Genomic DNA, 55,403 nt, shown 5'->3' with positions numbered 1-55,403 from the left:
TCATTCTGCGCCTCCAGCGTGGCGCGGGCGGCGTCGGCGAGCTTGGTGCCGGTCGGTTCGTGATGATGATGGTGGTCGGCCATGGTCCCAATCTAGGCTTGCGGTCGTGAAGGAGCAAGGCCGCAGCTTAACGCTGCGCGAATGTCCATGCGGCCCAGAGCCAGCCGGCGATCATCAGCGTGCCGCCGATCGGGGTGATCGCGCCCAGCCATTTGGGGCCGCCCAATGCCATGACGTAAAGGCTGACCGCGAAGATCGCGGCACCGGCGAGCAGCAAGGTTGCCGCGCCGCGCGTGACGCCGGTGATCGCCAAGGCCGCGACGGCATGGATCAGCTGGTAGAGGCCGCCGGTGCGCAGCCATTCGGCGGCTTTGGGATCGGCGACGCCATGGGCACCGAATGCGCCGGCGCCGATGGCAAGGGCGGCCGACAGGCAAGCCAGTATCGCGATCATGCTTCTTCTCCATCCCCTCTGCTGAGCAGGCGCATGCCCTTGCCGGGCCGATACATCAAGTCCTTGGCCGCGAGCAGATTGCCATGTTCGGTCTGGAGCGCGAGCCGCTGGGCGTCGTTGGCGCGATATTGGCGCTCGACCTCCTCGACTTCCTCGTCAGGGACGCCCAGCGCCTGCATCGCCTGCACGCCCATGCAGATGGCCGATTCATAGACTTCGCGGACGGTGCCGGCGAGGTCCATGTCCTGCAATTCCAGCAATTGCCGCCGGTCGAACACGCGGACCATGAGCGCCGCCTGCGGGAAGGCTTCGGCGATCGGCTGGAGCGCGCGCGAATCGAGGGCAGGATCGTCGATGCAGAAGGCGATCAGGCGGGCTTCCTCCGCGCCGGCGCGGTGGAGCAGGTCCATGCGGGTGCCGTCGCCATAATAGACTTTCATGTCGAAGCGGCTGGACACCTCGATCTGGGCGGGTTTCTTGTCGATCAGGGTGACGCCGAAGCCGTGGCCCATCAGCATTTGCGCGACCGTCTGGCCGAAACGGCCATAGCCCACGATGATGGCGGAACCGCGCGGCGCATCTTCCGGGCCGGGCAGGTCTTCATGATCCTTTGGCTTTGCGAATTCGAAGCGACGGGCGAAGAGCATCAGGAAAGGCGTCGTCGCCATGGAGAAGGTGACGATGGCGCTGAACAGGCTGGCGGCCTGCGGTGCGATGAGCAGCGCGTTCTGCGCCTGGGCGAAGAGGACGAAGCCGAATTCACCGCCTTGGCTGAGCAGGAGGCCAGCGCCCAGCGCCTGTTGCCAGGCCATCCCGAACAGGCGGGCGAGGCCGGTGATGATCGCCGCCTTGGTCGCGACGAGGATGGCGGCCATCGACAGGACGAAGAAGGGGTTGGCCGCCACGGTGCGCAGGTCCAGCACCATGCCGACGGCGAGGAAGAAGAGGCCGAGCAGGATCGAACGGAAGGGTTCGACGTCGGCTTCGATCTCATGCCGATAGGGCGAATCGGCGAGCATGACGCCCGCGACGAAGGCGCCGAGCGCGGTCGAGAGATGCAGGCTGTGCATCAATGCAGCGGCGGCCAGCACGGTGAAGAGGCCGACGGCGACGAACAGTTCGCGCTCACCCATGCGGCCGACGAGGCCGAGCAGCGGGCGCAGGATGAAGCGGCCGGCGAGGACGAGGCCGGCGATGGCGGCGACGGTGTAGGCGGCCATCATCCATCCGGGCGGGCCGCCGGCATCGGCGGGATTGCGCGAGAGGGCGGCGACGATGGTGATCAGCGGGACGATCGAGAGATCCTGGAACAGCAGGATCGAAAAGACCTTCTCACCGAAGGGCGAGTTGATGCGGCCGCTGGACTTGAGGCCGGGCAGCACCTGTGCGGTCGAGGAGAGGGCGAGCGGCAGGCCGAGCGCGATCGCCGCGCCCCAACTGAAGCCGGTAGTATAGAAGATGATCGCGGTCAGGACGCAGCCGCACAGCACGACCTGCGCCAGGCCGAGCGCGAAAATGTCGCGTTTGAGGCGCCAGAGGCGGGCGGGGTGGAGTTCGAGGCCGACGAGGAAGAGCAGCAGGACGATGCCGATTTCCGCGATGGCCAGCTTCGATTCCGCGCCGCCGACTAGGCCAAGGCCCTGCGGCCCGACCAGCGCGCCGGCGACGAGATAGCCGAGCACCGCGCCAAGGCCGAAGCGGCGGAAGAGCATGACGAAGAGGACGGCGGCGCCAAGCAGGATGACGCCTTCGGAGAGGAGGACGTCGGTGGCGCTGATGGGGGCATGTGCTTCCATCAGGCGTCTGCCTGCCGGGCGGCTTCGGCGATCGCTTCGAAGCCCAAGCGGATCGAGGCGTGGCGGGCGGGATAGCCGCGCGCCGGGGCCAGCACGGCAAGACCGGGCCAGAAGTCAAGATCCTCGCTCGTCCCCGCCAGATAGGCGGCGAGCTTGTCGCGGGCGTCGGCCAGTTCATCTGCGGTCAGGCCGATCGCATGGCCGGCCATCAGGGCGGCCGATGCCTGGCCCAGGGCGCAGGCCTTTACGTCCAGCCCCATGTCGGACAGGCGGCCGCCTGTCATCTGCACATCCGCCGTCACCCGCGATCCGCAGGTGGGGGATCGCTTCTCCACGCTGGCCTGCGGGTCGGGCAGACGCTGGTGGTGCGGGATGCTGGCAGCGAGCCGCAATATGTCCTTGTTATAGAGGGGGGCGTTCATGCCGACCATGTAGGGCAGGATAGGGGCGGGGTGAAGGCGGCACATCGTCCCATATGAAATAAGCTGGCCTGATGCGTTCAGCCCGCCTATCGCCCACCCCATGAAGATACTGGTCGATGCCGATGCCTGCCCCGTGAAGGAGGAGATCTACAAGGTCGCCTGGCGGCATGAAATTCCTGTGACGATCGTGAGCAACAGCCCGATCCGAATTCCCGCGCACCCGCTGCTGGACCGGGTGGTGGTGAGCGACGGGTTCGACGCGGCGGATGACTGGATCGCCGAGCGGGCGGATGCCGGATCGATCTGCATCACCGCCGACATATTGCTGGCGGATCGTTGCCTGAAGGCGGGCGCGGTGGTGATCGCGCCCAATGGCAAGCCCTTCACGCTGAGTTCGATCGGGGCGGCGGTGGCGACGCGGGCGATCATGGCGGACCTGCGCGCGGGTGCGGTGGGGGATGCGATCGGTGGACCGCCGCCTTTCAGCAAGGTGGATCGGTCGCGCTTTCTTCAGGCGCTGGACGAGGCGCTGGTGCGCCTGAAGCGGGGGCGGTGATGGCCGAATATGATGCAATAATTCTTGGCGCAGGCGCGGCCGGGATGATGTGCGCGGCGACCGCCGGGCAGCGGGGCAAGCGCGTGCTGCTGGTCGACCATGCCGATGCAGCGGGCAAGAAGATCCTGATTTCCGGCGGCGGTCGGTGCAATTTCACTAATATCCATACCGCCGCCGATCGTTACCTGTCGGCCAATCCGCATTTCGCCAAGTCGGCACTGGGACGCTATACGGCGCAGGATTTTATCGGGCTGGTCGATCGCTATGGCATTGCCTGGCATGAGAAGACGCTGGGGCAGCTGTTTTGCGACGGGTCGGCAAAGCAGATCGTCGCGATGCTGTCGGAGGAATGTGCCAAGGGCGGCGTGGTGCTGGCGCTGGGGCAGGCGGTTGCGGATATCGACCATGGCGATGGCCTCTATCGGGTGACGATCGGCGGCACAGTGCATCGCGCGCCGGCGCTGGTGCTGGCGACTGGTGGGCCGTCGATCCCCAAGATGGGGGCGACCGGCTTCGCCTATGATGTGGCGCGGCAATTTGGTCTTAGCATCGTGCAGCCGCGTCCTGCGCTGGTGCCTTTCACGCTGGGGCCGGAGGAGTCGCTGTTCCAGTCGCTTTCGGGCGTGTCGGCCGATGTCGAGGTGCGGTGGAACAAGACGCGCTTTCGCGAGGCAGCCTTGTTCACGCATCGCGGGCTGTCCGGGCCGGCGATGTTGCAGATATCCTCCTACTGGCAACATCGCACCGCCATTCAGGTGAACTTCCTGCCGGATCGGGCGGCGGACTGGCTGCTGACGGAAAAGGCGGAGCGGCCGCGCGTCAGCCTGCGCCGGGTGCTGGCGCAGGCGCTGACCGAGCGGCTGGCCGATGCGCTGCTGGAGCGGCTGGCGGTGCAGGGGGAAATGGGCGCGCTGACCGACAAGGTGCTGCGGCAGGTGGGCGCGCGGCTGAGCGACTGGGCGTTCGCGCCGTCGGGAACGGAAGGCTATGCCAAGGCCGAGGTGACGGTGGGCGGGATTGCCACCGCCGGCCTGTCTTCGCGGACGATGGAGGCGGCCAAGGTGCCGGGGCTCTATGCGATCGGCGAGGCGGTGGATGTGACCGGCTGGCTGGGCGGCTATAATTTCCAATGGGCGTGGGCCAGTGGCGTGGCGGCCGGGCAGGCGATTTAGTCGGCTCTAAATTCCGCCCATGCGGGCCTGCAAAGCGCGCTTTTCTGCGCTCCGGTGCTCACGTACTTGAAGTACGCTGCGCTCCGGTGCTCAAAAATCACGCTTTTAGCTAACGCTGGCCGTTGGCTCGGCTCCACCTGAACTGAATTTAGAGCCGACTAACGTCCGTTCAATTAGCGCCCCGTCATCGCCCGTGCGTTGGCGAGGAAGGTGCGGCCGATGCGGATTTCGCCGCCGTCGGTGAGGGCCGCGAACCAGACGCCGCTGCCGTCGTGGCGCAGGCGGGCGATATGGTCGCGGCGGACGATGTGGCTGCGATGCAGGCGGACGAATTGCTGCGGGTCCAGCCGTTCCTCCAGGCTGCTGATGGTCTGGTGCAGCAGATAGCTGTGGGCGCCGACATGCAGGCGCATATAGTCGCGTTCCGCCTCGATCCGGTCGATCTGGTCGGTGGCGATGCGGATCAGTTCGGAGCGATGCGGCACCCAGAATTCTTCCGCCCATTCCGGTGCCGGTTCGCTGGCGATGGCCGGGGCATCGTTAGGGGACTGGTTGCGCAACGCCACTTCCACCCGGTCGACTGCGCGGGTCAGCCGGTCATGGGCGACGGGCTTGAGCATGTAATCGACAGCGGCAAGGTCGAACGCCTCGACCGCGAAGCCTTCAAAGGCGGTGACGAAGATGACGGCGGGGCGGATGCCCATGCGGCCGACGGCGCGGGCGACGCCGATCCCGTCGAGCAAGGGCATGGCGATGTCGAGCAGGACGAGGTCGGGTTTCAGCCCCTCGATCAGGCGCAGTGCGGCTTCGCCATCGGTGGCAGTGCCGACCAGCGCAATTCTTGGTTCACGGGCGCAGAGCATCTGGAGGCGTTCGACGGCGAGCGGTTCGTCATCGACGATCATGGTGCGGATGGACATGGGCGTCAGCAACCCCGGCGGATGATGGGCAAGGTGAGGAGGACGGAGAAACCATCCCCTTCGCGCGGACCATAAGCGATGCGGCCCTGTTCTCCAAAACGGGCGGTCAGCCGGTCGCGGACATTGGTGAGGCCGATGCCGCTGCCGGCGTCGGTATCGCTCGGTGGATTGTCGCCATCATCGGTCACGGCGATATGCAACTGATCGCCATCCTCCCGCGCGGTGATGGTGATGGTGACCGGGCTGGAGGTGCGGGACACGCCATATTTGATCGCATTTTCGACCAGCGGCTGGAGGATGAGGCCGGGGACGCAGGCGTTCATCAGCGCGGGCGGAATGTCGATGGCGGTGGTCAGCCGGTCGGGGAAGCGGACCGCCTCGATATCCAGATAGAGTTTCTGGAGATGGACTTCCTCCTCCAGCGGCACATCGTCCAGCGGGTCGCCGGTCAGGCTGGTGCGGTAGAAGTTGGAGAGCGACATGATCATCTGCTCCGCATCGTCCGGCTTGTTGCGCATGACCAGGGTGGAGAGGGAGTTCAGGGTGTTGAACAGGAAATGCGGGTTCACCTGATAGCGCAGGGACCGCAGTTCGGCCTGCTGCGCGGCGCGTTCCAGCCGGGCGGCGCGGCGTTCGGTGCGATGCGCTTCGCTGGCGTAGGAGAGGGCGAGATAGAGGCCGGCCCAGGCCGCGAGGAAGAAATAGCGCGTCATCGCATCTTCGACGATGGAGATCAGCACATAGCCTTCCTCGATCGCCTTCTTCTTCATCTCCGCGTCGGGAAAGAGGCTGATCGGGTCGTAGACGTTGAAGATATAATAGTTGGCCGCCGCCATGGCGAGCGCGAAGGGTGCGGCGAGCGAGAAGGCGGCGACGAACCGGACCGCCAGCGGCTTATAGTCGAAACGGCGCAGCGCCAGATAGAGTATCCAGGTAACGATGATGCCGATCACCGCCACGACCATGCGGCGGGCCGCCATTTCCCACTGCGCGTCGAAGCCGACGACGATGGCGCGCAGGGTCACGATGATGGTGTAGAAGAACCAGAAGCCCAGAATCGAATAGAGCGCGATCGACGGCGCCACGCCGCGATCGTCTTCGGGAAGATCAGTCATGATGCCTGTCTACGCCGGGGCGCGGGGAAAGTCTGTAGGCGGCCGTGTTGCTGGTCGAACGGGCGGCGGCGTTGGTCGAACGAGGGGGCGGGAACCGGGCTGGCGGGCCGTCCGTTGAGTCTGCGAAACCATAGGAGAGCCATGATGACGGACAGCAAGAAGGATGTGCGTCCGAACAGCCGCGAAGAGGCGGGCGATGAGCGGGCGAGCGATGCGCAGGACCATGTACTACACCCCGATGAGAAGCGCGACGAGAGTTTGAAGGATTCGATGGATGCGTCCGATCCGCCATCGACCGCCAAGCCTGGCGACAAGGGCGATCCTGTGCCCTCGTCTGGTTTCAAGGACGGCGAGGGCCGATAGCTCCCCCCGTAACGATATGCTATCCTGACTGGCGGAAGAGCGAAAAGCGCCGCCCCTTTTGAGAGGAGTATGCCATCCATGCCGACATCCACCACCCCCGCCATCGAGCGCATCGCCCGCGTCCTTGCCGGTCGCCAGTTGAGCCTGAACGGGGGCGGGCATGATCCGCATGCGGCCGGCGCGGTGGATGCCGCCTGGCCCGACCATGTCGATGATGCCTATGCGATCCTGCATACATTGCGGGAACCGGATGCCCAGATGGCGCAGGCCGGCGATGTGGCCGTGTGGCGCGCGATGATCGGCGCCGTGCTGGAGCGGCGGGCGGGCGCCTGACATATTGGGGTGGCCGGTGCGCTCTGGCGCTGGCCGTCCCGAACCATTAAGCATGGGCGACAGGCCGATGCTGAAGATCAAGATCCAGATATATTGTGGCGACGAGATCGCCATGGGGCCGGGCAAGGCCGACCTGCTCGACGCAATTGCGGCCGAGGGGTCGATATCGGCGGCCGGGCGGAAGCTGGGCATGAGTTACCGGCGCTGCTGGCTGCTGGTCGATGTGATGAACCGCTGCTGGGCGGAACCTCTGGTCGCGACGTCGAGCGAGGGGGCGCGGCTGACGGAGAGTGGGGCTGCGATCCTGACGACCTATCGCGGGTTGCAGGCGAACATGGACAGAATCAGCACGCAGGGTGCAGCAGCACTGGAACGGCAGTTGCGGGACGTGCCGCTGGAGGCACAAGTCGCTCCGTCGCATAGATAATCTTTCGGTAATGCCTGTGCGGCATGGAGAGCGGCGGAGGCTTTCCCATGTACGATATCCGATTCCGGCACGACATCAATCTGCTCGACATCGCCTGGCACGGCCAGTTCACCAGCGAGGGGGTGGCGGCCTATGCCCGTGAGGTGAAGGAACGGTTCGTGACCGAAGGATTCGCGCCCGGCTATCTGCTGCGGATGGACATGAGCGGGAGCGCGGTACAGCCGCAGGATGCGGTCGCTGCGTTCCGCGAGCATCTGGGCGAGGGACTGTTCCCGCGGGCGTCGCGGATCGCCATCGTCACCCCCAGCATTATTGCCACGATGCAGGTGCGGCGGGAGATGACGCAGGATTATATGCGGATATTTGCGGAGGCCGACGAGGCGCTGGCCTGGTTGCTGGAGAAGGTAGACGCTGGAAACTGAGCGCTAAAAGAGACAGCGAGTTAGACAGGTAGATCGCGGGATTAATTAGTTAGTTGGCTAACTAATTAATTGATAATTATGTCCTTCGGCGTGAGCGCGTCCCATTTGGCCGGCCTTTCCCGAGTTGGGTTCAGTCGTTGTTAAAACCGGTCATTGAGGGGCTTATGAAGGCGCGATGGATCCTGAAACACGTTCAGGATGACGTCGTTTGAGAAGGGGAAAATCGGAGCGCGACTGGGGCGGTTGCGAACGTCTTCAACGGCTTGTCGCAGTCATAGAAGTTTCATGTTGCGCCGCACAAAGAAATCTGGTCCGTTATGAATAGCGGTGGAACAGGCGCTTAAGCCTTCAGTAACCATAGAGGGCGCATGTTCCATCCTACGACTTCAAGTCGGAGGGCATGAACATGGGTACGAGTGCAAGACCGGCGGATGGGGCTGTCACCCTGGCGGAACTGCGTGAATTCGCCAGCTTCCCGTCTGCCACGCAACGCTATATCCGCCGATCGCTGGATATCGGGCTGCATCGTCGCGATGCGATGAAGCTATGGTCCCGCGACATGGTGGAGGAAGCATCGATCCGCGCACAGGCGCGCATCTATGGGCGGCTGGACGAGATCAAGGCGCGCGTACCCGATGATAGCGGGCTGGAGCAGGTGGAGCCGTTCATGGCGCCACTGGTCACGGTGTCGGCCTTCGACCTTGGGCAGGATCGGCTGAGCAGCTTTTCGGCCTATCGCTTCCTTTATGAGCGCCTGCTGGGCGCGGGGGCGCGGCCATGGCTGCCGGGCGCCTTCTGCGCCGCCGCCAGCCTGCCGCATCTGCATCCCGAAAAGCGGCGCGCGCTGCTCCAGTCGATCAGCGAGGCGGCGGCGACGGCGGTGGGCTGGTCCAACCGCGAACCGACCTTCTATCCCGAATGGGTGGAAAAGGTGGATCTTTCCAAGGCGAACTGAGCGAACGGCTCGTTCCCCTTAACGAAAAGGCCGCGTGGAGTGGGGGCTCCGCGCGGCCTTTTTCATGGGGTGTATGTGGGGTGAGGAGGTGGGCATGATCGGGACGATGATGGTGATGGCGGCGCTGGCCGGGGCTAACGACATTGGCGTGGGCGATCCGCAGCGGCGGGTGCTGCTGGACGCGCTGCGGCCTGCGATCGAGCGCGATCTGGGGCAGAAAGTGATATTCGTCGTGCGGACGCTGCGGCGGCAGGATCGCTGGGCCTTTGCCCATGTCGTGCCGCAGACGCCGGCGGGCGGGGCGATCGACTTTCGCCGGACCCGCCATGCCGAGCGGGTCGAAGCGGGGATATTCGACGGGCCGGATAGTTATGCGCTGCTGGAGATGCGGGACGGGCGCTGGGTGGTGCGCGACTTCGTGGTGGGGCCGACCGATGTGACTTATGCGGGATGGCCCGACGAATATGGCGCGCCGGCGGGACTGTTCGGGCTGGAGGAGTGAGGTCGGGTTGGCGGCGGGGGGCGGATCGGCACCCCCACCGCAGCCCGGTCAGACCAGTGCGAAGTCGGCCAGTGTGAGTTGCGCGGGCGGCAGGCCGAGGCCCAGATCGGCGATGTCGTAGATGTTCGCATTCTGCGTGCCGCTGGCATCGGCGGTATAATAAAGGTGGGTGCGTCCGTCAGCGGTGGCGGCGGCGATGAACAGGCCGGCGCCGACTGCGCCGCCGCTGCTATGGTCTGCCAATATGGCGCGCAGGTCCATTATATCCGCGACAGGGCCTTCATAGACGAACAGGTCCGCGTCGCTGATGTCGGTGACGGCGTCGGCATCGCCCTGCACCAGCGTGTCGAGCCGGCCATCGGCGAGGAGGAAATTGGCGGCGGAGAAGTGCAACTGATCCTCACCGGGTGTCAAGTCGGTGATGCTGTCCCAGCCCTGTTCGGCGCTGCCCCAGAAGAAGATGTCGGCGCCGGCGCCGCCGGTCAGGATGTCATTGCCATAGCCGCCCTCCAGCCGGTCCTGCCCGGCGCCGCCCAGAAGCTGGTCGTCGCCATAGGAGCCGTCGAGGTCGACGCTGTAGGGAGCGGAGAGGGCGCTGGCGTCGAGAATGTCATGGCCACTGGCGCTGTTGACCTGAAGCCGGCCGCCATGGGCGGTGGAGACGAGCGCGTCGGTGATTTCGAGGCTGTAGTCGGCGGATTCATAGGGGCCTTCGGTGTACCAATAATAGCCGTCATCAAAATAATAGTCGCGATACCAGTAATAGATGTTGAGATCGATCTTCTCTATACCGGACACGCCGGACAGCAAGGCAGCGTCATAGACGGCGCCATAGTTGAGGATCAGCGTGTCGATGGCGGCGCCGTCGCCGCCGACCACGACATCGCCGCTGACGAAGGATGTGGGTTCGTAAGTCAGGCTGTCTTCGTAGAAATTGAAGGTGTCTGCGCCAGCGCCGCCGACCAGATGGTCGGTGCCCCTGATCGACAGGATGGAGACGGAATAATCAGCAGACACGGCCGAGGCGTCGACGGTGGCGTCCCAGCCAAATTGCAGTTCGATCCGGTTGGTGCCCGTCGATGCGACCAGCGCGTCGTCGAGAGCGACGCTGCTGCTGCTCAGAAATTCGATCTCGCCGATGTTGCGGACCTGGGCGAAGTCGGATGCCGTCAGGTGGATGGCGCTGCGGAAGGTCAGAACGTCGGCACCGCCATTGCCCTCGATCCGGTCGCGCGCGTTGAAATCCGTGCCATCGACCAGAATCTGATCATAGCCCGATCCGCCAAGCACGATATCGTCGCCGCTGCTGATATAAATGGTTCTACCAGCCGTGCTGCGGGCGTCGATAACGTCATTGCCCGCGCCGTCGCGGATCGTGCCGGGCATCGCCGATGACAGTTCGATCCAGTTGTCGCCATCGGCCAGTTGGATTTCCTGCACCTCATTGTCGGGGTTCCAACTGGCAGCGGAAAAGTGGCCGGCGGTCGAAAAGATGAGCGTATTATAGGCCCAGCCACCGTCGCCGCCATCGATCAGGTCGGCGCTGGTCAGATCCTCCATGCGGAAGATGAAGGCATCGTCATACCAGCCGCCGACCAGATGATCGTCGCCCGCGCCGGCCGTTACCCACAGGCTGGCATCGAAATCGGTCGCGTTGAGCCGGTCGTTGCCGTCGTTCAGGACGATCTGGAACGGTTCAAACGGATACCAGCCGGTCGGGCGGCCGGACAGGGTGATGTCATTTGCACCATTGGCGAAGCTGATCTGTTCCACCGAACTGATCGAGGACCATATGGAGTCGTTAATGCTGACGGTGCCGGCGGTCTGAAAGGCGATCTGGTCCTGGCCGCCATTGCCCGCGATCCTGTCCGCAGCGGTCAGCGCGCCGGCATCGAAGCGGAAGATATCGTCGCCTGCGCCGCCGATCAGCATGTCGTTGCCATAGCCGGCATAGACGTCGAGATGGTCGGCGGCGGTGAAATCCCGCGCGTTGACGCTGTCATTGCCATCATTGCCGATCACGGTGACGGTGCGGTCCTGCGCCGTAGCGGCCCAGTGCGGGGCGAGGCTTAGATGGTTGGCGCCGTTGGCCAGTTCGATCCGTTCGATGCCGGTTATGTTGGCCAGTTGCTGGCCATAGAGTCCGCCGGCGGTGGTCAGGATCAGGCGGTCGAAGCCGGCGCCGCCCTGGATCCTGTCGCCGCCGTCGAGGGCGTTGGCAGCGAAGCGGAAGATGTCGTTGCCCGCGCCGCCGATCAGCGTGTCGTTGCCAAGGCCGGCGGTGACGTCCAGCCGGTCGGCGGTCGTGAAGCCGAAGGCGTTGACGCTGTCGTTGCCTGCATTGCCGATGACGGTGACGGTGCGATTTTGCGCGGTGGCGGCCCAGTGCGGGGCGAGGCTGAGATGGTTGGCGCCGTTGGCTAGGTCGATCCGTTCGATGCCGGTTATGTTGGCCAGTTGCTGGCCATAGAGCCCACCGGCGCTGGTGAGGACGAGCCGGTCGAAGCCGGCGCCGCCTCGGACGGTATCGCTGCCGTCCAGGGCATTGGCCGCGAAGCGGAAAATGTCGTCGCCCGCGCCGCCGATCAGCGTGTCGTTGCCGGTGCCGGCGGTGACGTCCAGATGGTCGGCGGCGGTGAAGCCGGAGCCATTGACGCTGTCGTTGCCGGCATTGCCGATGATCGTGACGGTGCGGTTCTGAGCGGTGGTGGCCCAGTGCGGGGCGAGGCTGAGATGATTGGTGCCGTTGGCGAGATCGATCCGTTCGATGCCGGATACATTGGCCAGTTGCTGGCCATAGAGGGCAGCGGCGCTTGTGAGGATGAGCCGGTCGAAGCCGGCGCGGCCGTTGACGCTGTCGCCACCATTGAGGGCATTGCCGGCGAAGCGGAAGATGTCGTCGCCCGCGCCGCCTAGCAGATTGTCGTTGCCGGTGCCGGCATGGATATCGACATGATCGGCCGCGATGAAGGTGAAGGCGCTGATGACGTCGTCGCCGCTGCCGCCCAGAACGGTGACGGTGCGGTTGTGGGCGGTGGCCGCCATGCGGGCGGTCAGGATCAGGCGGTTCGCCCCGGCCGCGAGTTCGACCTGTTCGATGCCCGATACGCCGGTCAACTGGCCGTCATAGACGGTGCCGGCCGTGTCGAGGACGAGGCGGTCGATGGCGGGGCCGTCGCCGCCGACGACGGTGTCGCGATCGTTGAGATCGACGACGCGGAAATGAAATATGTCTGCTTCGGCAGTACCGATGAAATGATCGTCGCTATTGGGGTTTGACCTGAAGATCGTCATGACGATTCGTCCTGATATGGCGCATGAAATCATCATGCCTGACTTATGAACGACTGACGAGTATCAAAGTCGGTCATGATATTGCCGGCTCGTTTCCAGCTGCGATAGTCGGCATCATCATGACGCTATAGTCGTTCGTGATGCGATCCGCTGGCCAATCCGTTTTCCCGTCAGTGGTGGCGTGAAACGGCTGGACAGGCGGCGTCTTTCTGCCATCCCATAGCCGTTGCGCGACGATCGGGGGACGATGATGGCGATCAATCTGAAGGTGAATGGGCGAATGCGGGCGGTGGAGGCCGATCCGGCCAAGCCTTTGCTATGGGCATTGCGTGAGGATCTGGACATGGTCGGCACCAAGTTCGGCTGTGGCGCGGGGCTGTGCGGCGCCTGCACCGTGCATATCGACGGCAGCCCGGCGCGCGCGTGCCAGACGCCGATCGGCGAGGCGCAGGGCATGGCGATCACCACGATCGAGGCGGTGGCGCGGAGCGAGGCGGGCAAGCGGATTTCCCACGCCTGGGTGAAGCTGGACGTGCCGCAATGCGGCTATTGCCAGGCGGGGCAGATCATGAGCGCGACCGCGCTGCTGGCGACCACGCCCGATCCCACGGACGAGGATATTGACGGGGCGATGATGGGCAATCTCTGCCGCTGCTCCACCTATGTCCGCATCCGGGCCGCGATCAAACATGCGGCCAAAGCAGGAGCGAAGGCATGAACGCGCCGATCCTGTCGCGCCGCCGCTTTTTGAGCGCCTCGCTGGTCGCTGGGGGCGGGCTGCTGTTCGACCTCAATATCCCGCTGGCGGGCGCGGCCGAGGGCGCGCCGCAGATACTGACCGCCTTCGTGCGCATTCTGCCCGACAATCGCGTCATCATCGGCGCGAAAAATGCCGAGATCGGGCAGGGCGCCAAGACGATGCTGCCGATGCTGATCGCCGAGGAACTGGACGTCGACTGGGCGCAGGTGACGATCGAGCAGACCCATGCCGATCAGAAGATATTCGGCGGGCAAAGCGCCGGCGGTAGCCGTACCACGCCGCGCGAATGGATGCCGACGCGGACGGCCGGGGCGGCGGCGCGGGCGATGCTGGTGGCGGCGGCGGCGCAGATATGGGGCGTGGCGCCGGCGACGTTGAAGACCGGCAGCGGCACGGTGCGCGATCCGGTGTCGGGCAAGAGTATCAGCTATGCCGCGCTGGCGGCGGCCGCCGCGCAACAGTCGGCGCCCGATCCGACGACGCTGGTACTGAAAGACCCCAAGGATTTCCGCATCATCGGCCAATCGATCGGCGGGGTGGATACGCCCGCGATCGTGGCGGGCAAGCCGCTGTTCGGGATCGATTTCAAGCTGCCCGGCATGCTCTATGCCGTGCTGGAAACCTGCCCGGCCTTTGGCGGGACGTTCAGGTCGGCTAATCTGGACGCGGTGAAGGCGCTGCCCGGCGTGGCCCATGTGCTGACGATCAAGGGGGACGGGACGCCGGAATCCTCGTTCGATGGCGTGGCGATCCTGTCGCGCAGCTGGTGGAGCGCCAATCAGGCGCGCGAGGTGCTGAAGGTCGAATGGGACATGAGTGCCGTCAGCGGCTTTTCGACCGATGGCTATGCGGCGCAGGCGGCCGATCGGCTGAAGGGCAAGGCGGATGGGGATATCGTCCGGTCGGGCGATGTGGACGCGGCCTTTGCCGCTGCCGCGAAGACGGTCAGCGCGCGCTATGACTATCCCTTCCTGGCGCATTGCACGCTGGAGCCGCAGAATTGCACGGCCCTGTTCAAGGATGGGGCGATCGAGATCTGGGCGCCGACGCAGAATCCGGAAAGCGGGCGCGGGCTGGTGGCCAAGGCATTGAACCTGCCGCCAGAGAAAATCCGCATCAATTTTACCCGTATCGGCGGCGGTTTCGGCCGGCGGCTGATGAACGATTATATGGTGCAGGCGGCGTTGATCGCGGCGCAATTGCCGGGCGTGCCGGTGAAGCTGCTGTTCAACCGGCAGCAGGATATGCAGCGGGATTTCTATCGCCCGGCCGGCTGGCATGGGTTTCGGGCGGCGCTGGACAAGGGCGGGAAGCTGACCGCTTTCCACGATCATTTCGTGACCTTCGGCAAGGATGGTAAGCCAGTGCGGTCGGCCGAGATGCCGGCGAGCGAAATTCCCGCCGGGCTGATCGACACCGTTCTGCTGGAACAGAGTTTCCTCAGCACCAACATGCCGACCGGCTGGCTGCGCGCGCCCGGTTCCAATGCGCTGGCCTTTGTGACGCAGGCCTTTCTGGACGAAGTGGCGCAGGCGGCGGGCAAGGATCTGCCGACGCTGATGCTGGAATTGCTGGGGGAGCCGAGGGAGTTGCCGCGTGGTCCCAATGCGCCGCCCTTCGTCACCGGCCGTGCCAGAGGCGTGATCGAGAAGGTGGTGGCGATGAGCGGCTGGGCCGATCGCGGGAAATTGCCCGAGGGGCGGGGCAAGGGTTTTGCCTTTTACTATAGCCATATGGGTTATTTTGCCGAGGTGCTGGAGGTGGCGCTGGTCGACGGCATGCCCAAGGTGGCGACCGTGTGGGTCGCGGGCGATGTCGGCAGCCAGATCATCAACCCGATGAACGCGCTGCATCAGGCGCAGGGATCGGTGATCGAGGGGCTGGGGCAGGCGCTGGTCGGGCAGAAGATCACGCAGGTTGCCGGCGCGGTGGAGCAGGCCAATTTCGACACCCACCCGTTGCAGCGCATCCCCGATACGCCGCAGATCATCGTCGAGTTCGTGAAGACCGATTATCCGCCGACCGGCATGGGCGAACCGGCGCTGCCGCCGGTGATCCCGGCGCTGGTCAACGCGCTGCATGCAGTGACCGGCAAGCGCATCCGCACCCTGCCGATCGTGCCGGAGATGTTCGCCTGATCCCCCTTTCCTGAGCTTTTCAGCCCTCCCTGAAAAAATCTTGATGATCGTCAAGATTTTTATGGCGGATCGGCATGGTGTCCTTCGTCATGCCGATCAGAGGGGCGAAAAGCCCCGTCCAGGCTTCGGCTGCGTCCAGGGTAAAAGACCGGACGCCAAAGGGGGACATCAGGGTGAAGCGGCTTCCGGTGCAATTCGGTCTGTTGGCGTTGCTCTCCGCATCGGTCGTGCTCGCCCAAGGGGGTGGTGGGGCCGATGGCGGTCCTGACGGCGCGACGATGAAGGAGACGGAGGCGGGCATCCCCGTCACCGATCCGCTGGTGCAGGAAAAATGCGGCAGCTGTCATGCGCCCGATGCCAAGGGCAACCTGTCCCGCATCAGTTGGGTGCGCACCACGCCGGAGGGCTGGGCGCAGGCGATCAAGCGGATGGTGCGGCTGAATGGCCTTGGCATCACGCCCGAGGAATCGCGCGCGGTCATCAAGTCGCTGTCCGCATCGCACGGGCTGGCGCCGGAGGAGGCGCGGCCGGTGATGTACCTGCCCGAAAAGCGGATCATCGACGAGGCATTGCCCGATGAGACGATGCGCGGCGCCTGTGCCAGCTGCCATGCCTATGCGCAGCCCTTGTCCTGGCGCCGGTCGAAGCTGGAATGGAAGACGTTGCAGGACATGCATGTTGCGCTTTATTCGCAGGCGGACGCCCAATATCGTCGGCCGGCCGAGGATAGCGAGCAGCCGGCCGGGCGCGATCCCAAGGACAAGATGACGCGCGGAGACTATGCGCTGACCTACCTGCCCAAGGTGGCGGGGCTGCACACGCCGGAATGGGCGGCGTGGAGTTCGCGGCTGCGCGCCCCGCGGCTGGCGGGCGACTGGCTGGTGGTGGCGTCGGTGCCGGGGCAGGGACGTTTCGTCGGTACGATGACAGTGACGCCGGGCGCGGCGGCGGATGAGTTCAGGACCAGTGCTTCGCTGACGTCGCTTGGCAATGGCGCGACTGTCAGCCGCAGCGGCACGGGGCTGGTCTATTCCGGTTATAGCTGGCGGGGGTCGTCCAAGGGTAGCACGGCGCCGGGGAAGCCCGATGATCTGGGCAGCGCGGCGCGGGAGGCGATGTGGTTCGCACCCGACCAGCAGAGCGCGGAAGGGCGCTGGTTCTGGGGCGAATATCAGGAATTCGGCTATGATGTGAAGATGGTCCGCGCGACCGCCGCGCCGGCCATATTGGCGGTAACGCCGGGCGCGGTGAAGGCCGGGGCGAAGGGCGTGGCCGTGACCATATGGGGCCATAATCTGCCGGCTTCGCTGGCGGCGGGCGACGTCGATCTGGGTGCGGGCGTCACCGTCAGCAAGATCGTGTCGGCGACGCCGGGCAAGGCGGTGCTGAGCGTCGATGTCGCGGCCGGTGCGGCGGCAGGGCAGCGCGACGTCGGGATCGGCGGCGCGGTGCTGGAAAAGGCGTTCCCGGTCTATCGCAAGGTCGATTATCTGAAGGTCACGCCGGAAACGAGTCTCGCGCGGCTGGGCGGCACGAAATTCCCCAAGGGATATCAGCAATATGAGGCGATCGGTTACGATAACGGCCTGGACGGCAAGCCGAACACGAGCGACGACGTCGCGATCGGCCCGGTCGATGCCACATGGTCGATGCAGGAATTCATGTCGGTCTATTATGATGACGACATGAAATATGTGGGCGCGCTGAGCCCCACCGCCTTCTTCACGCCGGGGCTGGAAGGCCCCAATCCCGAACGTCGGTTCAGTCGTAACAATTATGGCGAGGTGTGGGTCGTCGCCACGGCGAAGGCAGAGAAGGACAAGTTCGGCAGGCCATTGAGCGCGCGGTCCTATCTGGTCGTGACCGTGCCCATGTATCAGCGCTTCGACCAGCCGGAGGTGTCGCGATGACGGTGATGCACATGCCCGCCTATCGCCGGGCCGAATATCATGGCTTTTCGGCCGGGGGCAGCGACTTCGTCTATCTGGTGAGTGCCGGCGCGATCTTCGAGATCGATGCGCAGGTGCAGGATGTGCTGGACCGGATCGAGAGCCATGAACTGGGCCATGCCGCGCTGGTGCGGGAACTGGCGGGTGAGGGCAACGACCAGAGCGAGGCGGAGGCGCTGGTGCGGGAGTTGCGCGCGGCGCAGCTTATCCATCTGGGCGCCGCGCCGCTATCCGTGCCTGAAGGGCCACCGGCCGATTTTCCGTTGCAGGCGCTGGTGCTCAACGTCACCAACCAGTGCAATCTGGCCTGCACCTATTGCTATGAATTCGGCGCGGACAAGATTGCGACCCCGGCGGGCAAGCCCAAATATATGACGCTGGAGACGGCGCAGGCGTCGGTCGATCTGCTGATCGCGGAGGCCGCGCATCGCCCGTCGGTCCACATCACTTTCTTCGGCGGCGAAACTTTGATGAATTTCAAGCTTTTGCGCGATGTAGTGGATTATGCCAATGGCGCTACGGCGGCGGCGGGCAAGGGGATTACCTACAGCCTGACCACCAATGCGACGCTGCTGACGCCGGAAATCGTCACCTTCCTGTCGGACAATCGGGTCGGCGTCACCGTGTCGATGGACGGCCCGCCGGAGTTGCAGGACAAGCATCGCGTCTACAAGAATGGCAAGGGCAGCTATGCGGTGATCGAGCCGCGGCTGCGCACGCTGATCGCCCATCATCGCACCCGCGCCGTGACCGCGCGCGTCACACTGACCGAGAGCGTGACCGATGTCGTGCGCATCTACCGCCATCTGAAGGACGATCTGGGCTTTCATGAGGTCGGCTTCGCGCCGGTGACGACGGGGGAGACGCGGGCCTATTCGATCGATGCGGATGGCATGGACAGCGTGCTGGCGCAGTTCAATCTGCTGGCGCGCGAATGGCTGGAATTTGCGCTGCGTGGGGAAGTCCATGGCTTTACCAATGTCAGCGAGACGATCAGCGAGCTGATTTCGGGCGTCAACAAATCCCATCCCTGCGGCGCGGGCATGGGGCTGATGGGCGTCAGCCCGTCGGGCGACCTGTCGCCCTGCCACCGCTTCACCGACGCCGACACGCATGTGATGGGCCATGTGTCGAGCGGCATCGACCGGGCCAAGCAGGGCGATTTCCTGAGCCGGGGGCATGTCGGCGCCAAATATGATTGCCAGAGCTGCTGGGCGCGTCCGCTCTGCGCCGGGGGCTGCCACCATGAGGCGTTCGTCCGCTATGGCGACACCGGCCACGCCAATCTCCATTATTGCGACTGGATCCGGCAATGGACCGACACCTGCCTGCATATTTACGGCGAGTTGGCGGTGAAGAATCCCGGCTTTCTGGAGCATTTCGCTGAACGAAAGGGGCTGTCATGAAGCATCTTCGTGCCATCAACAAAAAGGCGCGGCGGATCGACGACGCCGTGACGCAGATGGAGGCGGCGATCGAGGCCGCTGCTGCGTCGGGCGCCACGCCGTCCGACATGGAGGAGGATGTCGTCGCCCTGCAACAGGCGCCGCGTCCGCATGTGCCGATGGGCTGCACCCTGTCCTTCTCGCCCGGTTGGGAAGTGGATGCGGGCGGCGGCACGGCAGGCCTGTGTCAGCCGGTCGAGCGCGACATTTATGACTGTTACGTCACCTGCTTCTGGCCGGTGCAGGTGCCAGACCATGTCAATTATTCGCCCGACTGGGCCAGCAACTGCGCCACCGCGACCAAGGACTGGCGCAATCTCGACCTGGTATTTCCATGAGGTGCGCGATGCAGAAACTCCGCTTTTCGCTGGCGGCGGGGCTTGCCGTCCTGGCGGCACTCCCCACACAGGCGGCGACCCTGTTCATGGGCGCCTATCCCGACGTGCTGCTGGTCTTTGACGAGGGCAAGGGCGCGGTCACGCAGAAGATCAAGCTGGACACCGGCCTGCCGACCGCCATGAGCCTCTCTGACGATGGCAAGCGCATCTATGTGTCGACCATCACGACGAGCGGGATCGAGGTGATCGACGCGGCGAGCCGCAAGGTCATCAGCAAGTTCAGCCTGAATGACGGGTTGAACAAGGTGCGTTTCTGGGGCGGGGTGCCGGACCCGGCGGGCCGCTATTTCTACACGATCGTTACCAAAATCGACAAGGAAATGGACCGGTACAAGGTCAGCAAGCCGCTCTATGGCGTGGTCGACCTGAAGCTGGGCAAGCTGGTGCGCACGGCCGAGATCGAGAAGGAGGACGAGAAGGCGATCGGCGGCTTTCGCGTTGGTTTCAAGGTGTCGGGCGACGGCAAATATCTCTATGCCTTTGGCGAGAAGGTGATCGTGATCGATACCGCGACGCTGAAGGCGACCGACCGCATCGACCTGGCCCGGCCCGAAGGCACGGGGCTGGAGAATGTCGGCTTTGGCGGATCGCTCGAAACGCTGCGGACGCCCGGCCAATATGTGTCGCTGTTCAACGCGGCCGACCCCTATATCCATAGCAAGATGTTCGGGCTGGCCCGGTTCGACCTTAACAGTCGCCAGTTCGACTTCACCCCGATCGGCCCGGCGCCGGCCGCGATGGCGGGGCTGGAAATCACGCCCGACGGCAAGCAGGCCTATACGGTCGTGACCAACGGTACGCTGGGGGCCAAGCGGTGCGAATTCTGGCACATGGACCTTTCCACCAATGCGGTGGTCGACAAGGCGGAATTCCCATGCCGATCGCGCTTTCGCTTCGGCATGTCGATGGATGGGGCCAAGCTCTATATTTACGGCGCCAGCTTCGACATCGAGGTTTATGATGCCAAGACGCTGAAGCTGGAAGCGACCTGGGATCTGGGCAATGACGCGACCGGCGCCGGCATGGTGGCGGTGCCGTGAGGATGGGTTGCTTTTTCTCCGGGATGCTGGGGGCGTGAAGCATGTGGCCATCCGGGGCAGCGGGATGGCCGCCAATGCCTGCGCGCATCTGCTGAAGGGGGCCGGGCTTCGGGTTGGGCACGAGACTGTCCATCGCCCGCCGGTGCCCAGCCTGTTGCTGAGCGAGGCGGCACTGACCTTGATGCGCGACCTGTTCGCGCGGCCGGACTTGTTTGCCGCTGCCCCGCGCGTCCGTCGCCGGCTGGTCGCCTGGGGCGGGGCGACGGTGATGGTGCCGCATGAGGCTGTGCTGGCGTCGGAGGCGATGGTGCAGGCGGCGCTTGCCGTGCCGAATGACGCGCCGATCGCCGCGCCGGATTTCACCATATATGCCGCGCCGCCGCTACCGATCGGCGATTTGCATGTCTTTGGCGAGCGGCATGCGGTCGCGGCCCGCGTGCGGTTGCGCGATCCGGCCTGTCGCGAAGAGGGGCGGGTCGAGGCGGTCGAGAGCGGCTGGCTGTTTCTGGTCCCGGCGGAAGGCGATGAGGGCTGGCTGCTGGGGGTTGGCGGTGCGATCGACGCGCTGCTGGCGCAAAGCCGGCTGATCGCGCCGGTGGTCGATCCGATCGGTGGATCATCGCGTCCCTTTCCGGCTGCGCCGCGCCTGCATTTGCCGCTGGTCGGCGATGACTGGCTGGCCTGCGGTACGGCGGCGATCGGCTTCGACCCGATCTGCGGCGATGGGACGGCCCAGTCGGTGCGCGAGGCGATATTGGCGAGCGCAGTGCTGACGGGAATCGCGGAAGCGGGCGACCGGGCTGCGCTGCTTGGCCATTATCAGGCGATGCTGATCGCGGCGATGCGACGGCATCTGCTGCTCTGCGCGCAATTTTATGCCGATGGCGGGCAGAGCGAGTGGTGGCGGGCGCAGCATGAGGCGCTGATGCAGGGGCATCACTGGTGTACGGGGCTGCTGGCGACGCTGCCCGAACCACAATTTGCGCTGCATGGCCTGCGGCTGGTGCCAAGGCGGGCGGCAGCATGAGCGGGCCGACATCAACGCCTGTTGCCGGCTGGAGCAGCTATCGCCGGCTGCTGCCCTATATCCGGCCCTATCGGCGTGGGTTGATGCTGGTGCTGGCGATCAGTGTGCTGTCGACGGCGCTGGGATTGGCGCAACCCTATCTCTCCAAGCTGATGATCGACCAGGCGCTGTTGCAGCGGGACATGGGCGCGCTGTGGCGGATCGCCGGGATCATGATCGCGGTCACGATATTGGGTTTTGGCGTCAATATTCTGGCGAGCTATCGCTATGTCCGGCTGTCTGCGGCGATGCTCTATGATATGCGCGCGGCGCTGCTGCGGCATCTCCAGACATTGTCGCCGCGCTTCTATGCCAGTTTCCGGCTGGGCGATCTGGTTTCGCGCATGAACAGCGATGTGAGTGACGTGCAGCGGATCGCGTCGGATAGCTTGCTGTCGGTGGTCAGCAACCTGCTCTTCTTCATCGGCTGCGTTGCGATGATGGTCTGGCTCGACTGGCGGCTGTTTCTGGTCGGCGTATTGCTGGTGCCCGCGAGCCTTGCCGCCTTCATCTATTATCAGCGGCGGCTGACCGCACTGACCCGCGACATGCGGGAACGGGGCGCGGATCTGGGGAGCCTGCTGGTCGATACGGTGATGGGGATGCGGGTCGTCACCGCGCTGCGCGCCGGCGAGCATGAGGTCGGGCGGTTCAAGGCGAAGAATGACGCCTTTGTCGGTGCGATGCTGCGGATGCAGGTCGCCTCCTACATGACCGGGGCGCTGCCGGGGACGCTGATGACCGGGGCGACCTCTGCGGTGATCCTCTATGGCGGCTGGCGGATCATCGAAGGGGACATGAGCATCGGCACGCTGGTCGCCTTCATGACCTATCATATGCGGCTCTTGTCGCCGATCCAGACGCTGATGGGTCTGACGTCGGGGCTGGCCTCGGCACGGGTGTCGCTGGGGCGCATTTTCGAGCTGTTCGATACCCGGCCTGACGTCGAGGAGCGCGCTGATGCCGTGGCGATCGGCAGGGTGCGGGGCGAGGTGCATTTCGAGCAGGTGGCGATGCATTATGATCGCGATCCAGTGCTGCGTGACATGGATCTGATCGTTCCTGCCGGCAGCATCTGCGCGATCCTGGGGCCGAGCGGCGTCGGCAAGTCGACCATGGCCGACCTGATGGTGCGCCATGCCGATCCGACCGGAGGGCGCATCCTGATCGACGGGCATGATCTGCGCGACCTGCGGCTGGACGATCTGCGGCGCGAGGTGATGCTGGTCGACCAGTCGCCATGGCTGTTCAACGATAGCATCGCCGGCAATATCGGCTTTGCCCTGTCCGACGTGCGTATCGAGGATATCGAGGCGGCGGCCCATGCGGCCGGGCTGGATGGCTTTCTGGCGCGGCTGCCGGAGGGGCTGGAGACGCGCACCGGCGAGCGGGGGCTGGCGCTGTCGGCGGGCGAGCGACAGCGGATCGTCATAGCTCGCGCGCTGCTGCGGCGGCCGTCGGTGCTGATCCTGGACGAACCGACATCGGCGCTGGATGGCGAGACGGAGGCGCTGGTGGCGGGGCGGCTGCGGGTTGCTTTGCCGGAAGCGACGATCATCCTCATCACCCACAAGCCGGCGCTGGCGCGGATCGCCGATCAGGTGGTCACGATCGCCGATGGTCGGGCGCATGTGGCGCAGCAGACCGAGCCGGTCGATGCCTGATCCGCTGCGCATCGCCGTGATCGACAGCGGGGTTCATCCCGATCATCCGCATATCGATGCGGCGCGGCTGTTGCCCGGCTTTGCCATCGCGAAGGATGGTACGGATGCCGGTGCGGATACGATCGACCGGCTGGGCCATGGCACGGCGGTCACCGCCGCGATCCAGCATCGGGCGCCTGATGCACTGTGCCTGCCGATCCGGGTGTTTCATGATGCGCTGAGCACGACGGCGCGGGCGCTGATCGCGGCGATCGACCGGGCAGTGGCGATGCGGGTGGATATCATCAACCTTAGCCTCGGCAGCGTCAATCCGGTGCATGGCGAAGCGTTTGCAGCGGCGGCGGATCGCGCGTTGGGCGCCGGCATCCTGATCGTCGCGGCGCGGGATAAGGAGGGGAGGCCCTGCTATCCGGGGAGTCTAAGCCAGGTGCTGGGCGTGGGGCTGGACTGGGACTGTCCGCCGGGCGCCTATCGGCTGCGCGAAGGGCAGGCCTTTGCGTCCGGCCATCCCCGGCCTATCCCCGGCGTGCCGCAGCGTCGCAACCTGTTCGGCGTCAGTTTTGCCGTGGCCAATATGACCGGGCTGGTTGCGCGCGAAGGGCGGGTCGATCCGGCGGAGTGGATTCAGCTGGCCGGGACGTCCGGATAGGCGTCCACCAACGGTCCCAGCGCGTCGGCCAGCGGGCCGAGATGGGGCGCGAAACGCTGCCAATGATCGACGCTGCCGCTGTAGATGGGCTGGCGCACCTGTTCGGAACTGGCAGTGCGCACGGCGCGATCGGTTTGCCAGAAGGACAGGCAGGCAGGCTCGAAATCGAGGCCCAGATAGGCGAGAAGCCGGTCGACTTCGCCCGGCGTGTCCGCGACCATGCGTTCATAGATGACGCGATGGACCCGGCCCGGCGCGGCGGCGTCATAGGCGGCCGTCAGCGCGACATAGTCGCGATAATAGCGCCCAATGTCGGTCAGGTCATAGCTGAACGCCTGACCACGGGCGAAATGCTGCTTCCAGCCCGAAAAGCAGCAGCCCATCGGATGACGGCGCGCGTCGATGATGCTGGCGTTGGGCAGGATCAGCTTGATGAGACCGACATGCTGCCAGTTGTTGGGCATCTTGTCGATGAAGCGGGGTTTGTCGCTCTGGCGGTGGACGCGGGTCTGGTCGACATATTCCTCACCGAGGCGCTGGCGGTCGGCGGGCGAGAGGGACGCGGCCATAGCGGCGAAATCGGCAAATTCCCCGTCATCCACGCGCGATTGCAGGCGGCTGGCGATGACCATCATTTCAGGCAGTTCCATCGTGCCTTCCACCCGGCTGTGGCTGGCGAGGATCTGTTCCACCAGCGTCGATCCGGAACGGGGCAGGCCGACGATGAAGATCGGGTCGGGGGCCGGGCAGCCGCCATCGCCCATCGCGGCGATGAAGGGGGCGTTGAAGGTGGCGGCGGTTGCCGCGACCTCGGCGGAAAATTCGTTCGCGTCGTGGCGAATCATGGCGCGGCGCAGGCGATTGCCTGCGTCATAATGGTGGAAGGCGGCTTCGTCGGCTTTCCTGTCCTCTTGCGCCTTGCCCAGCGAGAAATGGAGGTGGAAGACGTCTTCGCCATCGCTCTGGCCGTCCTGTGCCAACGTGACCAACGCCCGTTCCATCGTCGCGATATCGTCGGCGTCGAGCTTCACCGTCTTGAGATTGGCGAGGCTCCACCAGGCTTCGCCCATGGTCGGGCGGTGATGGACGGCCTGACGATAGGCATGGACGGCGTCCGCCTGTAACCCAAGGGTTTTCAGCGCATGGCCGAGATTTTGCCAGACCTGCGGCTGGTCGGGGCGGTCGGCGAGCAGGCGCTCGTAAATGGCGCGCGCGCCCTGCTGGTCGCCTAGCCGCACCAGCACCGAGGCGCGGATCAGGTCGTAGCCCGGATTATGGATCGGCGAGCGCGCCAATATGTCGGCATGGGCCAAGGCTTCGCGCAGACGGTTGTTCTGGAGCAGCAGGCGGATGAGGAAATCGCGCGCCAAGTCGAAGCCCGGTGCGAGCGTCACCGCCCGTTCGACCAGCGCCAGCGCGGCCGTCATGTCGCCGCGCCGCCACTGGACTTCGCCACGCAGGCGGGTGCCGGCGGGGTCTTCGGGCAATCGCTGGGCGCGGGCGACCAGCAGCGTATCGGCTTCGTCCAGATTGCCCGCATTCATCGCGATGGCAGCTTCCAGCAGGTCGCGATCACGCGAGGCGGCATGGACGCCGGACAGGTCGGCGCGCCAGCCATCCTCGTCGCGCCTCACCGCGCGGAGCAGGTCGGCGAGCAGGAACCAGCCGCCGGCGACGGCGGGTTGCAGCCGGGTCAGTCCCTCCAGCGCGGCGATCGCCTGTGACTGGTCGCCGGCGTCCTGCGCGGCCTGCGCCAGTTCCCACAGGATGGCCGGGATATGGGGATGCTGGCGGGCGAGCAGGGCGAGGCGAGCGAGCGCCGCCTGGGGCTGACCGAGGCGCCGCAACGCTTGCCCGGCGAGCAGTTCGGCAGGAGGAAGGCGACCGGCGCGGCGGATGATCGTTTCCGCCTGCGCCAGTGCCTTGTCGGGGTGCGTTTCGAGCCAGCCGCTGGCCTGCGCCAGCGTCGTCTGGATGGTGTCGGTTGCCGGTGCGGCAGGCGCGTTCCCCATAGCCCCTCATATTTGTGCGACTGCTCAAAATTCTATGGCGTGTGCAGGCCGCCGTCGAGTCAGCCTGTCGCAAAAGTTTCAAAAAGTTGCTGAACAGCCGCTTGACACGGCGTGTCTGACTGGCAGTATTGAATTTAGGACAGTTGTTATGATTGCTGCAAAAGCGAACTGTCCAAGGGTGTAGACGAGATAATCAGCGTGACCGGCGCCGTTACGGCGATCCTGAAGGGCATGTCTCTTCGGGCAGGGATATTGTTGCCCTGTCCAGATCGACCGCGAGCGCCATGCGTCACGCAAGACCCGGAAAGCCGGGCGAAAAAATGGGAGAGGCCGAGTCGCAACGCATACAGGGGGTATTCGTATGGCCATTCGTCTCCGTTCGCGCAGGATGCGCATATTCTGCGTGCTGGGTACGAGCACGTTTCTGACACCGATGATCGCACCTGCCATGGCGCAGGAACCCGTTCCGCAGGCGGCGGACAGCGCCGAGGCGGCGGACGCGGCATCGGGGCTGAGCGAGATCGTTGTCACCGCGACGCGCAGCGCGCAGAGCATCCAGAAAGTGCCGATTTCCATGCAGGCGCTGGGGGCCGAGAAGCTGGCCGAACGGCAGGTGAAGGGGTTGAGCGATTTCGCCGCCCTGCTGCCATCGGTATCGTTCGAGGGGATCGGGCCGGGCCGCAATACCGCCTTTTTCCGGGGCATCGTGCCGGCGGGTGGGGCCTATGCCTCGGTCGGCTATTATCTGGACGATATCCCGATCACCGGCACCGAAGTGCCCGACATCCATGCCTATGACATGGAGCGGGTCGAGGCGCTGTCCGGGCCGCAGGGCACGCTTTATGGCGCGGGGTCGCTGGCGGGCACCATCCGCCTCATCACCAACAAGCCCAAGCTGGACAAGTTCGAGTTCGGTTATGACGTCGAAGCCAATAAATATGGCAAGGGCGATTTTGGCGGGCAGCTGGAATCCTATGTCAACGTACCGCTGAGCGACACGCTGGCGGTACGCGCCATGGGCTATTACCGGCGCGACGGCGGCTATATCGACAATAGGCCCAACAACGGCCTGCTGAACAATGGATCGCCGGCGGTCTATAATCTGGGCGACAATAATCCTAACACCTTCTGGAACCTCGACAATAGCGACATCGCCAAGGATGATTACAACACGATCAAGGAATTTGGCGGCCGCCTGCAATTGCTGTGGGAACCGGTGGACGGATGGGCGTTCAACCCGTCGATCACGGCGCAGAAGCAGGTATCGAACGGCTATTTCGGTTATGATCCGCGCGTCGGCGATCTGGAAGTTCATGACTATGACCAGACGAAGAATGACGACCGCTGGTATCAGGCGGCCTTGTCCATTCATGGCCATATCGGCGACTGGGAGGTCGTGTCCGCGACCGGCTATTTCAAGCGGCGGCAGCGCACGCTCAATGACTATACTTATTATACCGTGACCTATGACGGGTTCGGGCCGGGCTATGAAAGCTATCTGCAATTTTTCGACAATTGCACCGGGACCGGCGCGTCGCAGCAATGTTCGATGATCGACCCGACCCAATATTATCATGCCGATACCAAGCGGAACAAGTTCACGCAGGAATTGCGGATCAGCACGCCCAAGGACTGGCCGTTCGACGTCACCATCGGTGGTTTCTACCAGCGGCAGTCGAACAAACTAAACACCAGCTATGCCATTCGCGGGCTGGACACGATCACCGGCTATACCGCGACCGGCGGCGGCGATGTGGCGGGCGGGCTGATCGGCGTGCCGGCCATGTATGGCATCGCCTATGACGAGGACGGCAATCCCTATTTCGATACCAGCGACGTCATCAATGCGAATGGCAATCCGCTCGGCACGATGATTTTGGGCACGCAGGCGGTGAAGGGCGATGCCTTCTATTTCGTCGAGCAGGACCAGCTTTATCATGACAAGGCGATCTTTGCCGAAGGCCATTACAACATCACGCCGACGCTGAAACTGACCGGCGGCATCCGTTATTTCTGGACCGATTATAAGGTGAAGGGCTTTGCCGGCGTGGCCGGATCGGCGGCGGGCGTGGGTTGTACGACGCCCTTCCCCGATGATGAGCGGCTGACCTGTATCAACACCAACACCAATGCCGCCGACGGCACGGGCCGGTACAAGGAAGATGGCGAGACGCACAAGATTGCGCTCGACTGGCAGTTCCAGCCGGACAAGATGGCCTATTTCAACTATTCGACCGGCTTCCGGCCTGGTGGTTTCAATCGCCCGCTGCGTATCCGCAGTCTTGGCAAGATCGTGGACGTGGCGCCGTTCGAATCCGAAACGCTCACCAATTTCGAGCTGGGCGTGAAGACGACCTGGAACAATATGTTCCGGTTCAATGCCGCCGTCTATTATGAGAAGTGGAACAATATCCAGTATAGCGTCGTCGTCGCCGGCGCGCAGGGCGCGGGTATGACCGGCAATGCGGGCAAGGCGGTGGTCAAGGGTATCGAATATGATGCCGACCTGAAACTGGGTGAGATTACCATATCGACATCCGGTGCCTTCAACGACGGCAAGCTGAAGGGCGATTTCTGCAACTTTGCCCTGAATGATGCCGGCACCGCGATCGGCCAGTTGAGCAGCTGCGCGCCGGGTGTGGATGTGGGGGCCAACCCGCCGATCCCGTCGGTCGCGGCGGCCGGTGGTACGCGCCTGCCGCGCCAGCCCCGGTTCAAGGGGACGACGTCGGTCCGCTACGACACGATGCTGGGCGATTACAGCGCCTTCCTTCAGGGGGCGGCACTGTACCAGACCGGGGCGACGCAGGATCTGAACGTGGACAGCAATGCGCTGCTGGGCAACACCAAGGGCTTTGTCAGCTTCGATTTCTCCGGCGGGATCAAGAAGGATGGTTGGAGCCTGACCCTGTTCCTGCAAAATGCTTTCGACAAGCGGGGACAATTGACGCGCAATACCTTCTGCTCGATCGACTTCTGTTCAGGATCGTCGCGCACCTTCACCATCAAGCCGCAATTCTTCGGCGTAAGGTTCGGCCAAAAATTCTAAAGAGGTCGCCGAACTTGATGGCCATGCTCTGCCGGATATCCGCGCGGGGCATGGCCATTTTCCTGTGGGTGGCGGGCCTGATGGTCACCATGCCGGGGGCACCGCGCGCGCAGGAGGATCATTCCGGCCTGACGCGGGCGGACTATCGCCGCAAATGCCTGATGTGCCACAGCCGCGCCGCGCCCGAGGGGGTGGCGCCGGAGATATTGGCGGGGCTGCATCCCGAACCGGGGCTGACGCCGGCTGTGGCGATGCCGGGGGTCACATGCTGGCGGCGTTGCACGACATGCTGGCCGGGGGAGGGGCGGAAGGACGGGCGGGAGTAGGGGGATGACGATATTCTGGATCGTCTGGCGTCGACCAAATTGCGGAGGTTCTTCTCCCCCTTCCTTGAAGGGGAGGGAGAAGAGAAGCAGGCTGCCTCCTATCCACCCCTGATCGACATTCAGCAGATTGATTCGCGCTCGATCTGAGCGGCAGCCGCCTGTCCGGTTTAGTGCGGGGAAGCGAACCGGACGAAAACGCTCCATTACAGGCATTCAGTCGAGGGCAGCTCTGGTGCGAAGAAAGGAGAGGTATCGTTGATCTTCGGTGGCAAACAAATCCGCTCCAGCCCCCATATATGCCCGCATCAATTCGTCGGCAGCGCGATCATGCTCACCCATATCGAATAGCACTTGACCCAATCTAAGATGAAGAAATGGATTGCCCACTGCGTCGGGACAAATCATCGCGTATTCCAGCGCCTCTCTCGCCGAGGTATTGTAGTTTGCTCGGAATGCCGCGTCGCCTATCGCTGCCAAAATCCAAGTGGACGCATTCCATTGGCTCTTTGGTTCGGGAACGATTTCCCACGCTCGATTATATTCGCCGATGGCTTCTTCATATTTGCCAGCAGACGCGAGTGCATCGCCATCAGAGCAAAAATGCTGGATCGCCTCATGGATGATCGATGGTAGTTCTATGGGCCTCATAACGACTGAGAATAGTCTGATGCAGCCCGTCACTCAATGACTGGAAGCCATCCAAAACAGACCCTACCGCCCCGCCGCGGGAAACAGCAGCCGCAGCGATGCCGGCGCATGGCATGTGCGGATCGCGGTCTCGACATGGCGAGCGCGTTCGGCGGTCAGGGAGGCGGAGGACAGGGCGAAGCGGCGTTCGCGGGCGACTTCTTCGGCGGTGAAGGGGGCGCTGCCCTGCGGCACGCTGTTGCCGCCCAGGCCGAAAACGACGAAGTTCATCATGTCGGCGAGCTGCTGATTGTCCCTGATCCGGCTGAGCGCGACATTGGGCAGGCGGATGAGATAGGCGCGGGTCTGGGGCGTGCAGAGGAACCAGCCGACCCGGCCGCGCAGTTCGGGCAGGGCAGCGGGCGCGGCGCTGCCTTGTACCCCGTGGCAGCCTCCGCAATTTTCGACATAGTCGGACCGGGCGAGATCGGGATCGGTGATCGCGGCAGGCAATAGCCCCATGGGCGGCAACGCGGCGCGGCCGATGCCGACCGCGCCGAGCAGCGCCAGCGATCCGATCAGCCATAGGCGCTTCACGGGTCCGTCGCCTTAGCTGGCCGCGCCCACCAGCACGGCGGTCGAGCAATGATATTCCATGCTGCTGGTGCCGAAGCACCAGATCACGTCATTGTTGAGCTGGGGCATGTAAAGCTGGGTTTCGCGGTCGGTATTGTCGCAGCCGCACTGGCCGCAGGCGGGCTTGCCGCAACAGTCGCGATAGGCGATCAGATAGGCCTTGCCATCGTCCGGGTTGATGCAGGTGCCGACCCAGGAAACGGGCGAGGGTTCCGACCCGGCCGGGCAGCTATGGATGCCGCCGCCGCAACAGGTGCAGAGCGCGCCGTCGATCGCGCAATAGCGCCAATAGTCGCACTTGGTTTCGTCCTTGCTCTGCGCGGTGCGGGCGAAGGCGGTCTTGGCTTCGGGCGAGCGGTCCGGCTTGGCGGCTTCGGCGCGGCTGACCGGCAGCAGCGGGAAGGCGGGCGCGGCGACCAGCGCGGCACCCAGCCGCGAGAGCATGGAGCGGCGCGAGGTGCCGCCGGCCAGCTTGCGCAGCAGCTTTTCCCCCATGGCATCGGCGTCGAATTTCTTCATGTCACGGACCCCCTATGTTTGAAAAATCAGGCCGCCTGCGCCTTGAGCGAGCCGATATAGTCCTGAACCGTCCTGATCCCCATTTCATGGGCGACGATCAGGCTTTCCAGATGCTCGCGACTGTTGACCAGCCCCTTGGACAGGATGGTGCCTTCGGCATCGAGCAGCACGGCGAAGGGCAGCTTGGCGACGCCATAGGCCTGCCCCACATCGGGGCCGTTGACGAAGGCATAGCCGTCCAGCCCATGCTGGGCGATCATCGCGCGCTGGGCGGCGACATCATCGTCGCCGACGAAGGTGAGTGCGACCCGCTCGTCCCGCGCGAAGGACCTGGCCATCGGGATGATATTCTTGCACAGCGGGCATTGGGCGGACACGAACATCAGCAGGCGCAGCGCCGTGCCATGGGCATGGCCGCCGATCGTAACCGGCGCGCCGTCGATGGTGCGGGCGTCGATCTTCACGATGGAGTCGCCGACCGCCGGGCCGCCGCTGGTGGCGAGCGCACCGGCCGGGGCGACGCGAATGTGAAGCACGCCGACCTGCCGCGCGACCGCCAGCAGCCCGACGCCAAGCGCCAATATGACGACCCAGGAGAGGATCTGCGCGATGATGAGCGAGGTCAGCATATATCTATCTCCGGTAGGCGGCGGCTGGGGCGGCGATCAGCGCGAGCAGGGCGCCGAGCAGATGGTAGGCGAGGAACAGCGCAACTCCGCCGGCGGCGGCGGTGGCGATGTCCAGCGATGACAGCGGCGGGGCGGGCAGCAGGCGGGGCGCAACCAGTGCGACCAGCAGCAGGTTGCGGACGACCAGCGGCCAGCCGATCGGATGGCGCAACTGGGACCGGCCGCAGCCGCAGTCGATATGGCTGCGCCCGCGCCGGATGTTGATCGCCATCGCGCCGGCAAAGGTTGCGAGCAGCAGCATGGCGAGCAGCACCGGCACTGGGGCCAGGCCGGCGATCAGTGTAGCGCCGATGACGATCTCCGCCAGCGGCAGGAGGATCGCGGCGGGCGCCACCAGCGTTGGAGGCAACAGCCGGTAATTGGCGATCACGCCGGGCAGCAAAGTGCGATGGCGCAGTTTGGATATGCCCGCCTGCAACAGGATCAGGCCGATCCCGATGGCAGCCGCCAGCGCGGCGATCGCCAGACCCAGCGCCATGGTCAGGACGGGTCCGCGACCGTGATGGTGCTGCCGCCGGCCTTTTCGATCTTGTGCTTTTCCTCCCAGGTGGCGAGGTCGATGACGAGGGCTGTGCCCTTTTCCCCGTCCATGATGAGCAGCGGCTTGTCCGACTGGGTCACTTCGATATTGTTCATCGGCTCTTCCAGCGGGCGGCGCTTCACCACCTTCTGCGTGGCAAGGTCGACTTCCCACACTTCCGTGCCCGAAGCCTTGTGCGACCAATATTCGCCCATGTGCATCAGTACGAACAGATGGCCGGTCGCGCGGTGCAGCGCCATCGGCTGACGCCCGCCCGGATACCAGTTCAGTTCCAGCGGCTTGGTTTCGCCCGGCCGGATGCCGGCGGCCGTTTGGATCGAGAAGGGGGCGGAGATGGTCGGTGCCGGGCCGAGCTTTGCGGTCCAGATCTGGCCGGTATAGCTGAGGAAGGTCGTTTCCTTCTTCTTCCGGTCATAGGTGAAATTGTCGAAGATCGGATCGTCGGTGGCCGAGAAGAAGGGCGCGCTGTGGGTGATGTCGGCCTTCGTCCCGGTCAGCTTCACCGTGGCGAGCGATCCGTCGCCGCACAGCGCGGAGAAACCGACGCCCGGATTGGGCATCATGCTGGCGCAGCCGGGCAGTTCGACATTGGCGACGAACTTGCGCTTCACCAGATCGACGATGTTCACCGAGGAGGCGGGGCTGAGATTATAGACGAAGCCGGTCTTGCCATCGTCGCTGATGATGAAATTATTCTTGCGCGATCCGATGAGGATGCGGTCGGGAATGGTGATTTCCGTGACCAGTTTCAGCTCGCGCGTGTCGTAGACCGACACCATGTCCTGCCGCGTGCCGCGATCGCCCTTCGACCAGATGGTTTCGGCGACATAATAATATTTGCCGGCCGGGTCGATCGCCATGTCGGCGAGGCGCCGGGTTTCGACCATGCCCTTCATCTTGCCGGTTTCCCCGTCGAAGATGCTGGTGCCCGGCATGTCCCAGCCGCCGTCGATGAAGAACCAGTTGGGTTTGGGCGGCTCCATCGTCACGACATCGGACGTTTCAGGTTCCAATGCGGCCGTGGTGTCGGCGGGCGCGGCATGAGCGGTGACGGCTGCGCACAGGGCAAGGCCCAGCGCAGTGGCGGCGAAAAATCCCCTGACGACGCGGTTCGACATCTGGTGTGATCCCCCTTGATCGGTGCGGCAGGAAAGGACTCGTTGAACGCCTTTCCCTGCGCTCGAACGAAGGCTGGACAAGTGTCAAGAATTGGTCAAGGGGGCTAAGCCGGCTTCGGAAAATATTTTTGCGATGCAGCAAATTCAGGCGATGATTTCATCCACGCCGCGCAGGGTAAGCAGGGGCCGGCCGCGCGGCACGGTCGTCACCAGCAGCGCGACACAGCCGCAGGCCAGCATCGCCAGCGCGCCATCGACCAGGCCCTGCGCGCCGAACCCGTCCGACAGCATGGACCCTGCCACCGGCCCGGCGATCATGCCGAGGCTGTGGACGCAGGCGACGAAGCGGCGGAACAGCGGGCTGCCGTCGGCAGCGGAGGTTGCCAGCCCGGAAAAGCGGATGATCGTGGCGGTCGACCCGATATTGAGCAGGCCGATCGCAAGGATGAACAGGGCAGGTTCACCCGGACGGGTCAGCGCCAGCGGCGCCAGCAGGCAGAGGCCCGACAGCAGGCCCGTGAGCGGCAGTGGCACGACGGCATGTTCGCGCATGACTGCCAACGCGGTCAGTGCGCCGACCAGCGATCCAATCGCGACGGCGGCGCCGACCACATTATCGTCCATGCCGGCCGCCATGGCGAGCGCCCCGGCGAAGCTCCAGATCATCATGGTCGCGGCGATGAAGCAGAAGAGCGCGGCGGCCAGCGCCCATGCCTGTGGCGGGGGTGTGATCCTTTCATTCGGGGCGAGTGTGCGAGCAGGTATCGGGGCGTCAGACGGGGTGTGGGCGGCCAGCAGCAGCAAGGTCACGGGTGCCAGTGCCAGCAGGCGCAGCGCGGCGGCGGGGCCGGTGGCGTTGCCGATCATAGGCAGCGCCAGCGCGACCAGCGTGGAAAGCAGCAACTGAATCAGGAAGACGGCGCCATAGGCCCCGGTGGGCCGATGCGACGCGGCCATGCTCATGGCATGGGTATAGGCGATGCCCATGCCGATGCCGAACAGGCCGCGTATCGCGACCAGCGCCTCCAGTTCTTCCAGCGCGGGCGTCAGCAGACTGGCGGCGAGCGCGGTCAGGGCGGCGACGGCGGGTGTGCCCTGGGGCAGGCGGGTGCCCGCGCGCCAGACCAGGACCGCGCCGATCGCCATGCCGCCCTGGGTCGCGCCGACGATCCAGCCATGGTCGGACGGGGCGAGGCCGGTCGCGGCTGTGAGCAGGGTAAGGAAGACGGGGTCGATGCCGGGTTGCAGCAGGGCCAGCGCCGCCGCGATGACGCAGGCGGTGTTCCGGTCGGTTGCCCATAAGGGCAGGAGGCGGCGTCCTTCCATGATGGTCCCCACAGCATGAACGGGCGCCGGTGGCGCCCCTGCCGTTCAGACCATTCCTCCCCTGCTGCGGACTCAGGCCGCTTCCGTCATCAGGCCTGCAAGATCGCGCGAAGTCACCGTCTTGGCAAGATGCACGAACGAGATGGCGGCCATCGCGGTGAAAACCGGCATTTTGTGCGCCCAAGGCTTTTGATGGCCCAGGAACGGCGTCGATCCTTCCATCGACGCACTGATGAACAACGCTACGCTATGCACCTCGTCGGGTGTCAGGGCCGTATTGATCTGCGCCACATATTCGCCGATCACTTCATGCACCTTGCTGTAGAAGAGGCGAACCCGGTCGGCGACGAATTCGCTCTGATTGGCCAACGCCCATAATTCGGTGAACAAATGGGTGGTGCGCTTGGTCTGGATATCCTCCAGGCACAGGATGATGACCAGCTTCAGCCGTTCCTCCGCGGTGAGGCCGGGCTTGCGCACCATTTCCTCCAGCAGCTTGTCATAGGATTCCAGCATCTCGTCCAGCATCACCTGGATCAGCATTTCCTTGCGCGGGAAATGATAGCTGACATTGCCGACTTTCATGTCGCAGCGGGCGGCGATGCGGCGCAGGGTGAAGGCGTCGGCGCCCTCGTCAATCAATACGTCAAGGGCCGCCTTGAGGATCTGGTCGACCGTTTCGGACCCGCGAGCGTAGATGCCGGGCCGTGAGGGAGCAAGTATCATGTCACATCTGCCTTGACCGCTTTCCTATCATGGCTTGGGCCGATGCGCCACCCTTTGCGTGGGGCGGTGAAAGAGCGACTTGACGAATATTTGAAGATTGTCCAATATTGCTGCATCCATATAAGATTGGGAAGAGGCGTAAAATTGGAGACGGCAGTCCGGCGGGCGCAGTTTCCGGTCAAGCGTCCACCATGTCCGGGGGCAAAACAGGCGATGATTCAGGGTATCAGGCGCGTTACTCTTTCCCTTCTGGCCATCGTGGCCGCAACAGCATCCGGCACGGCGAGCGCGGGTGGTCCCCAGACCTTCGCCAGTCGCTGTTCGATGTGCCACCAGCCATCGGGCGCGGGACTGCCGGGGCAATTTCCGCGGCTGAGCGGCCGGGTGTCCGAGATCGCGACCAGCCCGGACGGGCGGCGCTATCTGGCGATGGTGCTCCTGTACGGCATTTACGGGCCGATCACGGTAGATGACCGGAAGATTACGGGCCTGATGCCGGGCATGGGAACGCTGAGCGACCAGGATGTCGCCGACGTGCTGAACCATGCGGTGTCGCTGAAGAAGGCCGCGAAGGCGAGCGCCCCCTTCACCGCCGCCGAAATCGCAAAGGTCCGGGCGGGCGGCAAGATGACGGCGGCGCAGGTCGCGACGGAACGCAGCCGTCTCGCCGCCAAGGGGTTGATCCGCTAGGACCAATCGACATTCAGTTCTGGCGGCCTGCAAATGGCACTTTCGCGTGCTTCCGGTGCTCACGGACATTTAGTCCGCTGCGCTCCGGGTCACGCAAAAGTACCATTTTCGTCTCGCCATCTCCTGAATGTCGAATGGTCCTAGGGGCTTTTCTCGCACTGGTCCGGCCGAGCATCAACCGGGCCAGCCGCAAGACGGATTGCGCTATGTCGGCGCTTGCCCTATGTGCTCTTGAGAATTGATCGCAACAGCTCTCCGACCATGGGCCTTGCGGATGCTCGCAGGGGGCTGTGACCGTTGGAACAGGGCGTTGTGGCAGCGCGGCTATATGAGGCGCACCGCCCGGCTCTTGTCGATTATGCCACCAGCATTCTGGCCGATCGGGCGAGGGCGGAGGACATCGTCCAGGACGCCTGGATCGCCTTTGCGGCGATCGAGGACCAGAATGCCATTCGCGATCCCGAACGCTTCCTGCGGCGGATGATCCGGAATCTGGCGATCGACGCGCTGCGCCGGGCGAACCGCTATGCGCGGATTGCAGGCGGTGACATGGCCGAGGCGGAGCGGACGGTGCAGGACGGCGCGCCGGGCACCGAGCAGGCCCTGATCGCCCGGCAGGAACTGGAACGGGTGCAACAGGCGCTGGCGCGCCTGCCAGAACGCCAGCGTCTGGCCATCGAGATGCACCGCATAGGCCGGTACAAGTTGCGGGAGATTGCCGAGCGGCTTGGCGTATCCGTCCCCTTCGTTCATGGCCTGATCGTGAAAGGCCTGGCCGCCTGTGACGAATATTGTGATGAGTGATGGGCAAATGACCGGCTTTCTGCCTCTGATTAAATTTCGCGTGGCTCAATCGTCCATGGTCATGTGGAAGAGAGCGATCCGCCGTTATCCGGGTTCCCGGACTGGCCGGGATGGCGACGGAGATGGGCTGTGACGGAAGAGAGCATGCGCCTTGCGGCTGCCGACTGGCTTGTCCGATTGCAGGATCGCCCCGACGACGAAGCGCTGAAGGACGCCTTTGACGACTGGCTGGATGCCGATGCCGGGCATGTCATTGCCTGGGCACGGATCGCCGATACGGCCGATGCGATCACCGGGAGCGAACCGGCGCTGCGGGACCAATGGCCGCCTGCCCCGGCGACCATGACTGCATCGCCGACTATGCCTGTCGCCCGGCGCGCCGGTTGGCGGTTCCATGGGCGGCGCAAAGGGGTGATGGCGGCCGTGGCGGCGGCCTGTGTCGCGGTCATCGCCGGTCCATCGCTGCTGTTGCACATACGAGCCGACCATGTGACGGCGCCCGGCGAGGTCCGGCTGGTCGAGATGGCGGATGGCAGCCGGATACGGCTTGGCCCGGACAGCGCCATGGCGACGTCGTTCGATGGGGGACATCGCGATGTCCGCCTCCTGTCCGGGCAAGCCTGGTTCGAGGTCAGGCCGGACCGGGCGCGCCCCTTCCGCGTGACGGCGCGGGACGTGACCACCACCGTATTGGGAACGGGTTTCGATGTGCGGATGATCGGTGCGTCCACATCGGTCGCGGTCCGCCATGGCCGGGTGCGGGTCGAGGCGGGCGGGGCATCCTCTGCCCGGACACGGGAGTTGACGGCCGGGCAGTGGGTGAGGATCGCGGGCGGCGGACGCCTGCAAAGCGGTGCCGAGCAGCCGGACCTGATCGGTGCGTGGCAAAGCGGGGAGATATTGGCGCGCAGACGCACGATCAGCGACGCAATCGACGAACTGCGCCCCTGGTTTAGCGGGCGCATCATCATCACCGACAGCAGCCTGGGCGAGCGCCCGATCAGCGGCATCTATCACGCCGATGATCCGGCCAAGGCGCTGGAGTCCATGGTCCATCCCTATGGCGGGCGGATCATCAAGATCACGCCCTGGCTGCTGATCGTGTCGGGCGCCTGACGCCGCCGCCGGGCATTTTTTTAGAAAAGTTTCGGGTGGCAGATTAAAATCCGTGGCCACCAAGCGTCCAGCGATTGAGAGGGCTTGTTGCGAGGCAATAGCATATTCGCATCCCCCTCCTATCGTGTTGGAGGCAGAATTGACGGACGTTATCCTATCGGGGAAGAATTTCAGGCGCGCGCTGGCCATGGTCCTGCTCGCATCGACGGCGACGGGCGCGACCCTGTTGTCGCCTGCCATGGCGCAATCGGCGCCCCAGGCCGCGCAGCGGCGCATCAATGTCCCGGCGCAGCCATTGACCGACGCCATCATCCTGTTCGGGCGCCAGTCCGGCATTGAAGTGACCGCCGGGTCCGACCTGCTCAATGGCAAGACGAGCAGCGCGGTGGCCGGCAATCTGGTCCCGGCCGAGGCGCTGAGCCGCCTGCTGACCGGCACGGGGCTGACCTTCCGCTTCATCGGCCCCAAATCGGTGGAACTGCAACCCGCGCCACAGGCCGTCAGTGGCTCGATCCAGCTGGGTCCGGTCCGGGTCGAGGGCGACAATGGCGGCAGCGGTGCCGGCAGTTTCGCCAGCAGCACAAGCGATCCGGTCGCGACGGAAACGACCGGCTCCTACACGATCCCCGCCATGCGCACGGGCACGAAGCTGGCCCTGTCGCCGCGCGAAACGCCGCAGTCGGTGACGGTCGTTACCCGCCAGCGGATCGAGGATCAGGGGCTTGTCACGCTGAGCGACGTCGTGCGCGCCACGCCGGGGCTGTACCTCACCAAATGGGGAGGCGAGCGCTATCGCTTCAATGCGCGCATGTTCCAGCTCGACAACCTCATGATCGACGGCATGCCGGTGCAATATGAGGAAGCCGCGCTCTCCACCGGCATTCTCGACATGTATGACCGGGTGGAAATCGTGCGCGGCGCGGCGGGGCTGATGGAGGGCGCGGGTACGCCGGCCGGGTCGATCAACCTGATCCGCAAGCGTCCGACCCGCGACATGCAGGCGATCTTCACATTGAGCGCGGGCAGTTGGAACAATATTCTGGGGACGATGGACGTCGGCGGCGCGTCAACAGCGCGGGGACGCTGCGCACCCGCGCGGTCGTGACCTATCAGGACAAGGATAGCTTCATTGACGATTATCATAATCAGCGCCTGTCGCTCTATGGCATCATTGAAGCCGACCTGGGTGCGTCCACCCTGCTGACTCTTGGTGCCAGCTACAGCGACGAGGATAATCCCGGCGTCGACTGGAACGGGATCGGGACGGCGCAGGATGGCAGCTTCCTCGACATTCCACGCTCCACTCGGATGAGCCCGAGTTGGTCCTTCTGGGACAAGAAGAGTGCGACCTATTTCGCCAATCTGGACCATGACTTCAGCAATGGATGGAAAGCGCGGCTGGCCGCCATCGCGATCCAGAGCGAGATGACTATGAACGGCACTTTCCTGTCCTTTGCGACGGCCCCTGCCGGGGAAACCCGTTTCAGCGTGGGCGGCGGTCAGGTGACCTATCATTATGATCGGGACCAGCTCAGCCTGGACGGTTATGTCTCTGGCCCGGTGTCGCTGTTCGGACAGGCGCATGAACTGGTCATCGGTGGCAGTTATCGCAAGGCCGACTGGCATGATATCGGCGCGCCCACCGATTACACCGCCTTCACCTTCGATCCGCTCGACTGGGATCCGCGGTCCGTGCCGAAGCCCGCCATCACCGGCGACTGGACCCAATATCTGCACGACCAGAAGCGCGAGCAGATCGGCGTTTATTCCACCGCCCGGCTGAAACTGGCCGAGCCGCTGGCATTGATCCTGGGCGGTCGTTTCGACTGGTTCAAGCAGCAATCGGCCAATGGCTGGGCCGGGGCCATCTACGCCACGGCGCGGTACAAGGTGAAGGGGCAGTTCACGCCCTATGTCGGTGCGGTCTACGACTTTCACCGCAACCATTCGCTCTATGCCAGCTGGACCCGGATCTTCAATCCGCAGAACAGCCTGACCCGCACCGGCGAACTGATCGCTCCGCAGCAGGGCGCGAATTACGAAGCCGGGGTCAAGGGCAGCTATTGGGACGGCAGGCTGAATGCCAGCGTGGCGCTGTTCCAGATTGAGCTCAGCAACCTGCCGATGGCGTTGGCGGTGACGGAATGCACCACAGGGCTGACCGTCTGCTATGCGCCGTCGGGCAAGGTGCGCAGCCGTGGCGTGGAACTGGAGGTTTCGGGTGAACTCGCCCGCGGCTGGCAACTGGCGGGCGGCTATACCTACAACAGCGCACGCCATATGAGCAGTTCGACCTATGATCCGATCGGCATTTATACCGATGGCAGGCGCTATGGCACGAACCTGCCGCGCGGGCTGTTCAAGCTGTCGACCAGCTATAATCTGCCCGGCGCGCTCGACCGCTGGACGCTGGGCGGATCGTTGCAGGCGCAGAGCCGGATCTACAGCGCGCCCTATGGCGGGCTGGTGGAGCAGGACGGCTATGCCGTGCTGGACCTGTCGGTCAAATATGCCGCCACCAGCCGAGCGACGGTGACGGTCAACGTGAACAATCTGTTCGACAAATATTATTATGAGAATCTGGGATCGCCCACGGGCGCCAATTTCTTCGGGAACCCGCGCAACATCCTCGCGACGCTGCGTTACAGGATGTAGGCTGGCGCAGGCCGGCGGCTGACGATCGGCAGGATGGCCGCGTCACCGCCACCAGATAAGGCCAGGGCCGGGATCGCTGGACGCGGTCGCGGCCCTGGCCGGCCGGCGCTATTTTCGGCGGTAGCGGAAGTACCAGACTTCGTGGCCGATGCGGCGGGCCTTGGCTTCGTAGCGGGTTTCGGGCCAGCCGCCGGGGCGGATCTGGAAATCCTTCGGGTCGCTGGCCAGCCAGTCGAAATCGGGATGGCCGTTCATCACCATCAGCGCCCAGCGCAGATAGACCGGATGATCGGTGCCGAAGCGAAATTCGCCGCCGGGCTTCAATTTCTTCGCGATCATCGCGACCGGGCCGGGGTTCATCATCCGGCGCTTGGCATGGCGCGCCTTGGGCCATGGGTCGGGATGGAGGAGGTAGACGAAGCTCAGGGAACCGTCGGGAATGCGGCTGAGGACGTCGAGCGCGTCGCCCATGTGCAGGCGGACATTGCCGAGCGCGCCGTCGCGGATATGGCCGAGCGCCTGTACGACGCCGTTGAGGAAAGGCTCGCAGCCGATGAAGCCGTGGTCGGGCAGCATGTCGGCGCGGTAAGCCATATGTTCGCCGCCGCCGAAGCCGATTTCGAAATGAAGGGGGCGGTCGTAACCGAAGAGGTCGGCGGCTGTCACTTCGCCCTCCGCCGGCACCGACACGGCGGGCAGGAGGGTGTCGACCAGTTCCTGCTGGCCCTTGCGGAGTTTCGGCCCCGACTGGCGGCCATAGAGGCGGTTGAGGGTCGTGGGGTCGCCGGATTTATGCGCTGTCATGGGCAGCGCCGATAGCGGGGCTGGGCGATGGGGGCAAGCGGGGAGGGGCATGCCATCTGGACGGTTGGCGGAAATGCCAAACCATGCTTTGCTGGGGGTTCAGAACGGGGAGGCGGATCATGGGCGCAAACTGGTATCGCCGTATGCGGCATTTCAACATCTGGGTGGTCGCGATCTTCGGGATCGCGGCGATCATCGGCGTCATCGCGATCGTCGCGACTCTCGCGAGTGGTTTTCAGCAGCGCCTTGGTCCGGTCGAGGGGCAGCGCCCCGTGGATGAGAATGCGTCGATCGCGCCCAGATTCAGCGGTGCTGAAAGGATTGCAGGACGTCCGTTCCTGGCCATGACGGTGGTGGCGAAAAATGCAGCCGATACAGGGGGATCAGGCTATAGTTCGAAGTCTGCGATCGATAATCGCAACATGCTGCTGCTGAATGTGGTGGATGGCAGCAGTCGCTATATCCTGCCGGATAATGGCCGGCGGCTGGTGCAATGGCATGTCCTGTCGCTGGCGGCGGGGGATGAGGCGTTGGCCTATGTCGCTCTGGTCGGCGACGATGCCGCGGCCTCTTATGATGTGCTGATCGGGTCGTTTGCGACCGGACGGCAGGCCTGGGTCGCGCGGGGCGTGACGGCCATGGACGAACCCATGATGGTGGACGCAGATACGATGGGGCTGATCCTGTGGGATGGGCAGCGCCCGGCCTATCATCGCTATGGGATGGCTGATCTTAAGGAGACGCTGTCCAGACCGCTGCCGTTACTGGGCGAAGCCGCTCAATGATGGGGCGATGCGAGGCGATCGAAAATATATGTCCCTTCCCGAACCCTTCATGTGCAGTCGGGGTTCGGGAAGGGACGGAATGAAAAGCGGTTGGCGACGACGGGCGAGGAGGGGTGTCGTCGGGTTTCGGCAGGGCCTGGCTGAAAGCCGCCCGCCGCCACAGGCTCGTCAGGTCATTTGCACTTGATGAAGCGACCCTTTGCGTCCTTGCAGGGCGCCTTTTTGACGGGCGGCTTGGGGGCGCATTTGACGAACTTGCCCTTCGCGTCCTTGCATGGCGCGGCAGATGCAGGAGCAACATTACCGGCGATCAGAGCGAAGCCGAGGAGGGCGGTGGCAACCATCTTTGTCATGATATGCCTCTTTGGGGAGAGGTGTCGGGTCCGACAGGGGTTGCGAACCCGACAAGGGGGTTATGCGCCCGGCGGGGGCGGTTGCCTAATGAACTTTTCGTCATTTTATGGACAGGTGGGCATAAAAAAGGGCGCCGCGGGGGATGCCGGGCGCCCTTCTGATGTTGCATATGGAGGCTTGCGCCCCACCCCGCTGCGACTAACGCGCTGCGCGCGTAAGTCTCGCTGCCCCTCCCCTGAAGGGGAGGGGTAAGGCCATTTAAGCCAGTGCGGCCTTGAGCTGATCGACCAGGTCGGTCTTTTCCCAGGGGAAATAGTCGCCGTCGGGCGTGCGGCCGAAATGGCCGTAGGCGGCTGTCTTTTGATAGATCGGCTTGTTGAGGCCGAGATGAGTGCGGATGCCCTTGGGCGTCAGGCGGACCAGCGTCGGCAGGACCGCTTCGATCGCCGAGGCTTCGACCGTGCCGGTGCCGTGCAGGTCGACGTAGAGCGAGAGCGGCTCGGCAACGCCGATGGCGTAGCTCAGCTGGATCGTGCAGCGACGGGCAAGGCCGGCGGCGACGATGTTTTTCGCGAGGTAGCGGGTGATGTAGGCGGCCGAACGGTCCACCTTGGTCGGATCCTTGCCGCTGAACGCGCCGCCGCCATGGGGCGAAGCGCCGCCATAAGTGTCGACGATGATCTTGCGGCCGGTGAGGCCGGCGTCGCCGTCAGGGCCGCCGATTTCGAACAGGCCGGTCGGGTTGACGTAGATGCTTTCGTCGCCCGGCAGCCAGCCTTCGGGCAGGACGTCGGCCATCACGCCCTTGACGTAAGCGCGCAGTTCGGCGCGGCTGTCGTCATTGTCCATGCCGGCGGCATGCTGGGTCGAAACGACGAGGGCTGTGGCGCGGACCGGCTTTTCGTCGATATATTCGAGCGTCACCTGGCTCTTGGCGTCGGGTTCGAGGAAATCGACGACCTTGCCATGGCGGTCGGCGGCCATGCGTTCCAGGATCTTGTGGCTGTAATAGAGGGTGGCGGGCATGAGGTCGGGGGTTTCGTCCGACGCATAGCCGAACATGATGCCCTGATCGCCGGCACCTTCATCCTTGTTGCCGCTTTCATCGACGCCCTGCGCGATGTGCGCGGACTGGCCGTGCAGGTTGTTTTCGAAGCGGAAGGTCTGCCAGTGGAAGCCGTCCTGCTCGTAACCGATGCGCTTCACCGTCGCACGGACGGCGGCTTCGATTTCTTCCTGCGCGCCGGGCGCCCATGCGCCGTTTTCGTACACGCCCTTGCAGCGGATTTCGCCGGCGAGGACGACGAGCTGGGTCGTGGTCAGCGTTTCGCACGCGATGCGGGCTTCGGGGTCTTTCGACAGGAAGAGATCGACGATGGCGTCGGAAATCTGGTCAGCGACCTTGTCGGGATGGCCTTCGGAAACGGATTCCGAGGTGAAGAGGAATTGTTTACGCATGTGACTCCCGTAAGCCGATTGGGCGGGTTCTGATATAAAGAAATGTTTATGTGGCTATTAGCTTTTGGCTCTGCGCAGCGCAAGGGCTGCGCCGAGGAGCAGGAGCATGAGGCCGAACGGCGCCCAGTTGCCGAGGCGCGCGAACAGCGTGGGCGGCAGCGCGGGGGGCAGGCCGGAATCGAGGAAGCCGGCGCGGTTGAGACCGAGCGCGTGGACGACCTGACCGCGCGCGTCGATGATCGCGGACACGCCGGTGGGCGTGGAGCGGATGATGGGGATGCCTTCCTCCAGTGCGCGCAGGCGGGCCTGCGCCAGATGCTGCACCGGGCCCCAGCTGCCGAACCAGGCGTCGTTGGAGGGGTTGAAGAGGAAGTCGGGGCGGTTGGCCGGGTCGATCACCTGCCCTGAGAAGATGATTTCATAGCAGATCTGGATGCCCATCTTGAGCGCGGGGCGGCCGGGATTGGCAGGCAGGGTCAGGCTTTGCGGGCCGGGGCCGGGCCAGAAATCCGCGTCGCCCGGCACCAGACGGGACAGGCCGATGGGTTCGAGGATGTTCCGCATCGGCAGATATTCGCCGTAGGGCACCAGATGCGCCTTGGAATAGCGGCCGGCGATTGTGGCGGCAGGGGTGACGATCCAGACGCTGTTGTTGGCGCCGGAGAGTTTGTTGACGAGGGTGCCGTCCTGCTCGACCGGCTTGAAATAGACCTTGTCCCCGCCGGTCAGCAGCAGGTCGTTGGGGCCGAGCAGATGGGCGAGCCGGGCGCGCCAGTCGGGTTCCATGTCGAGATAGGCGGGGATCGCGGCTTCGGGCCAGAAGATCAGGCGCGGGGCCGGGCGCGGCTGGCCCGACAGGGTCGAGAGCTTGCGGAAATTGCGATATTCCGCCTCGATCGAGTATTTCTCGTCCTGGCCGATATTGGGCTGGACCACGCGGATGCGGGGCGCGCCTACCGGCGTGGTGGGGGCAGGGGACAAGATGCCCCAGAGTGAAAAGGCGAAGAGGGGCAGCAACAGTGCGGCGGTGGGCCGGCTCTGTCGGCGCAGGGCGAGCAGCAGACCGCCGGCGGTCAGGATGGCGATGGGGCCGAGGCCGTAAGTGCCGATCAGCGTCGCGCCGATCGCCGCGCGCGAGGGCAGCAGGGTGACGCCGAGCGGATTCCAGGCGAAGCCGGTGAACAGGGTGGAGCGCAGATATTCGGTTGCGAGCCAGAGGGCGGCGAAGAGGAGGATGAAGGATAAAGGTTCGCTTCGCTCGCCTACCCACCCCCGGCCCCTCCCTGAGAGGGAGGGGAGTTTGTGGTGCAGCCACCATGTGCCCAGCGTCGCCAGACCCGGATAGAGTGCCAGATAGAGAGAGAGCAGGACGACCGCGCCATAGCCGAACCAGTGCGGCATGGCGTCCTGAAAGGTGAAGGCGTGAGCGATCCAGTTGAGGCCGAGGGTGAAGTGGCCGACGCCGAACAGCCAGCCGCGTGAGAAAGCGGCGCGGCGGTCGGGGGCGCACTCGATCAACAGGATCAGCAGGATCAGGCAGGCGAGCGTCACCGGCCAGAGATTGAGCGGGGCGAAGCCGGTGGCGGAGGCGAAGCCCGCCAGCAGCGCCGCGACATTGGGGTGGCGGGCGAAGGCTTGCTTCAGCACGTCAGCGGATCGATTCCATCGTGGCGCCGGAGCATTTGTCGCTCTTGTGCCCGCCGCCGGTCAGCATGGAGGCGGCGATGAAACCGCCGACGATGAGGACGAGGAAGAGGGCGGAGAGCAGGGCCAGATATTTCTCGATGAAGGCTTTGATCGGGCGGCCGAACTTCCAGAAGAGGAAGCCCACCAACATGAACTGGAAGGCGCGGCTGACGATGCTGGCCCAGAGGAAGGTGAAGAGCGGCAGACCGATGAAGCCCGCCGTGATGGTGATGAGCTTGAACGGGATGGGCGTCGCGCCCTTGATGAGGATGATTTCCGCGCCGTAATCGCGCAGATAGCAGGCCGCGACCGGGAATTTGGCGGCGAGGCCGAGGGCGGTGAGGATCTGTTGCCCGACCGCTTCATAGAGGAAATGGCCGATGGCATAGCCGAACAGGCCGCCCAGCACCGAGGCGAGGGTGCAGATGAAGCCGAAGCGGATCGCCTTTTCCGGGCGGGCGAGGCACATCAGGCCGAGCAGCGGGTGCGGCGGGATCGGGAAGAAGCTCGATTCCATGAAGCTGATGGCGAAAAGCCACCGTTCGGCGTGGCGGTGCGCGGCCTTTGCCAGCGTCCATTGGTACAGCTTGGTAAGCATCGCGGTCAGGTCGTCTTTCCGCCCAGGCCGGGCTGCAAATGGCGCTTTTCTGCGCTTCCGGTGCTCACGTGCTTTAAGCACGCTGCGTTGGGCCGAGTCACGCGCCTCGGCCCAAGGTTCTCGAAAATCACCATTTTCGCCTCGGCCTGAACGGAAACTCGACCTGCCCGTAACCGAACTGGGTTCGGGTCGCCAGCGCTTTTGCGTGACGATTGGGCGACAGGAGAGGAGGCACGGGCTTGATTGTTCGGCGCCGTCTGGGCATGACCCCCCCTCTTCCAAGACCTGTTCGGCGCCGCATTTGACCTTTTCTTCGATTCCCTGGGACAAGGTGCGGCAGCGCGCGGGCGGCATCGCCTTTGCGCTGGTGCTGAACCTGCTGCTGTTGCTGGCCCTGTTCACCCTGTCGCCCCAGTTCGAGCCGCCCAAGCGGGATGACCGGTTGCCGGTGACGTTCGATGTGGAAACGGGCGAGAAGACCGACCAGCAGCAGGCCAAGGCGGAACAGACGCAGAAGCGGGAGGAGAAACAGTCTTCGCCGCAAAAACAGGCCGATCCGGTGGTGCGGCCGCCGGTGCCTGTGGAGAAGCCGGCCGAGCAGCCGCCATCGCCCTTCCCCTTCCTGACGCTCAATCGCGAGCAGATGGCGTCGGCCGATATCGGCAACATGCCCAAGGGAACGCAGGGCGTGGGGGAAGGCAAGGGCGACAGTTCCATGGTGCAGGGGCCGGGCGAAGGGCCGGGCGGGGTGCAGTTGTACGAGGCGGAATGGTATCGGCGGCCGACCCATGCGGAACTGTCGACCTATCTGCCGGCCAATGCACCGCCGCGAGGCTATGGTCTGGTCGCGTGCAAGACGATCGACCATTATCATGTCGAAAATTGCCAGATTCTGGGGGAATATCCGCGCGGATCGGGCCTGGCCAAGGCGGTGCGACTGGCGGCCTGGCAATTCCTGGTGATGCCGCCACGGGTCAATGGCAAGAAGATGGTCGGTAGCTGGGTGCGTATCCGCATCGACTATACGCGGACCATGGTGCCGGGCGAAGTGGCGCCGGGGCCTGAAGCGGATGATGAGGCTCAGGCGCGGCCGCAGTCGAAGCCGCTGGGGCCGGGAGTCGCCGGACCGCAATTCTGAAGGACGCCAATTCGTCGCGAGCGGATCGGGCGGATGGGTGCGCATGCCTTTAGGATCGCCGTCATTGCAGATGGAGGCGGCGATGCGGGTTGCGATTGTTACGTTCGATGGATTCAACGAGTTGGACAGTTTTGTGGCGCTGGCGCTGCTGAACCGGGTGAAGGGCTGGCGGGCCGGGATTTGCGGGCCGGGCGCGGCGGTGACGTCTATGAATGGGGTGCGGGTCGATGTGCAGCAATCTCTTGAATTTGCGGGTGAAGCCGATGTCGTTCTGATCGGCAGCGGGGTGCGGACGCGGGAAGTCATTTCGGATGCGAAACTGATGGCGCGGTTGCGGCTGGACCCGGCGCGACAGATCATCGGCGCACAATGTTCGGGGGCGCTGCTACTGGGGACGCTGGGGCTGCTGGAGGATGTGCCGGTCTGTACCGATGTGACGAGCAAGCCCTGGGTGGTGGCGACCGGCGCGCAGGTGGTCGAAGCGCCGTTTCATGCGACCGGCAATGTGGCGACCGCCGGCGGGTGCATGGCGGCGCACTATCTGAGCGCCTGGGCGATCGCGCGCGGGGCGGGCGAAGCGGCGGCGCGGGACGTGATCGACTATGTTGCGCCGGTGGGCGAGAAGGCGGAGACGGTCGCGCGGGTGATGGGGGTGGTGGCGCCGTTCCTGCCCGTCGCGGTGCCGGCATAAAATAGTTGCATATCGCCACTGGATGAGCAGAGTGGCGCCACCCGACCTGACGACAGAAGGAGAGACGAGATGATCATCCATGGCGCGCGGCCATCACCCTTTGTGCGCAAGGTCATTGTCTTTGCGGCGGAAAAGGGGATCGCTGTCGAGGTGCAGGCGGCCGGGTTCGGGCGCGGGGCGGACGGCTATCTGAAGGGGTCGCCGTTCGGCAAGATACCGGCGCTGGAGGATGGCGATTTCCTGTTGTGCGATTCGACCGCAATCATCACCTATATGGATGCCCTGCGCCCCGGTGCGGAGATGATCCCGGCGGAACCGAAGGCGCGCGCGCGGACGATATGGTATGAGGAATTTGGCGATACGGTGGTGCAGCCGATCGGACAGAAGATCTTCTTCAACCGGGCGGTGGCAAAGCGGCTGAAGCGTGAGCCGGATCTGGCGGCGGCGGATCGGGCCGAGGCTGATGAGATGCCGGGAATCTATGATTATCTGGAGAATATACTGCCGGAAAGCGGCTGGCTTGTGGAGGATCGCTTCACGCTGGCGGATCTGGCGGCGGCCTGTCCTATCATCAATGTGGGTTATGTGTCGAATGGGCTGAGCGCGGATCGCTGGCCGAAGGTCGCGGACTGGATCGCGCGGGTGAAGGCGCGGCCGAGTGTGGCGGCGGCGTTGGCGGAGGAAGCGATGGCGATCCGGTCCATGGTTGAAAAATAACCCATATGGAACATTTTTCTTGACATCGTCACGCTCATCTGACAGAGGTTGGCACAGTGGAAAAATGTGAGTCGCCGACGCGTTGATGCGGGCGGTGGCAAAGAAGGGCTGGTCCGATGGGGCCGGCCCTTTTTGCTTTTGGGCGGGGCGGATGGGGGAGGGAGGCATGGCGGGTAAGGCGGAGCGGGAACTGGTGGCGGGGCGTCAGCACAGGGGCGGCGGTGCGCGGGGGCAGAAGCGCAAGGTGCGCGAGGATAGCTGGACGGTGGAGAAGGTGCAGGCTTTCTTCGCGGCGCTGGCGGACAGTTGCAATGCCAGCGAGGCCGCGCGCGAGGCAGGGGTCTGCCGCGCCAGCGCTTATCGCCGGCGCAAGCTGGACGCGGGCTTTGCCGAGGCGTGGGACGATGCGCTGGAGGAGGGCTATGGCGAGATCGAACTGATGCTGATGCGCGAGGCGTTGCATGGCAGCGAGGTCGAGGAAGTGGTGCTGGACGGCGAGGGTGCGGTGAAGGCGCGCAAAGTGAAGCGCGTGCGCAATCTGGCCGTGGCGTTGCGGCTATTCGCCCTGCATCGGGACCGGATGGAGAAGCGCCGCGCGGCGCGGGAGGCGATGGGGCGGCCCGACAGCGCGGACGCGATCGCGCGGGTCGAGGCGGTACTGGGCGAGATCGGATGGCGACGGGAAATGGCGGGGGTTTAGCGGGATGGGTTGGATGGCGGGGGAGCAGAGGTGGATTTTGCTATTGATTTAGCCTGCCAAATAGCCGTCATCCCAGCGAAGGCTGGGATCGCAGGCAGTCACGCGATGAGGTTCGACAGATCGCTCCAGTCAGGATTGCTTTTCGCTCCAGTCAGGATTGCTTTCTTCAATTAGTCGGATTTTCCATTCGCGCTTCCAAGCCTTGAGTGCTTTTTCGCGCGCAATGGCGAGCATGATATCATCATGAGGTTCCGCCAGCACGAGACGTGCCAGGCCGTACTTTTTGCAGAAGGTTGACCCAGTGCCGTTCCGATGTTGAAGTACCCGTGCAGCCAGGTCCGCGGTAACGCCGATGTAAAGGACGCCGTGCGGTTTGTTGGTCATGATATAGGTGTAGCCACCTCGCGCCATAATCCATCGTTGCGCACTGTCGCCTGAGATGCCAGCCTTCGCTGGCATGACGTATGATTTTTTCGGTGATTAGGAAAGTTGACCTAGAACCCGCCGCCCCCACCCCCGGCCTGCCCTTGCGATCGGGGCGGGATGGTGTCACGGCGGCTGGCATGACCGTGCTTGTCTATATCGGCGCCGCGCTGGCGGAGATTGGGGGCTGTTTTGCCTTCTGGGCCTGGTTGCGGATGGGCCGGTCGGTCTGGTGGCTGGGGCCGGGCGTGGCGTCGCTGTGCCTGTTTGCCTGGCTGCTGACTCTGGTGGAGGCGGATCATGCCGGGCGGGCCTATGCCGCCTATGGGTCGATCTATATCATGGCGGCGATCGTCTGGCTGTGGGCGATGGAGGGCGTGCGGCCGGACCGGTGGGATCTGATCGGCATGGCCATGTGTTTGATCGGTGGTGCGGTGATCCTGTGGGCGCCGCGATCGGCCTGAAGATTTGGTCTGGCCTGAAGATTTGGTCTGGGTAGTCACGGGGGTAGTGAAAGCCCGATGATGGGAGATGCATGTGCGCAAGTGGATGATGCTGGGTCTGGCCGCGATGCTGAGCGGGGCGCTGGCCGGCTGTGGTGACGGCGGGACGGATCAGGTCGTGGCGGAGAACCGGATCGAGCCGGAAACCGGCGCGGCGGCGCAGGTGGCCAAGCTGGACGAGGATTTGCGCAATGGCGTGTTTGCCAAGGCGATCCGCGACAGTGGCGCCGCCTGCCCGGAGGTGACGGGATCGCAACGGGCGGACATCCGCCATGGCGTGCGCGGATGGAAGGCGCAGTGCAATAATGAGAGCGCGCACCTGATCCAGATATTGCCCGATGGCACGGCGAAGGTGACGAGCCGGACGTACTGATAGCAACTGGTTGCTGCTTTCAGTCCAGCAGCCAGCGTTCGGCGGAGACGGGGTCGTCGAAGAAGCGGACGCCGTCGCGGTCTGTGAGCCGTTGCGCCTGAAGCCGGGCGAGGGTGGAGCCGCAGAGAAAGGCCAGCTTGTGCGATCGCACGTCCGGTGCGGCGAGCAGCGCGGAAAAGGCGGTGACGATATCCTGCGCCTGGATCTTCATCGCCTTGATATCCACCAGCGTCAGATGACCCGGCGCGGTCAGGCCGGCAAGGGCCGAGCGATAGGCGGCGGCGAAATGCCGCACATGATCCTGATCGAAAAAGCCGGCCATCCTGACCCGGATCATATTATGACGAGGGTCCGGCCTGATGTCGAAATCCGCATCCATGCGCATCTTCTCCCAAGATGAGAGAACGACCGGAACGGAAATGGGTTCATCGGGATGCGTCCGGGTGGGCGCGGGCGGGCGTACTGGTTCTGAGTATGTTGCCCGCGCCCCTGACGATCAGTTGGTCTTGATCTCCAGCGAGGGGTCGACCAGCGAGGTCTTGGTTGCGGCCGGGGTGGCTGCTGCCGGCGCGATCGCAGGGGTGGCGACGGCGGTGGCCGCTACGGGCGTGGCGGCGGGTGCGACAGGTGCGGCGGCAAAGGCGACGCTGACATCTTCGTCGAGGAAAGCGGCGACCGGCGCGCCGAGCGGGATGCGGGCGCTGGTGCCGGTGGTGAAGAAGCCGGCGACCGGCACGAAGGCAATGGCGGCGACGACGCCGGCGGTGCCGGTGACGCCCTTGTCATCGAAGCTGCCGGTCAGGCGGATCTGGTTGCCGTTGGCGCGGACATAGAGGACGCGGCCGGTGATGTGGCCGGACTTGCCCCACATGCCCTTGTTGCGGACGTCGGTGACTTCGCCGACGACCGGGCTGCCGAGCGGAATGACGGTCTGGCCGTTAAGCGTTACGGCTTCGGCGACTTCCATCTGGACGCGCTGGCCGACGCGCAGCTTCTTGCCTTCGGTAGTGATCGCTTCGGATGTTTTGAGCGCGATCTGGGTACCGGCGCGCAGGACATTGCCGCCGGGCGTGGCGACGATGGTGGCGACGGGCGTGGCAGGCGCAATGGTGGCCTGAGCAAAAACGGACGGCGCGCAGGCGCAGGCGATCACGCCCACAAGGGCGCTGGCAACGGACTTCATGAGATATAGACCCCCGGTTAAAGACTCAGCTCCCCCCGGAGCCGAGATATGCTCTGGTGCATTTGAGACGGGCTAGTCGTCAAGGGATAAATATTTGATCTCTATTGGGGATTATGGTGCGAACGCGAAGAAGGACGGGGGTGCTTTACAGATGTGCGACAGGCGGTAGACCGGGGGGGATGAGAAAGATCCTCCTGCTGGCCGCAGCATCCGCCCTGACCGTCGTTCCCGCCGCCGCGCAGACGCGCGCGCCTGATCCTGCGCGCATGAAAGCGACGGTTGAGAAGCTGGTGAGTTTCGGCACGCGCCATACGCTGTCGTCGGCGACCGACCCGAAGCGCGGGATCGGCGCGGCGCGCAAATGGGGCGCGGACGAGTTTGCGAAGATCAGCAAGGGGTGCGGTGGGTGCCTGAGCGTGGAGACGATAGCCGGGCCGTTCACCGGGCCGCGCGCGCCCAATGGCGTCGAGGTGGCCGATGTGCTGGCGATCCAGAAGGGGACGGGTGATTCCAACCAGGTGGTGATCGTCGCGGGGCATATCGACAGCCGCGTGACCGATGTGATGAACATCACCGACGATGCGCCGGGGGCGAACGACAATGCGTCGGGCACGGCGCTGGTGATCGAGGCGGCGCGGGTGCTGGCGGGGGAAAAGTTCGACGGGACGATCGTCTATGCGCTGCTGTCGGGCGAGGAGCAGGGGCTGTGGGGCGCCAAGCTGCTGGCGGAGACGGCGAAGACGCGCGGCTGGCAGGTGCGGGCGATGCTGAACAACGATATCGTCGGCAATACGGTCGGCCAGAACGGACAGATCGTTGCCGACCGGGTGCGGGTGTTTTCCGAAGGCATCCGCTTTTCGGAGGATGGGAAGGCCAATCTGACGCGCCGGGCGATCGGCGGCGAGGATGATGGGCCGTCGCGCGCGCTGGCCAAGAAGATCGACGGGATCGCGGAGGGCAATCCGCAGATCGGGCTGGACGTGTTCGCGGTGCGGCGGCTGGACCGGTTCGGGCGCGGGGGCGATCATTCGCCCTTCCTGGAACTGGGCTTTCCGGCGGTGCGCTTTTCGGTCGGGATCGAGAATTATGACCGGCAGCATCAGGATTTGCGGACCGAAAATGGCCGCGTCTATGGCGATACGGTCGAGGGGATGGACTTTCCCTATCTGGCGAAGGTGACGGCGCTCAATATCGCGGCGCTGCGCGATCTGGCGGATGCGACCGCGGCGCCCGCGACGGTTTCACTGGATGGGGCGCTGTCGATGGACACGCGGGTCTTCTGGGACGCGGTGCCGGGGGCGGCGTCTTATAAGGTCTATTGGCGGCGGGCGGATGCGCAGGACTGGAGCGATAGCCGGATCGTGACGGGCGCGACCGAGACGGTGCTGAAGGATGTGGTGGTGGACGATCATTTCATCGGCGTGGCGGCTGTGGCGACGGATGGTGCGGAGAGCATCGTCACCTTTGGTGGCATGGCGCCAAGGAAATAGATTCTCGCGGACAGGCAATGGTTTTGGGGAAAGGTCGCCTTTCGGGGCGGCCTTTTTCTTTTGGGGGCAGGGTATGGAAATTTCGGGCAGGGAATGGCTGGCCGAGGAGGAAGCGGCGGCTCGGGCGGTGCTGGACCTGCTGGACGACCTGCCGGCGGCGGAGCGGCTGGCGCAGGAGTGGCGCTATCTGGCGCGGCCGGGGCAGTTGCCGCCGCCGGGCGACTGGCGCATCTGGCTGATGATGGCCGGGCGCGGCTATGGCAAGACGCGGGCCGGGGCGGAATGGGTGCGCGCCGTGGCGGAGGCGGACCCGGCAGCGCGGATCGCGCTGGTGGGCGCAACGCTGGGCGAGGCGCGCAGCGTGATGGTGGAGGGGGCGAGCGGGCTGCTGGCGATTGCGCCCTGGTAGAACCGGCCGTCTTATGCGCCGGCGCTGCGGACGCTGCGCTGGCCCAATGGGGCGATGGCGACGCTGTTCGGCGCGGCCGAGCCGGAGAGTTTGCGCGGGCCGCAGTTCAGCCATGGCTGGGCCGACGAGATCGCCAAATGGGCGGGCGGCGAGGCGGCCTGGCATAATCTGATGATGGGATTGCGGCTGGGCATCTGTCCCCAAATGCTGGCGACGACGACACCGCGACCGGTGCCGCTGGTGCGGGGGCTGGTGGCGCGGGAGGGCGCTGACGTTGTGGTGACGCGGGGGCGGACGGCGGAGAATGCGGCGCATCTCGCGCCGGGCTTCGTTGCGGCGATGACCGACAGCTATGGCGGCACGCGGCTGGGGCGGCAGGAACTGGACGGCGAACTGATCGAGGAGGTGGAGGGCGCGCTATGGTCGCGTGCCCTGATCGAGCGGTGCCGGGTCGCGCATGTGCCGGGCATGCTGACGCGCGTGGTTGTGGCGGTCGATCCGCCGGCGTCGGCGGGCGGGGATGCGTGCGGGATCGTGGTGGCCGGGGTCGGCGGCGACGGGCGGGCCTATGTGATCGCCGACGCGAGCGTGGCGGGGCAGTCGCCCGAAGGCTGGGCGCGGGCGGCGGCGGCGGCCGCTTTGGTCCATGGCGCCGACCGGGTGGTGGCCGAAGCCAATAATGGCGGGGCGATGGTGGCGAGCGTGCTGCTGGCGGCGGAGGAGACGCTGCCGGTGAAGCTGGTCCATGCGAGCCGGGGCAAGGCGGCGCGGGCGGAACCGGTGGCGGCGCTCTATGAGGCCGGACGGGTGGCGCATCGCGGGGCTTTTCCGGAGATGGAGGACCAGATGTGCGGGCTGCTGGCGGGCGGCGGCTATGTCGGGCCGGGGCGGTCGCCCGATCGGGCCGACGCGCTGGTATGGGCGATGACGGAGTTGATGCTGGGGAAGAAGGGCGAGGCGCGGGTGCGGGGGATGTGAGGGGTGGGGAGCGGTCGGGCAGCTTATGGGTAGCGCATGACGATTAGCTGACATTTCCGCGCGATGTGGCTGGCGCGGCCGTAATCGCAAAAGCAACCCGCCCGAACTCTATTGCAGAAGTATCCTCACCGCCGACGGAATAACCCTCCAAAAGGCTCATTCGCCCATGCTCGAAGAAAAGGAGCATACCGAGGCCATAATCCATGCCATCTACGCCTACATACACGTTCAACCCTAGTGGGCTGGATACGATTGCGGCAGGTGCCAGCGGCGAAACAGAGATGGTCGTAAAAAAGCCACCGCCTGTATTTTCTCGCTTCTCAACCACCACAGATTGAAGCTGCTCGCTCAACGGACCGAGATAATCCGGCTTTTCGGCCAAGATTGCGTCTATGGCTGCACGCTCTAGTTCAGTCAGTTGCGTCATGGATGATGATTA

57 protein-coding genes and 1 pseudogene (1 of these 58 running past the window's edge) are annotated in these 55,403 nt (G+C 64.7%); 33 read left to right on the top strand and 25 right to left on the bottom strand.

Going from position 1 to position 55,403, the window contains the following annotated elements:
- The 4 genes in view from RQH62_RS08650 to RQH62_RS08635 are tightly spaced (at most 44 nt apart) and all read right to left on the bottom strand, a layout consistent with a single transcriptional unit that may run on beyond the window.
- Positions 1–83, bottom strand: partial view of a transcriptional repressor gene (locus RQH62_RS08650; protein WP_311268359.1) — the 5' portion only. Its footprint begins 382 nt before the window's first position; only the first 83 of its 465 coding nucleotides appear in the window; its start codon is at positions 81–83; its stop codon lies beyond the left edge, outside the window.
- A 44-nt stretch (positions 84–127) separates the two neighbouring features.
- Positions 128–454 (bottom strand): DUF423 domain-containing protein, encoded by a 327-nt coding sequence (locus RQH62_RS08645; RefSeq protein ID WP_311268358.1) that lies wholly within the window; start codon positions 452–454, stop codon positions 128–130.
- A complete protein-coding gene (locus RQH62_RS08640; RefSeq protein WP_311268357.1) occupies positions 451–2,250 on the bottom strand; it encodes a cation:proton antiporter in 1,800 nt (599 codons plus the stop codon). Before RQH62_RS08640 ends, RQH62_RS08645 begins: the two co-directional genes overlap by 4 nt.
- The gene (locus tag RQH62_RS08635; protein ID WP_311268356.1) at positions 2,250–2,672 is read right to left on the bottom strand and encodes an iron-sulfur cluster assembly scaffold protein; all 423 of its coding nucleotides are present in this window, start codon (positions 2,670–2,672) and stop codon (positions 2,250–2,252) included. The genes RQH62_RS08640 and RQH62_RS08635 overlap by 1 nt, the downstream gene beginning before the upstream one ends.
- A gap of 100 nt (positions 2,673–2,772) precedes the next feature.
- Here RQH62_RS08635 and RQH62_RS08630 point away from each other — a divergent pair, with 100 nt between their 5' ends.
- Together RQH62_RS08630 and RQH62_RS08625 are read left to right on the top strand one after the other, a co-directional pair.
- On the top strand, positions 2,773–3,228 hold the full coding sequence (locus RQH62_RS08630; protein WP_311268355.1) for a YaiI/YqxD family protein: 456 nt from the start codon (positions 2,773–2,775) through the stop codon (positions 3,226–3,228).
- Complete coding sequence (locus RQH62_RS08625; RefSeq protein WP_311268354.1) at positions 3,228–4,400, top strand: NAD(P)/FAD-dependent oxidoreductase; 1,173 nt, start codon at positions 3,228–3,230, stop codon at positions 4,398–4,400. The genes RQH62_RS08630 and RQH62_RS08625 overlap by 1 nt, the downstream gene beginning before the upstream one ends.
- Before the next feature lie 173 nt (positions 4,401–4,573).
- On the opposite strand, the gene RQH62_RS08620 is transcribed toward RQH62_RS08625, so the two are convergent.
- Positions 4,574–5,320, bottom strand: a complete 747-nt coding sequence (locus RQH62_RS08620) for a LytTR family DNA-binding domain-containing protein (protein WP_311268353.1) — start codon at positions 5,318–5,320, stop codon at positions 4,574–4,576.
- Between the two features lie 5 nt (positions 5,321–5,325).
- A complete protein-coding gene (locus RQH62_RS08615; protein ID WP_311268352.1) occupies positions 5,326–6,435 on the bottom strand; it encodes a histidine kinase in 1,110 nt (369 codons plus the stop codon).
- A gap of 141 nt (positions 6,436–6,576) precedes the next feature.
- Here RQH62_RS08615 and RQH62_RS08610 point away from each other — a divergent pair, with 141 nt between their 5' ends.
- The 6 genes from RQH62_RS08610 to RQH62_RS08585 all read left to right on the top strand — a co-directional run bounded on the left by RQH62_RS08610 (position 6,577) and on the right by RQH62_RS08585 (position 9,437).
- Positions 6,577–6,798, top strand: a complete 222-nt coding sequence (locus RQH62_RS08610; RefSeq protein ID WP_311268351.1) for a hypothetical protein — start codon at positions 6,577–6,579, stop codon at positions 6,796–6,798.
- A 78-nt stretch (positions 6,799–6,876) separates the two neighbouring features.
- Positions 6,877–7,131 carry a hypothetical protein gene (locus RQH62_RS08605; RefSeq protein WP_150426120.1) on the top strand — a complete coding sequence of 85 codons (255 nt, stop codon included), beginning with the start codon at positions 6,877–6,879 and terminating at the stop codon, positions 7,129–7,131.
- 67 nt (positions 7,132–7,198) lie between these two features.
- The gene (locus RQH62_RS08600; protein ID WP_311268350.1) at positions 7,199–7,558 is read left to right on the top strand and encodes a LysR family transcriptional regulator; all 360 of its coding nucleotides are present in this window, start codon (positions 7,199–7,201) and stop codon (positions 7,556–7,558) included.
- A 47-nt stretch (positions 7,559–7,605) separates the two neighbouring features.
- Positions 7,606–7,980 (top strand): STAS/SEC14 domain-containing protein, encoded by a 375-nt coding sequence (locus tag RQH62_RS08595; RefSeq protein ID WP_311268349.1) that lies wholly within the window; start codon positions 7,606–7,608, stop codon positions 7,978–7,980.
- A gap of 406 nt (positions 7,981–8,386) precedes the next feature.
- Positions 8,387–8,935 carry a hypothetical protein gene (locus tag RQH62_RS08590; RefSeq protein ID WP_311268348.1) on the top strand — a complete coding sequence of 183 codons (549 nt, stop codon included), beginning with the start codon at positions 8,387–8,389 and terminating at the stop codon, positions 8,933–8,935.
- 94 nt (positions 8,936–9,029) lie between these two features.
- Entirely contained in the window at positions 9,030–9,437 is a 408-nt protein-coding gene (locus RQH62_RS08585; RefSeq protein WP_311268347.1) for a hypothetical protein, read from the top strand.
- 48 nt (positions 9,438–9,485) lie between these two features.
- Here the strand turns inward: RQH62_RS08585 and RQH62_RS08580 are convergent, their stop codons facing one another.
- Entirely contained in the window at positions 9,486–12,731 is a 3,246-nt protein-coding gene (locus RQH62_RS08580; RefSeq protein ID WP_311268346.1) for a calcium-binding protein, read from the bottom strand.
- Between the two features lie 250 nt (positions 12,732–12,981).
- On the opposite strand from RQH62_RS08580, the gene RQH62_RS08575 reads away from it, so the two are divergent.
- The 9 genes from RQH62_RS08575 (at position 12,982) to RQH62_RS08535 (ending at position 23,840) form a co-directional block, all read left to right on the top strand.
- Positions 12,982–13,449, top strand: coding sequence for a 2Fe-2S iron-sulfur cluster-binding protein (locus RQH62_RS08575; RefSeq protein WP_311268376.1), 468 nt, complete (start codon positions 12,982–12,984; stop codon positions 13,447–13,449).
- The gene (locus RQH62_RS08570; protein WP_311268345.1) at positions 13,446–15,629 is read left to right on the top strand and encodes a molybdopterin cofactor-binding domain-containing protein; all 2,184 of its coding nucleotides are present in this window, start codon (positions 13,446–13,448) and stop codon (positions 15,627–15,629) included. Before RQH62_RS08575 ends, RQH62_RS08570 begins: the two co-directional genes overlap by 4 nt.
- Before the next feature lie 173 nt (positions 15,630–15,802).
- Complete coding sequence (gene peaA, locus RQH62_RS08565) at positions 15,803–17,539, top strand: quinohemoprotein amine dehydrogenase subunit alpha (RefSeq protein ID WP_311268344.1); 1,737 nt, start codon at positions 15,803–15,805, stop codon at positions 17,537–17,539.
- Positions 17,536–18,984: a quinohemoprotein amine dehydrogenase maturation protein gene (gene peaB / locus RQH62_RS08560; RefSeq protein WP_311268343.1), complete on the top strand. Its 1,449-nt coding sequence runs from the start codon at positions 17,536–17,538 to the stop codon at positions 18,982–18,984. The genes peaA and peaB overlap by 4 nt, the downstream gene beginning before the upstream one ends.
- Positions 18,981–19,361 carry a quinohemoprotein amine dehydrogenase subunit gamma gene (gene qhpC / locus RQH62_RS08555; RefSeq protein ID WP_017501471.1) on the top strand — a complete coding sequence of 127 codons (381 nt, stop codon included), beginning with the start codon at positions 18,981–18,983 and terminating at the stop codon, positions 19,359–19,361. The genes peaB and qhpC overlap by 4 nt, the downstream gene beginning before the upstream one ends.
- A gap of 8 nt (positions 19,362–19,369) precedes the next feature.
- Complete coding sequence (locus RQH62_RS08550; protein ID WP_311268342.1) at positions 19,370–20,461, top strand: hypothetical protein; 1,092 nt, start codon at positions 19,370–19,372, stop codon at positions 20,459–20,461.
- Positions 20,462–20,495: 34 nt separating this feature from the next.
- The gene (locus RQH62_RS08545; protein ID WP_311268341.1) at positions 20,496–21,488 is read left to right on the top strand and encodes a hypothetical protein; all 993 of its coding nucleotides are present in this window, start codon (positions 20,496–20,498) and stop codon (positions 21,486–21,488) included.
- The gene (locus RQH62_RS08540) at positions 21,485–23,191 is read left to right on the top strand and encodes an ABC transporter ATP-binding protein (RefSeq protein ID WP_311268340.1); all 1,707 of its coding nucleotides are present in this window, start codon (positions 21,485–21,487) and stop codon (positions 23,189–23,191) included. The genes RQH62_RS08545 and RQH62_RS08540 overlap by 4 nt, the downstream gene beginning before the upstream one ends.
- A complete protein-coding gene (locus tag RQH62_RS08535) occupies positions 23,184–23,840 on the top strand; it encodes a S8 family serine peptidase (protein WP_311268339.1) in 657 nt (218 codons plus the stop codon). The genes RQH62_RS08540 and RQH62_RS08535 overlap by 8 nt, the downstream gene beginning before the upstream one ends.
- Here RQH62_RS08535 and RQH62_RS08530 read toward each other — a convergent pair.
- Positions 23,816–25,852, bottom strand: coding sequence for a sulfotransferase (locus RQH62_RS08530; RefSeq protein WP_311268338.1), 2,037 nt, complete (start codon positions 25,850–25,852; stop codon positions 23,816–23,818). The two genes, RQH62_RS08535 and RQH62_RS08530, sit on opposite strands and share 25 nt — an antisense overlap.
- A gap of 388 nt (positions 25,853–26,240) precedes the next feature.
- Between RQH62_RS08530 and RQH62_RS08525 the strand changes: the two genes are divergently transcribed.
- Positions 26,241–28,901 (top strand): TonB-dependent receptor, encoded by a 2,661-nt coding sequence (locus tag RQH62_RS08525; RefSeq protein WP_311268337.1) that lies wholly within the window; start codon positions 26,241–26,243, stop codon positions 28,899–28,901.
- 50 nt (positions 28,902–28,951) lie between these two features.
- On the top strand, positions 28,952–29,227 hold the full coding sequence (locus tag RQH62_RS08520; RefSeq protein ID WP_311268336.1) for a hypothetical protein: 276 nt from the start codon (positions 28,952–28,954) through the stop codon (positions 29,225–29,227).
- 213 nt (positions 29,228–29,440) lie between these two features.
- Here RQH62_RS08520 and RQH62_RS08515 read toward each other — a convergent pair whose 3' ends face one another.
- The 8 genes from RQH62_RS08515 to RQH62_RS08480 all read right to left on the bottom strand — a co-directional run bounded on the left by RQH62_RS08515 (position 29,441) and on the right by RQH62_RS08480 (position 35,409).
- Complete coding sequence (locus tag RQH62_RS08515; protein ID WP_311268335.1) at positions 29,441–29,875, bottom strand: hypothetical protein; 435 nt, start codon at positions 29,873–29,875, stop codon at positions 29,441–29,443.
- 63 nt (positions 29,876–29,938) lie between these two features.
- Positions 29,939–30,451 (bottom strand): cytochrome C, encoded by a 513-nt coding sequence (locus RQH62_RS08510; RefSeq protein ID WP_311268334.1) that lies wholly within the window; start codon positions 30,449–30,451, stop codon positions 29,939–29,941.
- A 12-nt stretch (positions 30,452–30,463) separates the two neighbouring features.
- Entirely contained in the window at positions 30,464–31,009 is a 546-nt protein-coding gene (gene mauA, locus RQH62_RS08505) for a methylamine dehydrogenase (amicyanin) small subunit (RefSeq protein WP_184265860.1), read from the bottom strand.
- Between the two features lie 26 nt (positions 31,010–31,035).
- Positions 31,036–31,638, bottom strand: a complete 603-nt coding sequence (locus RQH62_RS08500; protein WP_311268333.1) for a methylamine utilization protein MauD — start codon at positions 31,636–31,638, stop codon at positions 31,036–31,038.
- A 4-nt stretch (positions 31,639–31,642) separates the two neighbouring features.
- A complete protein-coding gene (locus tag RQH62_RS08495; RefSeq protein WP_311268332.1) occupies positions 31,643–32,176 on the bottom strand; it encodes a MauE/DoxX family redox-associated membrane protein in 534 nt (177 codons plus the stop codon).
- A 2-nt stretch (positions 32,177–32,178) separates the two neighbouring features.
- Complete coding sequence (locus tag RQH62_RS08490) at positions 32,179–33,357, bottom strand: amine dehydrogenase large subunit (protein WP_311268331.1); 1,179 nt, start codon at positions 33,355–33,357, stop codon at positions 32,179–32,181.
- 144 nt (positions 33,358–33,501) lie between these two features.
- Positions 33,502–34,683, bottom strand: a complete 1,182-nt coding sequence (locus tag RQH62_RS08485) for an MFS transporter (protein WP_311268330.1) — start codon at positions 34,681–34,683, stop codon at positions 33,502–33,504.
- A 72-nt stretch (positions 34,684–34,755) separates the two neighbouring features.
- On the bottom strand, positions 34,756–35,409 hold the full coding sequence (locus tag RQH62_RS08480; RefSeq protein WP_311268329.1) for a TetR/AcrR family transcriptional regulator: 654 nt from the start codon (positions 35,407–35,409) through the stop codon (positions 34,756–34,758).
- A 258-nt stretch (positions 35,410–35,667) separates the two neighbouring features.
- Here RQH62_RS08480 and RQH62_RS08475 point away from each other — a divergent pair, with 258 nt between their 5' ends.
- The 5 genes from RQH62_RS08475 to RQH62_RS08455 all read left to right on the top strand — a co-directional run bounded on the left by RQH62_RS08475 (position 35,668) and on the right by RQH62_RS08455 (position 40,674).
- The gene (locus tag RQH62_RS08475; RefSeq protein WP_311268328.1) at positions 35,668–36,099 is read left to right on the top strand and encodes a cytochrome c; all 432 of its coding nucleotides are present in this window, start codon (positions 35,668–35,670) and stop codon (positions 36,097–36,099) included.
- 297 nt (positions 36,100–36,396) lie between these two features.
- The gene (locus RQH62_RS08470; RefSeq protein WP_311268327.1) at positions 36,397–36,903 is read left to right on the top strand and encodes a sigma-70 family RNA polymerase sigma factor; all 507 of its coding nucleotides are present in this window, start codon (positions 36,397–36,399) and stop codon (positions 36,901–36,903) included.
- Between the two features lie 129 nt (positions 36,904–37,032).
- Complete coding sequence (locus RQH62_RS08465; protein WP_311268326.1) at positions 37,033–38,019, top strand: FecR domain-containing protein; 987 nt, start codon at positions 37,033–37,035, stop codon at positions 38,017–38,019.
- Between the two features lie 139 nt (positions 38,020–38,158).
- A complete protein-coding gene (locus RQH62_RS08460; RefSeq protein ID WP_311268325.1) occupies positions 38,159–39,124 on the top strand; it encodes a TonB-dependent receptor plug domain-containing protein in 966 nt (321 codons plus the stop codon).
- On the top strand, positions 39,046–40,674 hold the full coding sequence (locus RQH62_RS08455; protein ID WP_311268324.1) for a TonB-dependent siderophore receptor: 1,629 nt from the start codon (positions 39,046–39,048) through the stop codon (positions 40,672–40,674). The genes RQH62_RS08460 and RQH62_RS08455 overlap by 79 nt, the downstream gene beginning before the upstream one ends.
- Positions 40,675–40,782: 108 nt before the next feature.
- On the opposite strand, the gene RQH62_RS08450 is transcribed toward RQH62_RS08455, so the two are convergent.
- Positions 40,783–41,478 carry a tRNA (guanine(46)-N(7))-methyltransferase TrmB gene (locus RQH62_RS08450; protein WP_311268323.1) on the bottom strand — a complete coding sequence of 232 codons (696 nt, stop codon included), beginning with the start codon at positions 41,476–41,478 and terminating at the stop codon, positions 40,783–40,785.
- A gap of 119 nt (positions 41,479–41,597) precedes the next feature.
- Here RQH62_RS08450 and RQH62_RS08445 point away from each other — a divergent pair, with 119 nt between their 5' ends.
- Positions 41,598–42,263: a hypothetical protein gene (locus tag RQH62_RS08445; RefSeq protein WP_311268322.1), complete on the top strand. Its 666-nt coding sequence runs from the start codon at positions 41,598–41,600 to the stop codon at positions 42,261–42,263.
- Between the two features lie 173 nt (positions 42,264–42,436).
- On the opposite strand, the gene RQH62_RS08440 is transcribed toward RQH62_RS08445, so the two are convergent.
- The 4 genes from RQH62_RS08440 to RQH62_RS08425 all read right to left on the bottom strand — a co-directional run bounded on the left by RQH62_RS08440 (position 42,437) and on the right by RQH62_RS08425 (position 46,359).
- Complete coding sequence (locus RQH62_RS08440) at positions 42,437–42,616, bottom strand: hypothetical protein (RefSeq protein ID WP_311268321.1); 180 nt, start codon at positions 42,614–42,616, stop codon at positions 42,437–42,439.
- Between the two features lie 259 nt (positions 42,617–42,875).
- Positions 42,876–44,075 (bottom strand): methionine adenosyltransferase, encoded by a 1,200-nt coding sequence (gene metK, locus RQH62_RS08435; RefSeq protein WP_311268320.1) that lies wholly within the window; start codon positions 44,073–44,075, stop codon positions 42,876–42,878.
- 57 nt (positions 44,076–44,132) lie between these two features.
- On the bottom strand, positions 44,133–45,722 hold the full coding sequence (gene lnt, locus RQH62_RS08430; protein WP_311268319.1) for an apolipoprotein N-acyltransferase: 1,590 nt from the start codon (positions 45,720–45,722) through the stop codon (positions 44,133–44,135).
- 1 nt (position 45,723) lies between these two features.
- Entirely contained in the window at positions 45,724–46,359 is a 636-nt protein-coding gene (locus RQH62_RS08425; RefSeq protein ID WP_311268318.1) for a YqaA family protein, read from the bottom strand.
- A gap of 301 nt (positions 46,360–46,660) precedes the next feature.
- Here RQH62_RS08425 and RQH62_RS08420 point away from each other — a divergent pair, with 301 nt between their 5' ends.
- The 4 genes from RQH62_RS08420 to RQH62_RS08405 all read left to right on the top strand — a co-directional run bounded on the left by RQH62_RS08420 (position 46,661) and on the right by RQH62_RS08405 (position 49,605).
- On the top strand, positions 46,661–47,497 hold the full coding sequence (locus tag RQH62_RS08420; RefSeq protein WP_311268317.1) for a hypothetical protein: 837 nt from the start codon (positions 46,661–46,663) through the stop codon (positions 47,495–47,497).
- A gap of 82 nt (positions 47,498–47,579) precedes the next feature.
- The gene (locus RQH62_RS08415) at positions 47,580–48,188 is read left to right on the top strand and encodes a DJ-1/PfpI family protein (RefSeq protein WP_311268316.1); all 609 of its coding nucleotides are present in this window, start codon (positions 47,580–47,582) and stop codon (positions 48,186–48,188) included.
- Between the two features lie 69 nt (positions 48,189–48,257).
- Positions 48,258–48,905 (top strand): glutathione S-transferase family protein, encoded by a 648-nt coding sequence (locus RQH62_RS08410; RefSeq protein ID WP_311268315.1) that lies wholly within the window; start codon positions 48,258–48,260, stop codon positions 48,903–48,905.
- A gap of 166 nt (positions 48,906–49,071) precedes the next feature.
- Positions 49,072–49,605 (top strand): hypothetical protein, encoded by a 534-nt coding sequence (locus RQH62_RS08405; protein ID WP_311268314.1) that lies wholly within the window; start codon positions 49,072–49,074, stop codon positions 49,603–49,605.
- A gap of 129 nt (positions 49,606–49,734) precedes the next feature.
- Here RQH62_RS08405 and RQH62_RS08400 read toward each other — a convergent pair whose 3' ends face one another.
- Entirely contained in the window at positions 49,735–50,016 is a 282-nt protein-coding gene (locus RQH62_RS08400) for a GIY-YIG nuclease family protein (protein ID WP_311268375.1), read from the bottom strand.
- 152 nt (positions 50,017–50,168) lie between these two features.
- On the opposite strand from RQH62_RS08400, the gene RQH62_RS08395 reads away from it, so the two are divergent.
- Positions 50,169–50,492, top strand: a complete 324-nt coding sequence (locus RQH62_RS08395; protein ID WP_311268313.1) for a YnfA family protein — start codon at positions 50,169–50,171, stop codon at positions 50,490–50,492.
- 85 nt (positions 50,493–50,577) lie between these two features.
- The gene (locus RQH62_RS08390; RefSeq protein WP_311268374.1) at positions 50,578–50,904 is read left to right on the top strand and encodes a hypothetical protein; all 327 of its coding nucleotides are present in this window, start codon (positions 50,578–50,580) and stop codon (positions 50,902–50,904) included.
- Between the two features lie 19 nt (positions 50,905–50,923).
- Here RQH62_RS08390 and RQH62_RS08385 read toward each other — a convergent pair whose 3' ends face one another.
- Positions 50,924–51,289, bottom strand: coding sequence for a hypothetical protein (locus tag RQH62_RS08385; RefSeq protein WP_311268312.1), 366 nt, complete (start codon positions 51,287–51,289; stop codon positions 50,924–50,926).
- A gap of 111 nt (positions 51,290–51,400) precedes the next feature.
- Positions 51,401–52,087 carry a hypothetical protein gene (locus tag RQH62_RS08380; RefSeq protein WP_311268311.1) on the bottom strand — a complete coding sequence of 229 codons (687 nt, stop codon included), beginning with the start codon at positions 52,085–52,087 and terminating at the stop codon, positions 51,401–51,403.
- A gap of 179 nt (positions 52,088–52,266) precedes the next feature.
- Here RQH62_RS08380 and RQH62_RS08375 point away from each other — a divergent pair, with 179 nt between their 5' ends.
- Together RQH62_RS08375 and RQH62_RS08370 are read left to right on the top strand one after the other, a co-directional pair.
- Positions 52,267–53,577: a M20/M25/M40 family metallo-hydrolase gene (locus tag RQH62_RS08375; protein WP_311268310.1), complete on the top strand. Its 1,311-nt coding sequence runs from the start codon at positions 52,267–52,269 to the stop codon at positions 53,575–53,577.
- 73 nt (positions 53,578–53,650) lie between these two features.
- Positions 53,651–54,964, top strand: a pseudogene (locus RQH62_RS08370) (DNA-packaging protein).
- Positions 54,965–55,007: 43 nt separating this feature from the next.
- Here the strand turns inward: RQH62_RS08370 and RQH62_RS08365 are convergent.
- Positions 55,008–55,391 carry a hypothetical protein gene (locus RQH62_RS08365; RefSeq protein WP_311268309.1) on the bottom strand — a complete coding sequence of 128 codons (384 nt, stop codon included), beginning with the start codon at positions 55,389–55,391 and terminating at the stop codon, positions 55,008–55,010.
- Between the last annotated feature and the right edge of the window lie 12 nt (positions 55,392–55,403).

It is taken from the genome of Sphingobium sp. WCS2017Hpa-17, from assembly GCF_031843765.1.
In the GTDB taxonomy this organism is placed as follows: Bacteria; Pseudomonadota; Alphaproteobacteria; order Sphingomonadales; family Sphingomonadaceae; genus Sphingobium.
The sequence above is the reverse complement of the archived record's forward strand: the minus strand, read 5'-3'. Positions and strand labels throughout refer to the sequence as shown.

Excerpts from the sequence above, each read along its gene's own strand:
- RQH62_RS08635 (WP_311268356.1), bottom strand. The coding sequence starts at position 2,672 with ATGAACGCCCCCCTCTATAACAAGGACATATTGCGGCTCGCTGCCAGC.
- RQH62_RS08630 (WP_311268355.1), top strand. The coding sequence starts at position 2,773 with ATGAAGATACTGGTCGATGCCGATGCCTGCCCCGTGAAGGAGGAGATC.
- RQH62_RS08580 (WP_311268346.1), bottom strand. The coding sequence starts at position 12,731 with ATGACGATCTTCAGGTCAAACCCCAATAGCGACGATCATTTCATCGGT.
- RQH62_RS08595 (WP_311268349.1), top strand. The coding sequence starts at position 7,606 with ATGTACGATATCCGATTCCGGCACGACATCAATCTGCTCGACATCGCC.
- RQH62_RS08390 (WP_311268374.1), top strand. The coding sequence starts at position 50,578 with ATGATGCTGGGTCTGGCCGCGATGCTGAGCGGGGCGCTGGCCGGCTGT.
- RQH62_RS08605 (WP_150426120.1), top strand. The coding sequence starts at position 6,877 with ATGCCGACATCCACCACCCCCGCCATCGAGCGCATCGCCCGCGTCCTT.
- RQH62_RS08450 (WP_311268323.1), bottom strand. The coding sequence starts at position 41,478 with ATGACAGCGCATAAATCCGGCGACCCCACGACCCTCAACCGCCTCTAT.
- RQH62_RS08550 (WP_311268342.1), top strand. The coding sequence starts at position 19,370 with ATGCAGAAACTCCGCTTTTCGCTGGCGGCGGGGCTTGCCGTCCTGGCG.
- RQH62_RS08380 (WP_311268311.1), bottom strand. The coding sequence starts at position 52,087 with ATGAAGTCCGTTGCCAGCGCCCTTGTGGGCGTGATCGCCTGCGCCTGC.
- RQH62_RS08540 (WP_311268340.1), top strand. The coding sequence starts at position 21,485 with ATGAGCGGGCCGACATCAACGCCTGTTGCCGGCTGGAGCAGCTATCGC.
- RQH62_RS08640 (WP_311268357.1), bottom strand. The coding sequence starts at position 2,250 with ATGGAAGCACATGCCCCCATCAGCGCCACCGACGTCCTCCTCTCCGAA.
- RQH62_RS08425 (WP_311268318.1), bottom strand. The coding sequence starts at position 46,359 with ATGCTTACCAAGCTGTACCAATGGACGCTGGCAAAGGCCGCGCACCGC.
- RQH62_RS08375 (WP_311268310.1), top strand. The coding sequence starts at position 52,267 with ATGAGAAAGATCCTCCTGCTGGCCGCAGCATCCGCCCTGACCGTCGTT.
- RQH62_RS08600 (WP_311268350.1), top strand. The coding sequence starts at position 7,199 with ATGCTGAAGATCAAGATCCAGATATATTGTGGCGACGAGATCGCCATG.
- RQH62_RS08615 (WP_311268352.1), bottom strand. The coding sequence starts at position 6,435 with ATGACTGATCTTCCCGAAGACGATCGCGGCGTGGCGCCGTCGATCGCG.
- RQH62_RS08515 (WP_311268335.1), bottom strand. The coding sequence starts at position 29,875 with ATGAGGCCCATAGAACTACCATCGATCATCCATGAGGCGATCCAGCAT.
- RQH62_RS08585 (WP_311268347.1), top strand. The coding sequence starts at position 9,030 with ATGATCGGGACGATGATGGTGATGGCGGCGCTGGCCGGGGCTAACGAC.
- RQH62_RS08590 (WP_311268348.1), top strand. The coding sequence starts at position 8,387 with ATGGGTACGAGTGCAAGACCGGCGGATGGGGCTGTCACCCTGGCGGAA.
- RQH62_RS08410 (WP_311268315.1), top strand. The coding sequence starts at position 48,258 with ATGATCATCCATGGCGCGCGGCCATCACCCTTTGTGCGCAAGGTCATT.
- RQH62_RS08495 (WP_311268332.1), bottom strand. The coding sequence starts at position 32,176 with ATGGCGCTGGGTCTGGCGATCGCCGCGCTGGCGGCTGCCATCGGGATC.
- RQH62_RS08480 (WP_311268329.1), bottom strand. The coding sequence starts at position 35,409 with ATGATACTTGCTCCCTCACGGCCCGGCATCTACGCTCGCGGGTCCGAA.
- RQH62_RS08445 (WP_311268322.1), top strand. The coding sequence starts at position 41,598 with ATGGGCGCAAACTGGTATCGCCGTATGCGGCATTTCAACATCTGGGTG.
- RQH62_RS08405 (WP_311268314.1), top strand. The coding sequence starts at position 49,072 with ATGGCGGGTAAGGCGGAGCGGGAACTGGTGGCGGGGCGTCAGCACAGG.
- RQH62_RS08385 (WP_311268312.1), bottom strand. The coding sequence starts at position 51,289 with ATGCGCATGGATGCGGATTTCGACATCAGGCCGGACCCTCGTCATAAT.
- RQH62_RS08440 (WP_311268321.1), bottom strand. The coding sequence starts at position 42,616 with ATGACAAAGATGGTTGCCACCGCCCTCCTCGGCTTCGCTCTGATCGCC.
- RQH62_RS08570 (WP_311268345.1), top strand. The coding sequence starts at position 13,446 with ATGAACGCGCCGATCCTGTCGCGCCGCCGCTTTTTGAGCGCCTCGCTG.
- RQH62_RS08365 (WP_311268309.1), bottom strand. The coding sequence starts at position 55,391 with ATGACGCAACTGACTGAACTAGAGCGTGCAGCCATAGACGCAATCTTG.
- RQH62_RS08525 (WP_311268337.1), top strand. The coding sequence starts at position 26,241 with ATGCGCATATTCTGCGTGCTGGGTACGAGCACGTTTCTGACACCGATG.
- RQH62_RS08485 (WP_311268330.1), bottom strand. The coding sequence starts at position 34,683 with ATGGAAGGACGCCGCCTCCTGCCCTTATGGGCAACCGACCGGAACACC.
- metK (WP_311268320.1), bottom strand. The coding sequence starts at position 44,075 with ATGCGTAAACAATTCCTCTTCACCTCGGAATCCGTTTCCGAAGGCCAT.
- mauA (WP_184265860.1), bottom strand. The coding sequence starts at position 31,009 with ATGAAGAAATTCGACGCCGATGCCATGGGGGAAAAGCTGCTGCGCAAG.
- RQH62_RS08500 (WP_311268333.1), bottom strand. The coding sequence starts at position 31,638 with ATGCTGACCTCGCTCATCATCGCGCAGATCCTCTCCTGGGTCGTCATA.
- RQH62_RS08645 (WP_311268358.1), bottom strand. The coding sequence starts at position 454 with ATGATCGCGATACTGGCTTGCCTGTCGGCCGCCCTTGCCATCGGCGCC.
- qhpC (WP_017501471.1), top strand. The coding sequence starts at position 18,981 with ATGAAGCATCTTCGTGCCATCAACAAAAAGGCGCGGCGGATCGACGAC.
- RQH62_RS08620 (WP_311268353.1), bottom strand. The coding sequence starts at position 5,320 with ATGTCCATCCGCACCATGATCGTCGATGACGAACCGCTCGCCGTCGAA.
- RQH62_RS08625 (WP_311268354.1), top strand. The coding sequence starts at position 3,228 with ATGGCCGAATATGATGCAATAATTCTTGGCGCAGGCGCGGCCGGGATG.
- RQH62_RS08395 (WP_311268313.1), top strand. The coding sequence starts at position 50,169 with ATGACCGTGCTTGTCTATATCGGCGCCGCGCTGGCGGAGATTGGGGGC.
- RQH62_RS08535 (WP_311268339.1), top strand. The coding sequence starts at position 23,184 with ATGCCTGATCCGCTGCGCATCGCCGTGATCGACAGCGGGGTTCATCCC.
- RQH62_RS08400 (WP_311268375.1), bottom strand. The coding sequence starts at position 50,016 with ATGGCGCGAGGTGGCTACACCTATATCATGACCAACAAACCGCACGGC.
- RQH62_RS08610 (WP_311268351.1), top strand. The coding sequence starts at position 6,577 with ATGATGACGGACAGCAAGAAGGATGTGCGTCCGAACAGCCGCGAAGAG.
- RQH62_RS08520 (WP_311268336.1), top strand. The coding sequence starts at position 28,952 with ATGGCCATTTTCCTGTGGGTGGCGGGCCTGATGGTCACCATGCCGGGG.
- RQH62_RS08415 (WP_311268316.1), top strand. The coding sequence starts at position 47,580 with ATGCGGGTTGCGATTGTTACGTTCGATGGATTCAACGAGTTGGACAGT.
- RQH62_RS08490 (WP_311268331.1), bottom strand. The coding sequence starts at position 33,357 with ATGTCGAACCGCGTCGTCAGGGGATTTTTCGCCGCCACTGCGCTGGGC.
- RQH62_RS08530 (WP_311268338.1), bottom strand. The coding sequence starts at position 25,852 with ATGGGGAACGCGCCTGCCGCACCGGCAACCGACACCATCCAGACGACG.
- peaB (WP_311268343.1), top strand. The coding sequence starts at position 17,536 with ATGACGGTGATGCACATGCCCGCCTATCGCCGGGCCGAATATCATGGC.
- RQH62_RS08575 (WP_311268376.1), top strand. The coding sequence starts at position 12,982 with ATGGCGATCAATCTGAAGGTGAATGGGCGAATGCGGGCGGTGGAGGCC.